A 57,671-nucleotide genomic window follows, 5' to 3' on the forward strand; every position below is an offset into this window, starting at 1 on the left:
CGCCTTACTATCAATTGCAATCAGCTTACCAACAAGACATGGATGCCGCGCAAGCGGTACCAGCCACGCATGAAAGCGACACATTGAAGTTGTTTGAGCTACCAAACACGGCCGCATCACGTCGAATCAGCGGTGTGTATGGCAACTGGCTGGCAAACCAAAATCCAGACTCTGCGCATGCGGTACTCACAGAAAACGCAGATGGTACTTACACAGTTTCACTCCGTGCACCATTGAACAATAAACAAGGTGCTGTTGCCGTGTGTGGGCAGTTCCCTACAGGTGGTGGGCGAGAGGCGGCTGCGGGTATTAATGCCTTACGCAAAGAAGATGTGAATGCATTTATTGATGCGGTCGAAACGTACTACGCATAGCATTTTCCAAAATATGAATACAATAAAGGAGCCGAGTGGCTCCTTTGTTTTTACTACAAGTAAATAAGTCAGGTAATCAGCGCTTTAACCAAGATTTCGGGTTCTGTGCTTCACTATTACGGCGGATTTCGAAATACAGTGATGGTCGGTCCTGCCCGCCTGTATCACCAGCGAGTGCTATCACTTCGCCTGCGGTGACTTTATCGCCTTCTTTTTTGGTTAACGCTTGATTGTAGCCGTAAAGCGTCATGTCACCTTTACCGTGATCAAGCAGCACCACTAAACCGTAACCTCTTAAATACTCTGCAAATACGACTGTGCCAGGGTAAACCGCTTTAACTTGTTGACCATAGTTAGCGGAAAGCACCATACCTTTCCAGTTTACTTGTCCGGTTTGACGCGTACCGAAGTTATGTAACACACTGCCTTTTAGTGGCCATGGTAGTTTGCCGCGCTGTTTGCCGAGCCCGTCCATTGGTACTGCATTTCGTTTGGCGGCTTTTGCAATCTCGGCTTTTAGACGGGTTTCATTGCGTTGTAGTTCAGCAAGGTAACGTTTGTCGTTTTTAATGCTGCTCTGAATTTTGTTCAGCGTTTGCTTACGATTCGACTGCGTACTGGCCAGTGCGGTACGCTTTTCTGATTGCTGCTTGAGCAGGGTTTCGATCTGCTCTTTCTCTAGCTCAAGTTGGTTTTTGTTGTGCGCCAACTCTTGAGTGGTCTTGGTGATGGCATCAATCACTTCGGCACGAGCCTTGGCTAAGTGCTGAAAGTATTGGCTAATGCGGTCTTCTTCTACACCTTGATTCAATAAGTGCCCATTCGCTTTCGCTCGCTCGGTCACGTAATACGTTTGCAGCAACTGCTTGAGCTCTTCCTCTTGTGCTTGGCGCTGGGCTTCTTGCAAGGAGATTTTCTCTTCCAGTTTATTGATGTTCTTGTCTGCTTGAGCAAGGTCGGCTTTAGTTTGCTTGATTTCTCGCTCCAGCTTAGAAATGCCAAGCTCTTGGTCTTTGAGCGATTTTTGCAGCTCGTTAAGCTGTTTCTCTTGCGAGGTTAGCGCCTTCTTTTGGCGATTGATTTCGCTGGAAACGCCTTTGAGCTCTTGCTGACTAGCGGCGAAAGAAGAGAGGGGATAGGTGGCAGATAAAGCACAAGTTAATAAAATAGCCGAGCGGAGCACTGGGTGATTTTGTTTTCGCACTTGAGAGTTACCTACCACATTATTGTCAAAGGATCAGAAGACGGTTAAATGCCATCTCCATGGATAAAGCTTTGTGATTTACCGTTAAAGCCTTGGTCCATATCGAGAGACGGTTTGTCTGTTTTTGGTCGACCGACGATTTTTGCGGGTACGCCCGCCACGGTCGTGTGCGGTGGCACCGCTTGCAATACTACGGAGCAAGAGCCGATTTTCGCCCCTTCGCCTACTTCGATATTACCAAGAATTTTGGCACCTGCACCAATCATCACGCCTTCACGGATTTTCGGGTGACGATCGCCGCACTCTTTACCTGTACCACCTAGGGTGACGTCTTGTAGGATCGACACATCGTTATCAACCACCGCTGTTTCACCGATCACGATGCCCGTCGCATGGTCGAGCATGATGCCGCTACCAATACGTGCTGCTGGGTGAATGTCTACCTGACACGCCACAGAAATTTGGTTTTGCAAATACGTCGCGAGGGCATGACGGCCTTGTTTCCACAACCAGTTTGCCACGCGATAGCCTTGCAGCGCGTGGTAACCTTTCAAATACAATAATGGCATTGAGTACATGGAAACAGCAGGGTCGCGGTTGACCGTCGCACAAATGTCACACGCAGCAAAATCCGTGATGGTAGGGTCTGCGGCAAATGCCTCTTCGACCACTTCACGAACGGCCATTGCTGGCATCGACGCCGTGTTTAATTTGTTGGCCAAAATGTAACTCAGTGCCGCACACAAACTTTCATGCTTGATGATGGTAGCGTGGTAAAAGCTCGCCAACATAGGCTCTTGCTCTGACATTTCACGGGCTTCTGAGACAATTTTGTTCCAGACTTTTTGTTTTTCGCAGTGTTTCATTCTCAATATCCTGAGTGGTTCTTCCGTGACCCGACAACTTCTATTCTTCTCAGATGAGGTGCGAAGGTGCGTAGAGTGCTACTTTCCTTCGGCTTTTTTGTCACGAGCAAGTAAATCTTGCGCTGCCAGGCGTGCATCTTTTCCTTGATACAATACTTGATAAATTTGGTCAACAATCGGCATCTCAACGCCCATGCGTTGGGAGAGCATCCATACTTCTTTCGTGTTGCGGTAGCCTTCTACGACTTGACCAATTTCTTCTTGTGCCGTGTCAACGTCTTTACCTTGACCGAGAGCTAAACCAAAGCGGCGGTTACGTGACTGGTTGTCAGTACACGTAAGAACCAAGTCACCTAAACCAGCCATACCCATGAAGGTTTCTGGTTTGGCACCAAGTGCAGCGCCAAGGCGGCTCATTTCAGCCAAGCCACGGGTAATCAACGCAGTACGTGCGTTTGCACCAAAACCGATGCCGTCTGACATACCTGCGCCAATTGCGATAACGTTTTTCACTGCACCGCCAAGTTGCATGCCGATGAAGTCGTTGTTCGCGTACACGCGGAAGGTTTTGCTACAGTGGATTTTCTCTTGCAGATCCGCCACGAACTCTGCATCTGGAGAGGCAACGGAAATCGCAGTTGGTAGACCCATCGCGAGCTCTTTCGCGAACGTTGGGCCAGATAGAACGGCCAGCGAGTAGTTCTCACCGATGATGTCGTACGCGACGTCTTTGAGCAGTCGGCCAGTTTCAGGTTCAAGACCTTTGGTTGCCCAACAGATACGCGAATCTTCACGCAGGAACGGTTTGCAGCTGTTAAGCACGATGCCAAAGACATGGCTTGGAACCACAACTAACAAGTCACGGCTTGCTTGAACGGCTTTTTCTAAATCCGATTCAATAATCAAGCTTTCTGGGAAATCAACACCTGGTAAAAATGCGTGGTTCGCGCGATCCGCCTCTAAGCGTGCCATGTGCTCTGGCTCGTGTCCCCAAAGGACAACGTTCGCACCATTACGCGCGAGGGAGATCGCTAGAGAAGTACCGTATGAGCCAGCGCCAATTACAGTCATTGCGATGTCTTTACCGTAAGCATTGTTTGTATTTGCTTGTGTCATGCTACCGCCTAATTGTCTTTCTACTAGTAGAATCTAGTTCATAATCACCAGATTTTACGCTCTCTAGGGATTAGGAACTAGGAACTTTTGTCAGAAATAAAAAATGCACATTGCATCGGATGGTAGACGCTATGTGCATTTTCTTCGAGTCGGTGACGAAAGCGCTTATGGCTGCTCGTCACTTACAAAACGTGAATTACGCTTGAGCTTCGCCTTGTTGAGCTTGCTGTTGTAGGTAGTTCATGAATAGCGCGTCGAAGTTAACTGGCGCTAGGTTCAGTTGAGGGAACGTACCTTTAACAACTAGGCTTGAGATAGTTTCACGAGCGTAAGGGAATAGGATGTTCGGGCAGAATGCACCTAGGCAATGTGCTAGTTGACCAGCTTCCATTTGCTCAGCAGTGAAGATACCACCTTGTTGAACTTCACATAGGAACGCAGTTTCTTCTTCGTTCTTCACCGTCACAGTTAGACGTAGAACTACTTCGTAAACGCCTTCACCAAGCTCACGGCTTTGAGTGTCTAGGTCTAGTTTAACGTCTGGGTTCCATTCTTTTTGGAAGATTACTGGAGAATTTGGCGCTTCGAAAGAAACGTCTTTTAGGAAGATGCGTTGAATTGCGAAGTTTTGTTGTGCTTCTTGAGGTGCTGCTTCAGCCATTTTTAAATCCTTAATAAACATTTGTTGAGTCTAGAAACGCCTAAACTCAGAAATTTGGTTTGTCCTGAGACTAACTGAGCAAATGTACCTTGACTAGATGAAGCGTGTATTACGTGCAAAGCGTCACAACTTAGGGCTTCAACTGCTTTCTATTTGCTCAGTTTTATATCCACGAGGCTTGGCAAAATCGCGTTTAAATGCGTACCTTAGTTTTTGCCACGTTCCTACTTTTTACCACGAACTAAAGGTAGGTTTGCTTCGTTCCATGCAATCAAACCATTCTTAAGTAGGCTAACTTTTTCAAAGCCCGCTTTTACTAGAAGGTTCGCGCTTTCTTGAGCGGTTTGGCCCGTCTTGCATACAACAATGATTGGGTCTGATTTATGGTTTTCAAGGCTACCCAAGTTACCTGCTTTGATGTCTGACGGTAAAATGTGAAGTGAGTCGGTGATATGACCTTTTTTGAACTCATCTTTTGTGCGGATATCCACAACAACGCCGTTTTCACGGTTCATTAGGTGAGTCAGTTGGTTTACGTTGATTTCTTTGTATGCTGCCGTCGCTGACTTCACGATGTTCATGATAAATGCGACAAGAAGACCTACCCAAACCAAAGATAGAATCATGTTCTGTTGGAAAAATTCAATGTACTCTTGCATGTCTTGAGCTCTTACGCTGTTGGCGGAAAAATAAAGCAGGAGTATAGCGGGGTTAAGCCTCTTAGGCGAGAGGGTTAAAATTTTCTAACGAATAATTGAGATCTCTATAAACTCGCTACGTCCTTGTTATTGCATCCCTTCTCCTATCCTTAATTCATCACTTTTTCCTATCGAAGTAATCGGTCTAAGTGACTTCTGTTTTGCTAAGAAAAGAGAACAATAGAACCTATCCTCAGCCAGTTATGTTGAGCGCTCTAAAAGCAGACCGTTTTGACAGTTTTGTGGCAACGTTGAGAGCCGTGCCATCGAATGTTGGCTTGGGTGTACAAAGCGTATTGGGAATGACTATGCTTGTGGAACACGTTTGTTGGTGACGCTTGGTTGCTCGCTAACTTGTAAGATAGCAACATTAAATCGCAAACATTATTTGATCTTAACCTACAGTTTTGGTTAAAAAGTGTAGTAAAATTACGCTAGTTTTGTTTCAAGGTTAGATAGGGCAGCGAAGCCCTACGCCAAAAGTTACTTAAATTTGATGAGGTCATCACTATGTCAGCTAAGAAGCCACTGGCTCTAGTTATCCTTGACGGTTACGGTTACCGTGAAGACACAGCAAGTAACGCAATTGCGAATGCGAAAACACCAGTAATGGATGCTCTGATTGCGAACAACCCACATACTCTAATCTCTGCTTCAGGCATGGATGTTGGCCTTCCTGATGGTCAAATGGGTAACTCAGAAGTTGGTCACACTAACATTGGCGCAGGTCGCGTTGTATACCAAGATCTAACTCGTATCACTAAATCAATTGCTGATGGTGAGTTCGAACAAACGCCTGCTCTAGTGGAAGCTATCGACGCTGCAGTGAAAGCAGAAAAAGCGGTACACATCATGGGTCTTATGTCTCCAGGTGGCGTACACTCTCACGAAGATCACATCTACGCAGCGGTTGAAATGGCGGCAGCTCGTGGCGCTGAGAAAATCTACCTACACTGTTTCCTAGACGGTCGTGACACACCACCACGCAGTGCAGAAAACTCGCTACAACGTTTCCAAGATCTATTCGCGAAACTAGGTAAAGGCCGCGTTGCTTCTCTAGTCGGTCGTTACTACGCAATGGACCGTGACAACAACTGGGAACGTGTACAAGTTGCATACGATCTACTAACCCAAGCTAAAGCTGAATTCACAGCAGAAACGGCTGTTGCTGGTCTTGAAGCGGCTTACGCTCGTGACGAAAACGACGAGTTCGTGAAAGCAACGGCGATTAAAGCAGAAGGTCAAGAAGACGCAATCATGCAAGACGGCGATGCGGTTATCTTCATGAACTACCGTGCTGACCGTGCACGTCAAATCACACGTGCATTCGTTCCTGGTTTTGACGGTTTTGAGCGCGCAGTATTCCCAGCAATCAACTTCGTGATGCTGACTCAATACGCGGCAGATATCCCTCTAGCAACAGCATTCCCACCAGCGTCTCTAGAAAACACGTACGGTGAATGGCTATCTAAGCAAGGTCAAACTCAGCTACGTATCTCTGAAACAGAGAAATACGCGCACGTTACTTTCTTCTTCAACGGTGGTGTTGAGAACGAATTTGAAGGCGAAGAGCGTCAATTGGTTGCTTCTCCAAAAGTAGCAACTTACGACCTACAACCAGAAATGAGCTCTCCAGAGCTAACTGAGAAATTGGTTGCGGCTATCAAGTCTGGTAAGTACGACACAATCATTTGTAACTACCCGAACGCAGATATGGTTGGTCACACTGGAGTTTACGAAGCGGCTGAAAAAGCGATCGAAGCACTAGACGAAAGCGTAGGCAAAGTAGTTGAAGCAATCAAAGAAGTTGGCGGTCAGCTACTGATCACTGCGGACCATGGTAACGCAGAAATGATGATCGACCCTGAAACTGGCGGCGTTCACACTGCACACACTAACCTACCAGTGCCTCTAATCTACGTAGGTGACAAAGCGGTTGAGTTCAAAGAAGGCGGTAAACTGTCTGACCTTGCACCAACAATGCTTTCTCTAGCGGGTCTAGAAATCCCTGCTGAAATGTCTGGTGATGTGCTAGTTAAGTAATTAACTGACGATTCAGAATGACAAAAGCCCGAGTATAAACTCGGGCTTTTTTGTGTCTGGTAATAAGGACTGGTTTGTAAGATTACTGAACTAAAATCCCCGCACCAATCACCGCTAGGGCCGCGCCCAACCAAGCAAATCGGTTTGGTCGGCGTTTAGTGTAAACCCAGAGCAGCGGTAGCAACATGATTGGCGTGGTTGAAGATAGCAGAGCAACCATACCTACGTTCCCTTCGCGCAGCGCGTAAAGAATTAACGTCATTCCTACGGCCATCGCGAGAAAGCCATTCAACGCCGTAATGCCAAAAACACGCCAAGTAATGCGTTGGGTGGAGCGAGCAACTTTTACACCAACGATAAGTAACAAGCAGTGCGCAACGAACGCGCTGATCATTCGAATTGCCGATGCAGCGATTGGGTCGACACTGGTTTGCATGACCGGTTTAGCAATAATGCCACCGAGCGCCTGACATATTGCAGCGGTAAGGCCGAGTGAGACTCCAACCCAAATGTTGCCTTTGATTTCCTCGAGCACATTGTTAGTTTGTCCGCGTCGGCCAAAGAATATCGCCATCACCACACCGCTAAACACCAGTGCAGAACCAAGCAGTTCAATGGCCGTCATGCTTTCGCTAAATAGGAAATAACCTAAGATGGTGGAAAACACGGCATGGCAGGAGAACAACAGGCCCGCTTGCCTTGGCCCCATGCGATTCAAACACGCAAACAGTGCGGTGTCGCCAATGAAGATCCCTATCAATCCGGATGCTATCATCGGCGTAATATGTTCCCAAGACACACTTAGCCAACCGCCGGTTATCCACGCCATGGTCGACAAAATTACGGCTGTGCAGCCCATCCGCCAACGACTGTAAGAGAAGGCGCCCAGATGCTGCGCAGGAATAACCGAAATCAGGCTGGAAACCGCCCATAAAAAGGCAGCGCACAGAGCAAGCCATTCGTAACCCATGATTGATAGACGTCCTTGTTGAATAGGGTTGAGGGCTTTTAATATGCATGAAATGCCACGAGCAATGCCATCATTTTTTTATTTATTATTGGGAAGTTAAAGGGCTAGATAACATCAATAAAAAAGCAGCTCTGGGAGCTGCTTTTTCGGGGCGGTTTACACTTTAAAGCGACTGATGTTTTCTCGCATGGTGTTCGCTGTGTTGAACATTCTGCGTGCGCCTTCACTGCTTTTCAGTGATTGCTCAGCAATGACATCTGCATCGTCTTTGATGCCTTGAGTATTGCGGCTGATGTCTTCACTTACCGCTCGCTGCTCTTCTGCTGCGCTCGCAATCTGCATCGCCATATCGTTAATCTCGGTGATAGAGTTGGTGATGCTGGTTAGACTGTCGTGCGCTTGCTGTGCGTAATCCACGCTGGTATCTGCCAAGCTAGTGCTGGCTTGCATGCTGTTTACGGCAAGCTTGGTATTGCTTTGCAGCGTTTCAATCATGGTACGGATTTCTTCTGTTGAGCCATGAGTGCGTTGGCTAAGTACACGTACTTCATCCGCTACCACGGCAAATCCGCGTCCTTGTTCACCCGCGCGTGCTGCTTCGATTGCCGCATTGAGAGCGAGCAGGTTGGTTTGCTCAGCAATGCCTTGAATCGTAGACAGGATTTGGTTGATGCTTTGGGTGTTCGCTTCCAGTTCAGAAATCACATTTGCCGCATCACTCACTTGCTCAGCAAGCGACACAATCGCTTCTCGGTTTTTCTGAATAACGCTTTGACCTTCCACACACGCAGATGCGGAGTTTTGGGATGCACTTGCGGTCAATTCTGCATGACTTGCTACTTCTGCAGCGGTTGCTGACATTTCATGAATGGCCGTAGCAATTTGGTTTACGTCATTTTGTTGGTGCTCAACGCGTCCTGCCGCCATGGCTGAGAGTTCATTCGCCTGTTGTGCTTGTTCTGACAACTGCTGACTGTTTTCGACGATGTTTTTTAGCATTGATTGCATCTGAGCAAGGAACTGGTTGACGTGCGTAGCCAGTTCACCAATTTCATCCATGCGTTCAATCTCGATGCGCTGCGTCAAATCACCTTCACCTTGTGACAGTTCAGAGAGTGCATCCGACAAAGTTTGCAGTGGACGTAGTAGGCGAGTGATCACGTAAGTGCTGATGGCAGCGATGATCAAATACATCACGATTGAAGCAATGGCAGTAAAGGTCACTTGCTCCGAAACGGATGCAAAAGCCATTTGTTTGTCTTGCACAACGCCCAGAGACCAATCGGTGTTAGGGACTTGAGCAACATAAATCAGTTGGTCGCCTTGTTTTGGCCACGTGATTGTTTCTAGCTTCGCGTGTTGTGCCAAGTTGGCCATTTTATCGCGAGTCAGTTCTGGATTTAACGTGGTGAGCGGTTTCTGGCTGAGCTTTTCATCTTTATAAGCGACGAGATTATTGTTGCCATCCACCAAAAACGCGAAGCCGTTGTTATCCAGTTGGATATTCAATACTTCGCTGATGATGTCTGTGACGGCCAAGTCAGCGGCCAATACGCCTTGTTTGTTTTGGTTAAACGCTTTGGCAAAGCTGACCACAATACTGCCATCAAAGTCTTGGTATGGCTCGGTAATGATCAGCCCAGATTGTGCCATCGCGTCTTGATACCAAGGGCGAGTTCGAGGGTCGTAATCGGATGGCCATGATTCGCCTTTATCGCCGTAGGCAATCGTGCCGTCAGAGAACCCTGCGTAAACAGAGAGAAATTTCCCCGCGCGTTTGGTCAGCAATAACTCGCGATCTGCATCATCAGAACCGGCGATGATTTGTTCGTTAGCCAACATCATATCGCTACGAATTGAGAGCCAATCGCTGATATAACGGTTAGTCGACTCAGAAATATTCTGTATTTCTCGGTTGAGTGTGGATGTGGTTTCTTCGTGAAGTTGATTAACGGAAACCCAAGCTTGAACGCCACTTACGATGGCGATAATGACTGCGATAGCAATCTGGATTTTTAACTTAATGGTATTTCTCATTGTCTAACCTTTATAAACAGACAAAAAGATCAGTGTCACAACGTGTGACTCCAGAGGGTTTAGACGATTCAAGCACAGAGCGTTACATGAAAGGCTTTAGTGAATTTATCGACAGTTAGTGATGAAACTTGAGGCACATGGTGTGATTTTTATTCAGCAATGCAATGTTAAATCCCCATTCATCATGGTGTGCATAGGGGGCAAAGTCGAGGTAATGGGAATGAAGGGGCTCTGTGAAGGCATAACCCCTCACAGAGCCAGAACGTTAGAAGAGAATCAACACAGCGCCGTAAACTATAAACAGACCAATTAAGCCAATGATGAGCCCGACTTTCGCCATGTCTTTGCTTTCTATCAGGCCTGTTGAATAAGCTAATGAGTTTGGTGGGGTGGAGACAGGTAAAATCATGCCCAGTGAAGCCGAGAATGCGACCACAACTAGTAAGCCTTGTAAGCCACCGACAGCGGCCAAACTCGGCATGGAAACCCCGATTGCTGCGGCAATTGGCATCAACAAGTTCGCGGTCGCGGTGTTCGACATAAAATTGGCCATCAACCAACACACGATGGAGAGTGCAACCACCACCGCAAATGGAGACAGTGCCTCATAATCAATTGCGTGGGCCAGCGCTTCTGCCAAGCCCGTTTTATCGAGTGCAATACCAATCGCAATACCACCGGCAACCAACCACAATACGTCCCAGTTGATCAGTTTGAGCTCTTCTTTGCCCATGATGCCCGTTAAGGTAAAGACTGCCAGAGGAATAATCGCGACGACGTACGTATTCATGCCATGAGCTTTGGTGGTCATCCACAAGACGATGGTGAGGGCGAAGGTCACGTAAACCACCATTGCGCGCCAGCTCTTTTTGAAAGTGCCATCCAACTTGAGTTTCATTTCTGGCTCGCTCGATGGGAACAGCTTTTGTAGTAAGAACCAAGCGATGGTCAATTGCACTAAGACAAAAGGTAAGCCCATCATCATCCATGAGAGGAAGTCGATGGTGTTTTCTCCAGTGAGATATTGCAGTGCGATGGCGTTCGGTGGCGTACCTATTGGTGTAGCAATACCACCCGTATTGGCGGCTATTGGAATACACAAAACCAGTGCTTTAATGCCTAAGTCACCTTTCGGTGCCGACGCCACAATAGGGCCAAGTAGCGCTAACATCATGACCGTTGTTGCGGTATTGGACATGAACATGGAAAACACCGCGGTGATCAACATCAGCCCGAGCATGATGAATTTAGGCTGGTTGCCAAACGGTTTAAGCAACACGCGAGCGAGGTTGTTGTCGAGCTCATACTTAGAGGCGGCAATCGCTAATGCGAAGCCGCCCATAAAAAGAATAATGATTGGTGACGAAAAGGCAGAGAAGATATCAGTGTAGTTGATCAGCTCGCCAAGATCGTGCCCTGGTGGTGGATTGCGAAACAGATGCAAGCCTTTGTCGGAAATCATGATCAGTTCAAGAGCGATAATAAGAATGGACGTAGCAAAAACGGGAACCGGCTCAAGAACCCAAAGTAGGGCAGCAAGAAGAAAAATGGCCAACAAGCGATGCTGAATTAAAGTGAGATCATCAATGGGAATAGCATCAATCGGCATCATCAAAACACCGAGCGGAATTAAAAAACACACCAGCAATTTAGCCAGTGTGCTGACATTCATCTTTGGCATTGGTAGCCCTCTAAATATTCATCCTAAGCGCAGGATAAATGATTGTGGATTGAGGGTCTTAGAGGTAGGTATGAGTTTGGAGAAGAGAGTCTAAATTTCGAACAGAATTTTGCTTTTCATCAATAAAAAAAGAGCCCTTGATAAAGGGCTCTTTTAACTGAATTTCGCTTATTTTTTCAGGGCGTAAGGTGTGCCCATTACGGTTGGCTGGCCGTTTTCCATGCTTGCGTCAAACTCAATCGCGTCTTTCGCAAACAGGTTGATCACAGTCGACCCCAGTTTGAAGCGACCCATTTCTTCGCCTTTTTTCAGGATAACGGCTTTGTCACCTTCTGCTGGGTAATCCCATTTGTAGACCGTGTTACCGCGAGGTGGCGTGATGGTGCCTGCCCAAACTTGCTCGATACTGCCTACGATGGTTGCACCAACCAGAACTTGTGCCATTGGGCCAAATTCGGTATCGAAGATACATACCACTCGTTCGTTACGTGCAAATAGGTTCGGTACGTTTTCTGCTGTCAGAGGGTTTACTGAGAACAGATCACCAGGAACGTAAATCATTTGGCGCAATGTGCCGTCACATGGCATGTGTACACGGTGGTAATCGCGAGGCGATAGGTATAGCGTTGCGAATGAACCGTCTTTGAATTCTTCTGCGAGTTTCTCATCACCACCAAGCAGTTCTTGCGCCGAGTAGTTGTGGCCTTTTGCTTGAATCAGTTGACCATCTTCAATTGGGCCAAATTGGCTCACACAAGCATCTGCTGGGTGCGTAATGATCTCATCACCTTCAGTGATTGGGCGTGCGCCTTCTTTGAGCTCACGAACAAAAAACTCGTTGAACGTTTTGAAATGCTTAGGATCAGAGTGCTTTGCCTCGTCCATATTCACATTGTACTGTTTGATAAACCAGCGAATGACCGCGGTGGTTAGACTACCAGCTTTGGCTGATGCCAGTTTGCCCATTAGGCGAGTTAGGCCATGTTGTGGGATCCAGTACTGCAGTCCAACTTTAATCTTGTCCATCTTTAATTCCGATACTTCTGTCTGTTCTGTTAGATTCGCGCTTTGGGCGCGTGATGTTACTGAACTTTAATGTGCTTGTCAGTATTCGGTGAAGAATTCTTACACAGTCGCTCAGACAATTTGGTTACAGATCGGCTTTCTTATTGCGTGAGTATTGGCGGTTTGCCTTGTTCTCCATCATGCTTTCTAGAATGCGATGGTAGTTCTCAAAACGAACCTCACTCACTTCACCTTTCTCAACGGCTTCACGCAGAATACAGCCAGGGTCGTCGTTGTGTTTACAGTCTCGGAATTTACAGCCACCAAGGTATGGGCGGAACTCAACGAACGCTTTGGTGACTTCTTCAGCCTCTAAGTGCCAAAGACCAAATTCGCGAACCCCTGGTGAGTCAATAAGATCGCCGCCAGTTGGAATGTGGTAAAGGCGTGCTGCTGTCGTGGTGTGTTGACCTAAGCCAGAGTTTTCAGAAATTGCGCCTTCTTCCACTTCTTGTTCTAGTTCAGGCATTAATGCATTAACCAAACTCGATTTACCTACGCCAGATTGACCAACAAAGATGTTGATACGATCGCGTAACTGCACTTCTAAATCACTAATGCCTTCACCAGAATTTTTACTCACGAACAGCACTTTATAACCAATTCGCTCGTATTCTTTGAGCCACTCTTCGTACATTGCACGGTCATCTGCTTCAAGCAAATCAACCTTGTTGAGCACCAACAATGGTGCGATGTTGAGTGTCTCTGCGGCCACTAAATAACGGTCGATAATGTTCAGTGATAGCTCAGGCAAGACAGATGAGACAATCACCATCTGATCGATGTTTGCCGCAACTGGTTTGAGGCCGTCGTAGTAGTCTGGGCGAGTCAGCATTGATGTACGAGGCTCTACGGCTTCCACAACACCTGAGATGCCTGCCATTGATTCAAGACCTTCACGCCAGAGCACTCGGTCACCGGAAACCAGAGACTCAATGCCACGACGTAGGTTACAGCGTTGAACCTCGCCAGTTTCTAAATCTTCGATGTCAGCGTGCTGGCCAAAGCGAGTAATCACTAGACCCTGTTTACTTGCGCCAAGCATGTTCTCATCCCATTGGATGGACTCTTCTTGCTTTTTTAGGCGTTTTTGTTGGTTGCTGCGTACGCGGCGCACCTGACCTTTGGTTAACTTTTTCTTCTTTGCCACAATGTTTTACTTAGTGAGTTAACTCAAGCGATTGAGCTCGTTCTCGGCTCAAGTTCGTGAGTATCGTGTTTCAAGTATTTTCAGGTATAGTACCTCTTTTATCGATAAACAAATAGGCGGCGTAACCATGTCCTTTAGCGATCAAAACCTAATTTGGGTGGATTTAGAGATGACAGGGCTTGATCCTGAAACGCACAAAATCATCGAAATTGCTTCTATCGTCACGGATAGCGAACTGAATATTTTAGCTGAAGGGCCAGTGCTTGCCGTGCATCAGCCAGAAGAAGAGCTAGCCAAAATGGACGATTGGTGCACCAACACGCACACCGCTAGCGGTTTGGTTGAGCGCGTTCGGAACAGCAAAATCTCTGAGCAAGATGCCGTAGTGCAGACCATCGAATTTTTAGAAAAATGGGTACCAAAAGGCGTATCGCCAATCTGCGGTAATAGCATCGGTCAGGACCGTCGTTTCTTGTACAAGCATATGCCTGAACTGGAAGAATACTTCCACTACCGTTACTTAGATGTGAGCACACTAAAAGAGCTGACTCGTCGTTGGAAGCCAGAGGTGTTGGACGGTTTCTCTAAACAGGGCACACATTTAGCGTTGGACGACATCCGTGAATCTATTGCGGAGTTAAAGTACTACCGCGAAACGATCTTTAAGATCTAACTGTTAAGGCTGCGATCTAAATTGTTGTCATTCTTGATTGTTTTGCTTGCTTTTTCGTCGTTCAGTAAAAAATTAAAGTTTTTTTGAACGAAGGACTTGCATCACAAAAAAATGCTCTTATAATTCGCAGCCCTGAACAGCGGAAACGTTGTTGATGCGACACTAGCTCAGTTGGTAGAGCGCAACCTTGCCAAGGTTGAGGTCACGAGTTCGAACCTCGTGTGTCGCTCCAAATTTTTATTATTGCACTAAGCAATAATACATGGACGCGGGATGGAGCAGCTTGGTAGCTCGTCGGGCTCATAACCCGAAGGTCGTCGGTTCAAATCCGGCTCCCGCAACCAATTCTCTTCTTGAGAACATGCGACACTAGCTCAGTTGGTAGAGCGCAACCTTGCCAAGGTTGAGGTCACGAGTTCGAACCTCGTGTGTCGCTCCAATTTGATAGCTCTCATTGTGCTTAACAATGAAATACGGACGCGGGGTGGAGCAGCTTGGTAGCTCGTCGGGCTCATAACCCGAAGGTCGTCGGTTCAAATCCGGCCCCCGCAACCAAATTTAATCAATAGCGTTTGCTGTTGATATGCGACACTAGCTCAGTTGGTAGAGCGCAACCTTGCCAAGGTTGAGGTCACGAGTTCGAACCTCGTGTGTCGCTCCACTTTCTTTCTTAGTGGACAGTATAGCTCTCATTGTGCTTAACAATGAAATACGGACGCGGGGTGGAGCAGCTTGGTAGCTCGTCGGGCTCATAACCCGAAGGTCGTCGGTTCAAATCCGGCCCCCGCAACCAAATTCAATCAATAGCATTTGCTGTTGATATGCGACACTAGCTCAGTTGGTAGAGCGCAACCTTGCCAAGGTTGAGGTCACGAGTTCGAACCTCGTGTGTCGCTCCACTTTTCTTTAAGTGAAAAGTAAAGCCTTCATTGTGCTTAACAATTACATGCGACACTAGCTCAGTTGGTAGAGCGCAACCTTGCCAAGGTTGAGGTCACGAGTTCGAACCTCGTGTGTCGCTCCACTTTTCTTTAAGTGGAAAGTAAAGCCTTCATTGTGCTTAACAGTGACATGCGACACTAGCTCAGTTGGTAGAGCGCAACCTTGCCAAGGTTGAGGTCACGAGTTCGAACCTCGTGTGTCGCTCCACTTTCTTCAAAGTGAACTGCATAGCCCTCATTGTGCTTAACAGTGACATTGCGACACTAGCTCAGTTGGTAGAGCGCAACCTTGCCAAGGTTGAGGTCACGAGTTCGAACCTCGTGTGTCGCTCCAAATTTATATTATTGCACTACGCGATAATACATGGACGCGGGATGGAGCAGCTTGGTAGCTCGTCGGGCTCATAACCCGAAGGTCGTCGGTTCAAATCCGGCTCCCGCAACCAATTCTTTTAAGAGAATGTGCGACACTAGCTCAGTTGGTAGAGCGCAACCTTGCCAAGGTTGAGGTCACGAGTTCGAACCTCGTGTGTCGCTCCACTTTCTCTAATGAAAAAGCAAAGTTCTCATCGTACTTAACGGTGACGTAATACGGACGCGGGGTGGAGCAGCTTGGTAGCTCGTCGGGCTCATAACCCGAAGGTCGTCGGTTCAAATCCGGCCCCCGCAACCAATTTCAGACGATAGTTACAATTTGAGTGGTTGGTATTTTCTAGCTCTCAGATCGTCACGGATGCGCTGCCCAGTTCACTTTGGCTTTCGCTCCATTCCATCGCTCTTTTCATAATGCTGCGAAGCATGAATCCCCTAAAAGCATATCTTAATCCGCATCAAATGATGTCGGACGGTTTCGTTTGTGTTTAAAACACGATATGAATCGGCTGGCGTAATCATTTCATGATGTTCGGAGCGTTTTACCTATGTTAATTAACAGAGTTATCCACATATAACGTTCTGTGGATAAGTTGGTTGATAAAGTGTTTTTAGCTTGAGGATTTTGATGGGTAAAGAAAGATCTTTTCTTTTTTAGGAAGTCTTGGTTGCTGGTGATTTGGTCTTAACTTGTTGTTATTTAAGGTTAAATGTATTATTTCATCGGATCGAATACGTTAAAATACGATCATAACCTTGTCTTTTTTTGATCCTAGTCATTTACTCAGGTTGTGTTTAACTTTTTTTTGCAACCCATTTTTAATCAAATCTAGAATTTTTTTCCACATTACAGAATTGAGAACAGGGTCATGTATTGAGCATGCAAAAAGTGTTTTCAATCTCTTGCATATAGGCTACGCACTAGGCATCCCTAGGTAAGCCTTTCTCAACAATTCTAATTAAACGCTTTTTCTTCGTCTCAATCGGTTCTGCATCTACAGAAGGGATATGGTTGAGCTGCTGGGTAAGTGCCCATTCGATGTGCTCATCCAGTAATTTACTTTCACCAAGTCGCGCATTAAGTGCGTCTATCACCCGTTGGCTGTATTCTGCATTACCAAGTGCGACAGATATATTACGTAGCCATTGTTCGTGACCGATACGACGGATAGCAGAACCTTCCATATTTTTTAAGAACGTCGCCTCGTCCCATTGGAATAATTCAACTAAGTCTGGGTTGTGAAAGCTTTCCCGGCGATGGAAATCTTCTTGTTCGGTAACGTCTGCATAGCGGTTCCATGGGCAGACGAGTTGGCAGTCATCACAACCGTAGATGCGGTTACCCATCGGTTTGCGGAATTCCTCAGGGATGACACCATCAAACTCTATCGTGAGATAAGAGATACAGCGTCTCGCATCGACAACTTTATCTTCTACAATGGCTTGAGTCGGGCATGACGTAATACACGCTCGGCATTTTTCGCATTGGTCGACACTTGGAGTATCGACTGGTAAAGGTAGGTCAATCAGCAGTTCACCAAGGAAGAACCAAGAACCACACTCTTTATCTAAGATCAGTGAGTGTTTACCTGTCCAACCCAATCCGGCCTTTTGGGCTAAAGGGCGCTCAAGTATTGGCGCAGAGTCGACAAAAGGGCGATAACCAAACTGACCCACTTCTTCTTCTATGAGCTTACCCAACTTGTTGAGTTGTTTTCTGACGAGCTTATGGTAATCACGCCCTAGCGCATAGCGGCTAATATAAGCGTGATTTTTATTTGCGAGATTTGAAGCAAATTGCGCTTCTGGCGGTAGGTAGTCCATCCGGACGCTGATAACGCGAACGGTTCCCGGTAATAACTCACTGGGTCTGGCGCGCATCATTCCGTGACGAGCCATCCAATCCATTGAGCCGTGATAGCCAGCATCTAGCCATTTTTGTAGTGCGGCTTCATGTTCACTAAGATCAACGTCGCAGATGCCTACTTTTTGAAAGCCGAGCTCTTTTCCCCAAACTTTGATTTGTTGTGCGAGTTGTTCGTAGTTCATGTTTTATCACCGAGATAAAGGGGGCGGGATCTTAACGGATCTATTCTATTGGTGCTACCGTAAAGTTGAGGTTAGTACTCGTAAATTCGTTTCTCAAAGTTCAGGCTGAATGGCCATTGGCGCGTTTTTATCAGCAAAATCATTATGCATGTATCACGGAACCTTTTGCTATGTACGGCGTTCTTATAACTGTGAGTTAAACTCTTTTCGATCAAAGTTAATACTCGGTAAATAAGTTACAGTTTTTGGCTACTTTTTTCGCACATATGACATTTGAAAGCTTGTCTCTCAAAACCAACACGGTTTACTATTCCTGTTCTTTTGATTTTTATATAGTCAACGATCATTAGTTAGAGAAGCATCAATGAGCACGAAACAATTTACTTTAAAAGATGAGCAAGAAACGGTAGCACTGGGCACCGAGCTGGCTCAACTTTGTTCTCAACAAACCACTATTTATCTGCATGGTGATTTAGGTGCAGGTAAAACAACCTTCAGTCGTGGTTTTGTCCGTGCTCTTGGGCATCAAGGAAACGTGAAAAGTCCGACTTATACGCTTGTCGAACCTTACCAATTAGATAAGTGGCAGGTTTACCACTTTGATCTTTACCGATTGGCAGATCCTGAAGAATTGGAGTTCATGGGGATCCGAGATTACTTCACAGATGATGCGATCTGCTTGGTTGAATGGCCTGAAAAAGGGCAAGGATTGCTGCCACAACCAGATTTAGATGTAGAAATTCGTTATCAAGGTGAGCAACGCGTCGCTGAGATAACGGCGAACAATGATTACGGTGTGCAGTTACTCAGTCGATTGGAGCTATGTTGAGTCTTTCAAATTTTAGAGCAGTGGCGACGTTTGTCGCCACTTTTCTCCTTATCATCCCCAATTTAGCATTTGCTAACGTCGTTAAAAGTTTCCGAGTGTGGCCTTCCCCTGATGAGACTCGTGTTGTCATCGATTTAGGCTCGGAAGCGGACTATTCCTATTTTTCTCTGTCAGGACCGGACCGTCTTGTGGTGGATATGAAAGACACCACCATGCAAGCTAAATTGCCAGTGACCGTTTCTGATAGCCCAGTGCTTAAATTGGTGCGTAAAAGCTCGCCTCCAGAGAAAGGCACCTATCGCCTTGTTTTTGAATTAAAGAAAAACGTTCAGGCAGAGTTATTCAAACTCAGTCCAACGCCGGGCGGCCAATATGGGCATCGTTTGGTGATTGACCTGCCACACGGTAAGAAAACCGCGACAACAGCAGCGAAACCAAGCAAACCGGCGACAACCAGCAAAGACATGAGTACCGTACAGCGTGCTCAAGAAGTATTGATCGTGATCGATCCTGGTCATGGTGGTGAAGACCCTGGCTCAATTGGTCCATCTCGTCGCAAGTATGAAAAAGACGCGGTACTGAGCATTTCTCGTAAGCTTGCAGCGCAACTTGATGCGACGCCGGGAATCAAAACGCGCATGACGCGTACCGGTGACTACTTTGTTAACTTAAACCGCCGTGTTGCATTTGCCCGCGAAAATGACGCGCACCTGTTAATCTCAGTTCACGCGGATGCGTTCACGTCACCACAACCTCGTGGGGGATCGGTATTCGTATTGAATACGCGTCGCGCAAACACTGAGATTGCTCGTTGGGTTGAGAACCACGAGAAACAGTCCGAGTTGCTCGGTGGTTCTGGCAATGCATTTGTCACGAACACGAAAGACCGCAATGTGAACCAAACTTTGCTCGATCTCCAGTTCAGCCATTCGCAAAAAGAAGGCTACAAGTTGGCGACCGAAATTTTGGGTGAAATGGGACGCGTCGCGCATCTACACAACACCAAGCCAATCAACACTAGCTTGGCAGTATTGCGTTCGCCACAAATTCCATCGGTCCTTGTAGAGACTGGATTTATCTCTAACCCAACAGAAGAGAAACTGCTGTTCCAACGCGCGCACCAAGATAAGTTAGCGCAGGCTATCTCTAAAGCGGTGGTTAAATATCTAAAAGATAACCCACCTGAAGGCACGGTGTTCTCACCTTCCTCTAAACCAATGGTGCACATTGTTAAGCGTGGTGAATCGCTGTCTGTGATTGCGAATAAATACGGTACTAACTCGAAAGCGTTGATGGCTGAGAACAAGTTGAAATCGACCAGCTTAGCGGTTGGACAAAAACTGCGTATTCCGTCAGCTGGCAAGATCCAAGTGCCAAGCAAGCCTATTACAGTAGAGACTGAAACGATTACTCATACCGTTAAATCGGGTGAGTTCTTGGGTAAGATCGCAAGCCACTATAAAGTGAAGCTGTCGGATATTCGTCGTGAGAACAACTTAAAATCCGATACCTTATGGGTTGGTCAAAAACTTAAGATCACAGTGGCAGTGAAAGATAAACCGATTCGCAAGCACAAAGTCGCGCGAGGGGAATACCTTGGTAAGATTGCGTCCAAATATGGCGTGAGTGTTGCGAGTATTCGCCAAGCAAACAACTTGCGCTCGGACGAGCTTGCTGTTGGGCAAGTCCTGATCATTCCAAACAAATAAGTAAGTGAGCTTCTAACTCATTATGACGATAAAAATTTTGCCAGCTAGGCTCGCCAACCAAATTGCGGCAGGGGAAGTGGTCGAAAGGCCTGCCTCTGTCATCAAAGAGTTGGTGGAAAATAGCCTCGACTCTGGCGCAACCCGAATCGATATCGACATCGAAAAAGGCGGTGCCAAGCTTATTCGTGTTCGTGACAACGGAAAAGGGATTGCGAAAGATGAGCTCGGGCTGGCACTCAGTCGTCATGCAACGTCTAAAATCCATACCTTAGATGATTTAGAAGCGATCATGAGCTTGGGCTTTCGTGGAGAGGCATTGGCGAGTATCAGTTCCGTTTCTCGTCTTACATTAACCTCTCGCCCAGCTGCGCAAGAAGAAGCGTGGAGTGCATATTCGGAAGGGCGTGATATGCAGGTCAAATTGCAGCCTGCTGCCCATCCCATTGGTACCACGGTTGAAGTGCTGGATTTGTTTTTCAATACTCCTGCACGCCGTAAGTTTCTGCGTACCGAAAAAACGGAATTTGCTCACATTGACGAGCTGTTAAAACGCATTGCACTGAGCCGCTTTGATGTCTCGATCAACGTGCGTCATAACGGCAAAGTGATCCGCCAGTACCGTGCGGCTAAGAATCAACTGCAAACCGAAAAGCGTATAGCGGCGGTGTGTGGTAATGCATTTGTTCGTAATATGCTTCGTATTGAGCTTGAGCATCAAGGCCTCAAGTTGCATGGTTGGATCACCACCCCGGATGGGGCTCGTCAGCAAAGCGATTTGCAGTATTGTTACGTGAATGGCCGCATGATGCGGGACAAACTGATCAATCATGCGATTCGTCAAAGTTACGAAATGAGCTTAAAGCCGGATCAATTTGCTGCTTATGTGTTGTTCATCGAGCTAGACCCGCATCAGGTGGACGTGAATGTTCATCCGGCGAAGCATGAAGTGCGTTTCCATCAAGCAAGATTGGTACATGACTTTATCTATCAAGCTTTGGCTGATGCGCTGGCACAAAGCTCTGTGATTGATAAGCCGCAAGTCAATGAGTCCGCATTCCATCGAGCAGAGCCTGAAGAGCGAGAAAGCCAACCGGAAGCGACGCCTCAATACTCGCCACAACCAGTGAGCACCACTGTCCCGGAGCGTGTTTATCAAGCGATTGATAAAACGCCTACGTACCCTGGACGTACTGATTATGAGATAAAGCCACGCGATCGTGCGCCGAGTGATTCATCTGTGCGTGAAGCGCGCATTGCAGATTCCTTTAAGCGAACGGATTGGATTGAGTCCAAACCTGCGCCTAAACCAAATGTAGGTAAAGAGCGTCATGCTGAACCTGCACCAAGTAAGCGAGAAGTCCACGCTTACCATGAACTGCTAAAAACACCCGACTTCGAATCTCAACAAGCTGAGCAACCGACATCGATAGAGTCCGTTCGAGAAGTGAGTTTGCCTCAAGTTACAGCGTTGGGGAAAGCGTTGGCCGTTGTGGATGAACAATTTGTTCTGATGAGCAGCGACAGCGGCGTAGCATTAGTTTCATTACCTCGAGCTGAGTTCTATCGCACCAAAGGTCAGTTGACGCCAAGTGAAGGAGCGTTAAAAGCGCAGCCTTTATTAGTACCGTTGTCGATGAAGTTGGACACTGACTTAGTGAAGTTGGCACAAGATTATCAACAAGACTTTGCTCAGTTGGGTATCCAATTAAAAGCCAGAAATGATAAAGCGCTAATGGTCATGGGCGTGCCAGCACCATTACGCCAACAAAACTTACAAAATTTAGTGCCAGATCTGTTATCTTACGCGCAAACGTGGATGAAGGGAGAAAAGGCGTCAACTCAGATGCTTCCTGCGCTGATCGATTGGCTTGCTGTGCAGGTCACAACGGTCAAGAGTCACTATACTCTCTCTGAAGCCATTCAAATTATTGCGGAACTTGAACAGTTAAGGCATGGTCAATTGCCACTAGACGATAAAACATTCGTATCTGCTGTTGATTTCTCTGCCACGATAGCCAAATTAAAACCATGACAGACAAACTACCTTTGGCTCTTTTCTTGATGGGGCCAACTGCATCAGGTAAAACCGAGCTAGCGATTCGCTTGCGTCAAAAGTTTCCGGTTGAGATCATCAGTGTGGATTCTGCATTGATCTACAAAGGAATGGATATCGGTACGGCAAAACCTGACGAAAGAGAGTTGAGTTTAGCGCCGCACCGCTTAATTGATATCCTAGATCCTAGCGAATCTTATTCGGTGGCGGACTTTCGCCGCGATGCTTTGCAAGCGATGGATGATATTGTTGCAGAAGGAAAAATTCCGCTCCTAGTGGGTGGTACAATGCTGTATTACAAGGCATTACTTGAAGGCTTATCACCTCTTCCTGCTGCAAATCCTGAAATTCGTCAGCAAATTGAACAAGAAGCATTGACTAAAGGTTGGTCAGTGTTGCACGATGAACTGAAAGAAATTGATCCTGTATCAGCTGCGAGAATACATCCAAATGATCCCCAGCGTTTATCTAGGGCGTTGGAAGTGTATCGTATTTCAGGTAAAACTCTTACTGAGTTGACTCAAACTAAAGGTGAAAGCCTGCCGTACCGAGTTAAACAGTTTGCAATAGCTCCCAAGGATAGGGCAGAACTTCACCGTCGCATTGAACTGCGTTTCGACAAAATGATGGAAGCGGGTTTTGAAGATGAAATGAAAGCGTTGTATGCGCGCAAAGATCTTCATCCGGATCTTCCTTCTATTCGTTGCGTTGGTTACCGACAGATGTGGGAGTATTTAGATGGGGAGTGCACACGTGATGAAGCTGTATTTCGTGGCGTATGTGCGACTCGTCAATTGGCCAAGCGTCAAATCACCTGGTTACGCAGCTGGGATGACTTAACTTGGTTGGATAGCGATAACATTGAGCAGGCACTCGAAACCATGTCAGAAGCAATAGCATCTGATTGAGATAGCTGTGTATAATGTGATCGTTTTTGCGTGAACGCACTCTCAAAGGATCTGTTGTTGGCAGTTTTTATACTATGCTGCTAATTACTTAGAGTGCATTTTTGATTCGTTTAGCTCAGATGCAAAAGCAGTACTTTTTGCATTGCACCACTAGCTAAATAATTACAACTACAAATTAAATAAGGAAAATAAAATGGCTAAGGGGCAATCTCTACAAGACCCATTTCTAAACGCGCTACGTCGTGAGCGTATTCCAGTGTCTATCTACCTTGTGAACGGTATCAAGCTACAAGGTCAGATCGAATCATTCGATCAATTCGTGATCCTGCTGAAAAATACTGTAAACCAAATGGTGTACAAGCACGCGATTTCTACAGTTGTGCCGGCTCGTCCAGTGAGCCACCACAGCGGTGATCGTCCTCAAGGCGACCGTCCACAAGAGAAATCAGAAGATTAATTCTTCATCGAGTATTTTTAAAATAAGGAGTTGATTGCTTGTTTGACCGTTATGAATCCGGTGAGCGAGCCGTACTTGTTCATATCAACTTCACGCAAGAAGGTGAATGGGAAGATCTGGCTGAGTTCGAAATGCTGGTTTCTTCCGCTGGGGTTGAGACGCTGCAAGTTGTAACTGGTAGTCGTCAATCCCCACACCCGAAATACTATGTCGGAGAGGGTAAGGCCCAAGAAATTGCTACTACGGTACAATTGACTGGTGCTGAAATTGTGATTTTTAATCACTCCCTCTCTCCTGCCCAAGAACGTAACCTCGAAGCACTGTGCAAATGTCGAGTTCTCGACCGCACTGGTCTCATCCTCGATATCTTTGCTCAACGAGCACGAACACACGAAGGTAAGTTACAGGTTGAGCTGGCCCAACTTCGACACATTTCTACTCGTTTAATTCGTGGTTGGACGCACCTTGAAAGGCAGAAAGGGGGGATTGGTTTACGTGGCCCGGGTGAAACCCAGCTGGAAACCGACCGTCGTTTATTGCGTGAACGAATCAAAGCCATCCTGCGCCGCCTAGAAAAGGTAGCCAAGCAGCGTGAACAAGGACGCCGTGCCCGAAATCGAGCTGAAATCCCAACAATTTCTCTCGTGGGTTACACCAACGCGGGTAAGTCGACACTCTTCAACCGAATAACCGAAGCTGGCGTGTATGCCGCTGACCAATTGTTTGCTACTTTGGATCCTACACTACGTAAGATGGAGTTAGCGGATGTTGGCCCAGCCATACTGGCAGATACGGTTGGTTTTATTCGACATTTGCCTCACGACTTGGTTGCTGCCTTCAAAGCGACCTTGCAGGAAACGCAAGAAGCTGACATTTTGTTACATGTTGTTGATGCCAGTGATGAGCGTTTTCGTGAGAATATTCAAGCTGTTCATGAAGTATTAGAAGAGATCGACGCGCACGAAGTGCCGACGCTTGTCGTCATGAACAAAATCGACAATCTAGAGTCGCAGACACCTCGTATAGAACGTGATGAGGAAGGGGTTCCTCGTGCGGTCTGGGTATCTGCAATGGAAGGATGGGGCATTGAGCTCCTGTTTGATGCGCTGACGGAACGTCTGGCGTCGCAAATGGTCGAGCATCAGTTGCGAATTCCTCCACAGTATCAAGGAAGATTCCGTAGTACATTCTTCCAAATGAAGTGTATTCAACGTGAGGAATACGACCAGGATGGTAACTTGTTGATCGATATTCGAATGCAGCAAGTAGATTGGTCTAGACTTGAAAAAAGAGAAGGGGCAGTTTTGACTGACTTTATAGTCACTTAAAGGACTGCTACAGTATAACGTCATATCAAATGATGGAGCTTTCTAATGGCGTGGAATGAGCCTGGAAATAACAACGGCAACAATGGCCGCGATAATGACCCTTGGGGTAATAATAATCGTGGTGGCCAGCGTCCTGGTGGCCGAGATCAAGGTCCGCCAGATTTAGATGAAGTGTTCAACAAACTGAGTCAAAAGCTGGGTGGCAAGTTTGGTAAAAAAGGTGGCGGTGGTTCCTCTATCGGCGGTGGCGGTGGTGCAATTGGCTTTGGTGTCATTGCGATCATTGCAATTGCGGTGTGGATTTTCGCTGGTTTTTACACCATCGGTGAAGCAGAGCGTGGTGTTGTACTGCGTTTAGGTAAATACGATCGTATCGTAGACCCAGGCCTTAACTGGCGTCCTCGTTTTATTGATGAATACGAAGCGGTTAACGTACAAGCGATTCGCTCACTACGTGCATCTGGTCTAATGCTGACGAAAGATGAAAACGTAGTAACGGTTGCAATGGACGTTCAATACCGAGTTGCTGACCCATACAAATACCTATACCGCGTGACCAATGCAGATGATAGCTTGCGTCAAGCAACAGACTCTGCGCTACGTGCGGTAATTGGTGATTCACTAATGGATAGCATTCTAACCAGTGGTCGTCAGCAAATTCGTCAAAGCACTCAAGAAACACTAAACCAAATCATCGATAGCTATGATATGGGTCTGGTGATTGTTGACGTGAACTTCCAGTCTGCACGTCCGCCAGAGCAAGTAAAAGATGCGTTTGATGACGCGATTGCTGCGCGTGAGGATGAAGAGCGTTTCATCCGTGAAGCAGAAGCTTACAAGAACGAAATCTTGCCGAAGGCAACGGGCCGTGCTGAACGTTTGAAGAAAGAAGCTCAAGGTTACAACGAGCGTGTAACTAACGAAGCATTGGGTCAAGTAGCCCAGTTTGAAAAACTACTACCTGAATACCAAGCGGCTCCTGGCGTAACACGTGACCGTCTGTACATTGACGCGATGGAAGAGGTTTACACCAACACATCTAAAGTGTTGATTGACTCTGAATCAAGCGGCAACCTTTTGTACCTACCAATCGATAAATTGGCAGGTCAAGAAGGCCAAACAGACACTAAACGTAAATCGAAATCTTCTTCAACCTACGATCACATTCAACTAGAGTCTGAGCGTACACAAGAAGAAACATCGAACACGCAGTCTCGTTCAACAGGTACACGTCAAGGGAGATACTAAGAATGCGTAAGTTAATGATCCCTGTACTGGTAATCGCACTAGCATTGATGCTGATGTCTCTGTTTGTGATTCCTGAAGGTGAGCGCGGTATTGTGGTTCGATTTGGTCGTGTTCTTAAAGACAATAACGACATCACTCGAATTTATGAACCGGGTCTGCATTTCAAAATGCCACTGTTTGATCGCGTGAAGCAGTTAGATGCTCGTATTCAAACGATGGATGGACGTGCTGACCGTTTCGTAACGTCAGAGAAAAAAGACGTTATCATCGATTCGTACGTGAAATGGCGTATTGAAGACTTCGGCCGTTACTACCTAGCAACAGGCGGTGGTAACTCTCTGACAGCCGAAGCGCTTCTTGAGCGTAAAGTCACAGACGTACTTCGTTCTGAGATTGGTGCTCGCGAAATCAAGCAAATCGTTTCTGGTCCACGTAATGATGATGTGCTACCAGAAGACGCAAGCAGTGATGAAGTGAACACAGAAGCGGCACGTGAAGCGTTAGAAATTGATGGTGAACGTGACCTAATCATGTCGGATGTACTGCGAGATACTCGTGAAAGCGCAATGAAAGACTTGGGTGTTCGCGTTGTCGATTTCCGTATGAAGAAAATCAACCTTCCTGATGAGATCAGTGAGTCAATTTACCGTCGTATGCGCGCTGAGCGTGAGTCGGTAGCTCGTAAGCACCGTTCTCAAGGTCGTGAGAAAGCAGAAATCATTCGTGCACAAGCGGAACTTGAAGTAGCAACCATTCTTGCAGAAGCGGATAAAACCGCTCGTGTTACACGCGGTGAAGCGGATGCAGAAGCAGCGAAGATCTATGCGAATGCATACAACAAAGATCCTGAGTTCTTCAGCTTCCTACGTTCTCTAAGAGCATACGAAAAATCATTCAGCTCTAAAAGCGACATTCTTGTTCTGGATCCGAAGAGTGACTTCTTCCAGTATATGAATAACGCGAAAGGTGCGAAAGCTGAATAAGCGAACCATCTGAAATCTAAAAAGGCTCCGTAAGGAGCCTTTTTTGTATCGGTTGTACCGTTGGTTTTGGTATGCCACCAAACATTAGCTCATCATAAATGCGATGACGGCTCCCGCCACCACAAGGCAGCCACCAATGCGCCGTAGCTGGTTGTCCGGTTGTTCACTCAGCTGTGCCACCATGTTTCGCCAGCCGTTTGGCGCGATCAAAGGGCCTATGCCTTCGGCAATTAAAACAAGTCCAATCGCTAGCCAAATAAAGTCAGACATAAAGATTTCCAGTCGAATTTAGAAAAGTAAATATTATCAGTGATGTATTGATTTCGAAATGTACAGCGTTGATGAGATTACATTCTGGTATCAACTCTGTGAACAAAAAATGACTGCAAGAATTGCGATTCGGTGCTAGAATCCATTTTTAACTAGCAATCAGACTTGGAAAGATGGGAAATAACGTAGTCGTTCTAGGCACCCAATGGGGTGACGAAGGTAAAGGTAAAATTGTAGACCTTTTAACTGAAGATGCAAAATACGTGGTGCGCTACCAAGGCGGTCACAACGCAGGTCACACTCTTGTAATTGACGGTGAAAAAACCGTTCTTCACTTAATTCCATCAGGTATCCTTCGCGATAACGTAAAATGTGTTATCGGTAACGGTGTTGTACTATCACCTGAAGCTCTACTTAAAGAAATGAAACCTCTTGAAGAGCGTGGTATTCCAGTACGCGAACGTCTTTTCATTTCTGAAGCATGTCCTCTAATTCTTCCTTACCACGTTGCAATGGACCAAGCTCGCGAAATCGCTCGCGGTAAAAAAGCTATCGGTACAACTGGTCGTGGTATCGGTCCTGCATACGAAGATAAAGTTGCTCGTCGCGGTCTACGCGTTGGCGACCTATTCGATATGGAAGCTTTCGCAGAGAAACTTAAAGAAGTTATGGAATACCACAACTTCCAACTAGTTAATTTCTACAAAGCTGAGCCAGTAAGCTATGAAGCAGTGCTTGAAGAAGCAAAAGGCTACGCAGAGCTACTAACTTCAATGGTTATCGACGTAACTGACGAACTAGACGCAGCACGCAAGCGCGGCGACAAGATCATGTTCGAAGGTGCGCAAGGTACACTACTTGATATCGACCATGGTACTTACCCATACGTAACTTCTTCTAACACGACTGCTGGTGGTGTTGCTGCAGGTTCTGGTTTCGGTCCTCGTCACATCGGTTACATTCTAGGTATCGCGAAAGCATACTGTACTCGTGTTGGTGCTGGTCCATTCCCAACAGAATTGTACGATGGTCTAGAGAAGCAAGACCCAGTAGGTAAGCACCTAGGTACTGTAGGTCACGAGTTCGGCGCAACCACTGGTCGTCTACGTCGTACTGGTTGGTTCGATGCTGTAGCTATGCGTCGTGCAATCCAAATCAACTCTGTATCTGGTTTCTGTCTAACTAAACTAGACGTACTAGATGGTCTAGAAGAGCTAAAAATCTGTACTGGTTACAAGATGGAAGATGGCTCTGTACTAGAAGTTTCGCCAATGGCTGCTGAAGCATTCGAAAAAGCGACGCCAATCTACGAAACAATGCCAGGTTGGTCTGAGAACACATTTGGTGCTAAGTCACTAGATGCTCTACCTCAAGCAGCTCTAAACTACATCAAACGTATCGAAGAGCTAACGGGCGTACCAGTAGACATCATCTCAACTGGTCCAGACCGTAACGAAACTATCATTAAGGTTCACCCATTCGAAGCTTAATAAGTACTCGTTAGAGATTTTAAAAGCCGACCTCAAGGTCGGCTTTTTTGTATCTGAGATAAAAATACCCACAGAGATAAATAATCTGCATATGGCAAGTTATTGCCGTTAAGCTTAAGGAAGAGGCAAAAATTGTCTAAAGCTTAGCTGCTGATTGCCGATAAGTTTATCAAGCAGGGGAGATCCTTGGCTGATCTTTGGTTTCTCAGATACCTTGAAGAGTACGTTTATGAAGTTACGAACAGTGGCTGCTTCACTGTTACTGATGCTGTCTGCCACAACAGTGCGAGCGAGTGCTGCTGATGTTGGTGCGCCAGTCCCCATCTACACCGAAGCAGAACTGATAAAGCTTATTGAGCAGAATAAGCATTTACAACGCGTGCGCGCTGATAACTGCCAGCTGGTGGAAGATATCGTAGCTCGTGCGACTCGAATTAACTTGCCTGCTTATGAGTTCCTATATGGCGACATGTTGGCGTGGGGGGTATGTGTCGAGCAAGATGTCGAGCTGGGGCTCTACTACATGGAAAATGCCGCGCAGCAAGGCTTACCTGCGGCATTAGAGCAGATTGGGCGTTACTATTCGCGCGGTACTTTGGTGCAACAAGACAAAGAGCGTGCGATTCCGTATTTGCGTGAAGCCGCTTCTATGGGTAATTTAAACGCGCGTATTCATCTGGCTGAATTGCTGCTACGCGATTACGGTAGTCCGTTGGACTATGAAGATGCTTACCGCTGGTTGTACAACTCGGTGACCGCCGATCAGCGTCAACATAAACGCATTGCCGTATTAAGGCGTGGGCTAGAACAGCGTATGCCACAAAACATCATTGCACGCGCAAAAAGGCGTGACATGTTCTGGTAGATCTCCAGAAAATTTTCGGTAACTTCATACAACAAAGCCCACACTTCGTGGGCTTTGTTGTTTTCCCGATAGGTGAACGCGCTTAAACCACCTTATGTGGGCCAAAGCATTCGTAATGGAATTGTTCCTCAGGGACGCCAAGTTCTTGTAGCTGTTTCGCGACGTGCTGCATAAAGCCCACCGGACCACAGAAGTACACTTGTACGTTGTCTTGTTTGAGTGCGGCTTCGATTTCATGCAGGTTTACAAAGCCGGTAAAGTGGAAGTCTTCACCTATCTTGTCTTCTGCCGTTGGTTGGTTATACCAAATGAGCGCGTTCATGTTTTCTTTCGCCGTGACTAGCTGGTTTACGTGCTCTTTAAAGGCGTGGTGTTTGCTGTTTTCTGTTGCATGTACCCAAGTCACTGGCGCGTGATGTTCCGTCAAGCTTTCTAGCATTGACAGTGTTGGCGTAAGGCCGACACCTGCAGAAATCAGCACCACTGGTGTATTGGTGTCTACATCCATAAAGAAATCACCCGCTGGCGCTGCGAGTTTTACTTTATCGCCGATGTTTAGCTCATCGTGCAGGTAGTTGGATACTTTACCGCCTTGTTCACGTTTTACGGAGATGCGGTAAGTGTTCTCTTGAACCGAAGAAGATAGGCTGTATTGACGGATCTCTTGGTTTTCAAACTTATCGCTGTTGATGTAGATGCCGAGGTACTGCCCAGGCTTGTACTTCGTCACTTTACTGCCATCCGTCGGTTTGAAAACAAAACTGCAAATGTGTTCACTTTCCAATTGTTTACCGACCAACTCAAACTCACGTAGCCCTCGCCAACCACCTTCTTGCGATGCATTCGCTTGATAGATTTGCTCTTCGCGCTGGATAAATACATTAGCCAATACGCCATAAGCTTCAGCCCACGCGTCTAAAACTTCTTGGCCCGGATTGAATAACTCATCAATTGTAGCGATCAAGTGTTTACCTACGATTTGATACTGATCTTTCGTGATCAAAAAGCTGGTGTGTTTATGCGCAATTTTCTCCACAGCGCCAAGCAGAGCAGGCAAGTTTTCAATGTTAGCAGCGTATGCACAGATGGCATTGAATAGCGCTTCACGCTGATCGCCATTACGCTGGTTGCTCATGTTGAAAATGTCTTTTAACTCAGGGTTGTGAGTAAACATGCGGTCATAGAAGTGAGCGGTCAGTTTTGGTCCTGTTTCTGCGATTAGTGGCGCGGTCGCTTTCACGATCTCAATGGTTTGATTGTTGAGCATAAGAACTTCCTATTTTAAAGTTGTATTTATAATGCATGTTTAAAGTTGTATCTCAAATGTATCTTTCGATCAAGAAAAGATTTACACTTTTGTCGATAGCGTAAGTTGGTTGTTTCGTCACTGACATTGAGCTATTAAGTCGCACTCTGGGAGAGAACATGCAGTTAACGAGCTTTACTGATTACGCGCTGAGAACCTTGATTTATTTAGCATCATTGCCAAAAGATGAGCTGACCAATATCACCGAAGTGACGGATTTGTTTGGTGTGTCTCGTAATCATATGGTCAAAGTAATCAACCGTTTAGGGCAGCTAGGCTACGTACATACCGTACGCGGTAAAAACGGTGGTATTCGCTTGATGAAGCCAGCGTCTGAGATCACCGTTGGTGGTGTCGTGCGAGATTTGGAGCCGTTAGATTTGGTCAATTGTGGGGTGGAGTTTTGCCACATTACTCCCGCATGCCGCCTCAAAGATAAGCTTGCCAAAGCAAAAAGTGCCTTCCTCGCCGAGTTGGATGAGTGCACCATTGAATCCTTACTGAGTGATAACTCTGAGCTTTTGATCCTGCTTGCTCGCCCTTAGTTTATTTGCAGTTCCAGAGTCGATCTCGATCATTCTTTTTTCAAAGCAATTCTGTAGGTTATCGAGAGACTCAGATATACTAGCTCTATACCTTCCTTGCTAGATAGGCGTGCCTATGTCAGACAATATTCCAAACGATCCATTCGCAGATCGTGAATCCCAAAATTACGAAAATCCAATTCCAAGCCGAGAGTTCATCCTCGAGTTCCTTGAACAAGCGGGCGTGCCAATGAACCGCAATGACTTGTTCGAAGCTTTAAAGTTAGCGGGCGAAGAGCAATACGAAGGGTTGCGCCGCCGTTTACGTGCCATGGAACGAGATGGTCAACTGGTGTTTACCCGCCGTCAATGCTACGCATTGCCTGAAAAACTTGAAATGGTGAAAGGTTACGTGATTGGCCACAAAGATGGTCACGGTTGGGTACGTCCAGAAGGCAGCGTCGGCAAGGACGATGATATTTTGCTGCCACATCACCAAATGAAGAACATCATTCATGGTGATTTCGTGCTGGTGCAACCAACAGACAACAGCAAGCGTGGTCGTCGTGAAGGTCGCTTAGTTCGCGTACTTGAAGAGCGCAATAGCCAGATTGTTGGCCGCTTCTTCCTTGAGTACGGCTACTCATATGTTGTGCCGGATGATTCGCGCATCAGCCAAGATATTCTGATCCCGAACGAGCATAAAGCTGGCGCTCGTATGGGTAACGTCGTGGTGATTGAAATTACCGATCGTGGTTCTCGCTCGCGTGGCATGATGGGTAAAGTGGTTGAAGTTCTTGGCGAAAATATGGCGCCAGGTATGGAAACACAAATCGCAATTCGCACCCATCAAATCCCTTATGAGTGGCCAGAAGCGGTCGAAAAACAAATCGTAAACTTGGGCGAAGAAGTGCCTGAAGAAGCGAAAGTTGGCCGTGTTGACTTGCGTGAATTGCCGCTCGTTACCATTGACGGTGAAGATGCGCGAGACTTCGATGACGCCGTTTTCTGTGAGAAGAAAAAAGATGGTGGCTGGCGTCTTTGGGTCGCAATCGCAGACGTAAGCTACTACGTGCGCCCAGACTCAGCGTTAGACAAAGAAGCCATCAACCGTGGTAACTCTGTGTACTTCCCATCGCAAGTTGTCCCAATGTTGCCTGAAGTGCTTTCAAACGGTTTGTGTTCGCTTAACCCGCAAGTGGATCGCTTGTGTATGGTGTGTGAGATGACCATTTCTGAAAGCGGTAAGCTCTCAAGCTACAAGCACTACGAAGCGGTAATGAATTCCCACGCTCGTCTCACATATAGCAAAGTGAGCGCGATTCTTGAAGGTGATGAAGAACTGCGTGAACGCTACCAGCCACTCGTGTCGCATCTTGAAGAGTTGCACGCGATGTACAAAGTGTTGAAAGAAGCGCGTGATCAACGTGGTGCGATTGAGTTTGAGACCGTCGAAACCAAATTCATTTTTAATGCTGAGCGCAAGATTGAAAGCATTGAGCCAGTGATTCGTAATGATGCGCATAAGATCATCGAAGAATGTATGATCTTAGCTAACATTGCCTCGGCATCATTGGTAGAAAAAGCCAAAGAGCCTGCACTGTATCGTATTCACGAATCTCCGGGTGAGCTGCGCTTGCAAGGCTTCCGCGATTTCCTAAGTGAGCTAGGTTTAGAGTTGAAAGGTGGTTTAGAACCTTCTCCAACAGACTACGCCGATCTCGCGCGTCAAATTGCAGGTCGTCAAGACCAAGAGCTTATCCAAACCATGCTGCTGCGCTCCATGAAGCAAGCGGTGTACAACGCGGACAACGCAGGCCACTTCGGTTTGGCGCTTAAGCGTTACGCGCACTTTACGTCACCAATTCGTCGTTACCCTGACTTGTTGCTGCACCGTGCTATCAAGTACTTGATCGCTAAAGAAGAAGGCCGCAACCAAGACCGTTGGACGCCAACGGGTGGTTACCATTACTCATTCGATGACATGGACTTCTACGGCGAACAATGTTCAATGACTGAGCGCCGCGCTGATGATGCAACGCGTGAAGTTGCGGATTGGTTGAAGTGTGAATACATGCAAGATCACGTCGGCGATGAGTTGGAAGGCGTGATTGCTAACGTCACCAGTTTTGGCTTCTTCGTGCGCTTGACCGATCTGCATATCGATGGTTTGGTGCACATTTCAACGCTTGCGAACGACTACTACCAGTTTGATCCTATTGGTCAAAGACTTATCGGTGAAAGCTTCGGTAACATCTATCGTTTGGGTGATGCGGTCAAAGTAAAAGTGCTGGCTGTTAACCTAGATGACAAGCAAATTGACTTTGAATTGGTCGAAACAAGTCGTAAGCTACGCGGCGAAGGTAAGACAGCTAAGAAACGAGCTGCGGAAGCGCAACGCAAAGCCAAAGAGAAAAAACGTGCGGCGACACGTTCTTCATCAAAAGAAGGTGCTGCAGCGCGCGCTGTTCCTGCTATTGAGCCAACTAAGCGCCCAGAACAAACGGATTCTGGCCGTAAACGCAAAGGGCCAAAACGTGGGGATGACGACAGCGCAAAGAAGCCAAAGGTGAAGAAAGCCCACAAGAAAAAGCCACACAGTAAGCCAAAGAAAACCAAGCGCACTAAGCAAGACGCGCAGTAGGCTGAAGCGCCAATCTGTTACCGCAGATTGGCGGTGAGCGAAGCACAGAAACAGGTTAAGTAATGAGTAACGAATTTATTTACGGTATTCATGCCGTGAAAGCGGTATTGGAACGCGAACCAGAACGTTTTATTGAAGCGTACGTTCTAAAAGGACGCCAAGACGATCGCCTAATGCCAATCTTGAACGATTTGCAGGTGTGTGGTGTTTCTATCCAACAAATGACGCGTAAAACCTTGGATGACAAAGCACATGGTGCAAACCACCAAGGCATCATCGCGCGCGTAAAACCAGCAAAACAGCTGAACGAAAACGACATCGACGACATCCTAGCGCAGCATGAGACACCGTTGCTATTGGTGTTGGATGGCGTGACTGACCCTCACAACCTTGGTGCCTGTTTACGTAACGCCGATGCTGCTGGTGTTGCTGCGATTATCGTTCCTAAAGATCGATCAGCACCAATGAATGCGACAGTAAGCAAAGTAGCCTGTGGCGCTGCAGAAGTGGTGCCTTTGATTCGTGTAACCAACCTAGCGCGCACAATGCGTACTCTGCAAGAGCAGGGCATCTGGTTCGTGGGTACGGCGGGTGAAGCGACACACGACATTTATCAAGCAAAACTGACTGGTCCTCTGGCAATTGTCATGGGCGCAGAAGGTGATGGCATGCGCCGCCTAACGCGAGAAACTTGCGATGATTTGATTAAAATCCCAATGGCAGGTAGCGTATCAAGTTTGAATGTGTCGGTTGCATCAGGCATCTGTTTATTCGAAGCAGTTCGTCAGCGCTTGGCTGCGAAGTAAGCGAATGAGAACATATGTCACTGAGCCCAAAGGCTTAGTGGCTTGAAGAATCAAACACATAGGATGGGAAACCATCCTTTGTTATTTTTAGCTAGGGAAATTATGACTCAACAAGATATTAAACTGATTGCGTTCGATCTGGATGGCACATTGTTGGACAGCGTACCTGATTTGGCGGTTGCTGCAGACCAAGCGGTACAAGCTTTGGGTTACCCTGCAGTATCGGAAGAGCAAGTACGTGATTACGTAGGTAACGGTGCTGACGTCCTGATTGGCCGTGCACTAAGCCAAAGCATGACCATCAGTAGCGATCTTAGTGAAGAGCTGCGCGCAAAAGGACGCGAGCTGTTTGATGACTTTTACGCGCAAAGCGGTCATCAGCTGAGCCATCTTTACCCAACAGTAAAAGAGACGCTAGAAGAGCTACATCAGGCAGGCTTTACGATGGCGCTTGTAACGAACAAACCATCGAAGTTTGTGCCAGAAATTCTAGAGCAACATGGCATCGCAAAATACTTTGTGGACGTATTGGGTGGTGATGCATTCCCTGAGAAAAAACCAAACCCCGTCGCACTGAACTGGTTGATGGAAAAACATCAGGTGAAAGCGAGCGAAATGCTGATGGTTGGCGACTCGAAGAATGACATCCTTGCGGCGAAAAACGCAGGTTGTGCTTCGTTTGGTTTAACATACGGTTACAACCATGGTGAGCCTATTTCAGCTTCAAACCCAGATTTTGTCGCAGACAGTTTATCTGAATTATTGGAAGTAGTAGCCGTTTCTGCATAACGGCAACAAAAGAGCTTCCAAAATACTTGTTAATGAGTACACTGAGTAAACCGTGCGCTAAAAGCCGCACGGTTTTTCATTTTAATTAGATTAAGAAGTCAAAGGAATCATTCTAATGAGCAAACCCATCGTATTGAGTGGTGTTCAACCGTCAGGTGAACTAAGTATCGGTAACTACTTGGGTGCTCTACGTCAATGGCAGCAGATGCAAGACGATTATGATTGCCAATACTGTGTTGTAGACCTTCACGCGGTTACGGTTCGCCAAGATCCTAAAGCCCTACATGAAGCGACTCTAGACGCATTGGCGATCTGTCTGGCAGTTGGTGTTGATCCGAAGAAGAGCACGCTATTTGTTCAGTCACACGTACCAGAGCATGCTCAACTTGGTTGGCTTCTTAACTGTTACACTCAAATGGGTGAACTGAGCCGTATGACTCAGTTTAAAGACAAGTCTGCACGTTACGCGAACGACGTAAACGTGGGTCTGTTTGATTACCCAGTGCTAATGGCAGCCGACATCCTGCTTTACGGCGCACACCAAGTGCCAGTAGGTAGCGATCAGAAGCAGCACCTAGAATTAGCGCGTGATATCGCAACGCGTTTCAACAACATTTACTCACCAGAAAGCCCAATCTTCACGGTGCCTGAGCCATACATTCCAACGGTTAACGCACGCGTAATGAGCCTTCAAGATGCGACGAAGAAAATGTCGAAGTCTGATGATAACCGTAAGAACGTTATCACGCTGCTTGAAGAGCCGAAATCGATCATCAAGAAGATCAATAAAGCGCAAACGGATACCGAAACGCCACCAAGCATTCGCCATGATGTTGAAAACAAAGCGGGTATTGCAAACCTAATGGGTCTTTACTCTGCAGCGACAGGCATGAGCTTTGAAGAGATTGAAGCGAAATACAAAGGTGTTGAAATGTACGGCCCATTCAAGAAAGACGTGGGTGAAGCGGTTGTTGCGATGCTTGAGCCAATTCAAGAAGAATACCGTCGTATTCGCGCAGATCGCGCATTTATGGATGAAGTGATGAAGCAAGGCGCGGAGAAAGCATCGGCTCGCGCGGCGGAAACACTGAAGAAAGCATACGAAGCTGTCGGTTTTGTTGCTCGTCCGTAATCTCAAGTAATCCAATACCCAAAAAGCTCCACTTCGGTGGAGCTTTTTTTATGTGCTGAGAAAATTACTCAAAGGGCGTGTTGTCCATACAGCGCTCCATATCATAGTACTCAACGCGGCCACGAGCGCCTAAAAACGAAGACTTCACCACCATCCCACGATCCACATAATTAGTGAGGAAAACACAGGATATCTCGTAACTTAACTGTTTGATTTTATATGGCTCCCAGTAATAGTCTGGTCCAGGCAGGCGGGCACGAAAAGAAATGACACCATCGTCACTGACTTCAAACTCTTCCATTCCCTTGAACTCATTTTTTGCTGATTGGATAGTTTTTTGCTTGGCGGTTGGGTAAAGCGGTTCAGTAGATGTTAGCTGACAGCCCGTCATAAGCCCAAACGCGGAGAGAGCTAGTCCAATACGTTGAATTGTTTTCATTGATTTTTCCACGATAGATGATGGATGAGATCTTATTGTCTCGCGTTGGTTTTATAACGCTTGTGTATGTTTTTCTCCACTGTGTTGTCGGAATTTATCATTTTTGATTGATAAAAATTTGAAGTGTGAATGGCGAATACGCAAAGCGGGGGAGTAAATAACAAGCGAGATTCTGAAATAAACTAAAGTAGCAATATTCTAAATTAGTAATTAATTATATTTAATGAAGCATGAAAGCGCTTGAAATAATAGTTTGGTGTACCAAGAAAGCATTGATGTATTCCATAACATGGAACGGAAAAATAAACTGAGCAATTAGTCTAATTTTGCTTTCCTGCTGCACTACTGAACTGTATTTATTACAAAATATGTTTGAATACGCTGTTTTGGCATATTTTTATAGATTCACATGTGATTTATTTCACGGCTTTTACTGCTCTTTCTTATTTATTTCATAAATAAACCTGATAGTAGACGCAAATGGTAGGCTCTGATCGGAGCTTAGTTTGCATTTAAATAAATATCAGGTACGACAATGGACACGTTAATCAAACCCTCAATACTTGCATTAACCATCGCCAGTGCGCTTAGCGCTAACGCGAATGCAGAAATTATCATTTCCCAGTACGTAGAAGGTGGCTCGTATAATAAAGCGGTCGAGATCGCGAATACCGGTGATGTCGCAGTCACGCTAACAGGTTATGAGCTAGCGAAATCATCTAATGGTGGTGGCACTTGGGGCAGCAAGATCGATTTGAGCCAAGTAACGTTGCAAGCGAAGCAGGTGTTTGTTCTTGCCCATGGCGATGCCAGCGATGCGATTAAAGCAGTGGCTGACCAGACCGATAAAAACGTGGCGAACTTTAATGGTGACGATCCTCTCGCACTATTAAAAGATGGTGAAGTTCACGACATGGTCGGCGTGATGGGTGGTGTAGCATTTGGCAAAGACGCCACTTTGGTACGTAACGGTGACGCACTGACGCCTTCTGCGACTTTCCAATCTTCTCAATGGACAACGTTAGCAAAAGACAACATTGATGGCTTGGGCGAGCTGAATGCAGCTGAGCCACCTGCAGCATTTGTGTGTGAAGTGGATGGACACGCGCCAACGTTCACATCCATTCAAGACATTCAAGGAGAAGGTGCTTCTTCGCCATTTATCGATGGTTACCCATACATTACGACAGAAGAGCATTTTGTTACTGGTGTCGTGAGCGCTGTTACTAGCGGTTTGACGAAAGGCTTCTACCTGCAAGCTATCGAGAACGATAACAACGATAAGACGTCAGAAGGTCTATTTATTCATACGAACGCCGCAGATACCGAGCTAAAGCCTGGTGACGTAGTTTGTGTGAAAGGTAAGGTTCAGGAGTACTACAGCAATACTCAGCTTTCTTCTGACGCAACCAGCTATGTAAAAACTGGCACGTCAGACATTTCATTGGTGACGCCGCTTGTGATCAAAGAAGGCGAAACTCTGCGTGATGCGTTAGAGCGTCATGAAGGGATGCAAGTGACGCTGAACTCAGCCAGTGATTTGTTTGTTACTCGCAACTTCTCTTACGATTACGATTCAAAACGTAACAACATGATGTTGTCGCACCAAGCTCCGCTCTTTAAGCCAACTCAGCTTCACGCAGCAGACAGTGCAGAAGCGGTCGCGCTAGCAAAACAAAATGCAGAGAATCGAGTTTTCCTAGAATCTGATGCCAAAGCACCGAACGGCAAAATTCCTTACTACCCTGAGTTTGGTCAAGATTTGGATCAAGACGGTTCATCTGAACAGCACATTCGCTTAGGTTCGCGCGTTGAAGGTTTACAGGGCGTAGTGAATTACAGCTACAACGAATACCGTCTGATCGCGACGAACGATGTAAACAACACTAACTTTGTGGCAACGGGTGATGGTTTTGATGTAGAGCGTAAAGCGGCGCCAGCTATCGCAGAGTCGGATTTACGCGTTGCAAGCTTTAACGTGCTTAACTACTTCACTTCGGTTGCAGACAGCGGAAACAACAACCCGACAGGCCAAAACCGTGGCGCGACGAATCACGATGAGTTCTTGATCCAACAAGCGAAGATCGTGTCTGCGATGAACAAGATGGATGCTGACATCATTGGTTTGATGGAAGTGGAGAATAACGGCTTCGGTGATGGCAGTGCTGTGCAAAACTTGGTGGATGCATTGAATGCAGAAATCGATGACGCAGACGATCATTACACTTACGTTGAAATCGCAGATAAAGACAAGTACCAAGAAGAGTACTTCGGAAGCGATGCGATCATGGTTGCTATCTTGTACCGCGCGAAAGTGGTCACGCCAAAAGAAGCGGCGAAAGTGATCTTCACGCCAGAGCAGCACATTGCCGAAAATACCATTACCCGTAAAGATGGTGCTGAGAGCAACCCTGCGTACGACAAATACCAACGCCACAGCTTGTTGCAAACCTTCACGGTACAAGAGAGCGGTGAAGATCTTTCTATCGTCGTTAACCACTTCAAATCGAAAGGTTCTGAATGTATTGAAGAGTGGATTGCCGGCGTAGAAGACTCGGAGCCTGCGGATCTGCAAGGTAACTGTAACAACTTCCGTGTTTCTGCTGCGCACGCAGTGGGTGAAGCGTTGAAAGACGTGAAAGGCGATGTGTTGCTGATGGGGGACCTCAATGCGTATGGCATGGAAGATCCACTACTGACACTGACTGACTACTCGAAAGAGAAATACGGACGTGATATCTACACAGCGGGTTACACCACAATCAACGGTGGTGAGTTGCAAGTTGAGCAAACGCAAATCAAACAAGGTTACGGCCTGAACAACCTTAATACCTTGCTGCATGGCACTGACACGTTCTCGTACACCTATTCTGGTGAGCTGGGCAATTTAGACCACGCCTTGGCAAGCAACAGTTTGGCGCAAAAAGTGGTAGCGATTGAAGATTGGCACATTAACTCACTAGAAAGTAATTTGTTTGAGTATGGCAGCAAATACACAGGTGACATGCCGAAATACAAAGATGCGTTCTCGGCATCTGACCACGATCCTGTGATCATCGCGATTGATTTACCTGATACGGATATCGATTTACCGAAAGCGGGTGAAAACTTAGCGGTAGATGTACGTTTGCCACCAAACGCGGTTGCAGGTGAAATCGTGACTGTTAGCTTAACCGTCGCGACTCAAGCTACCGCTGTAAGTAGTGACGCGAAAGCTTACTCAGCGAGCAAGACTTTGGATCAAACGGACATTAAAGCGCGCAGCGTGAATGTTGAGTTTGAACAGGCGCCAGAGCAAGGTAACTACCAACTGGAAGAGAAAGTGACAGACTCGACTGGCAACGTCGTTAAGTTTAGCTCTGCTCGTGCAGTCTCTATGACTCAACCTGAAACGGGCACCACAGATTCGAAAGACTCTGATGGTGGTTCGTTTGGGTTTGGTGCACTGCTAGCAATGCTTGGACTTGGTTTGTTCCGCCGCCGCCGTTAAGCCACTCCTTTCCTAAAAACATAGCTGTAAAACTCAAAGGCCAGCCGATGCTGGCCTTTTTATTGCGCAAAGACTTGCCTTTCTAATTGGGTGTTGCAAAATACCGCCCTCAATTGTGGTAAACCAGACAATTGATCCTTAAGCCTTGCCAAAACGGATTGGAGCAGCCGACACGTTATGTTGTTGATCATCGATAACTACGATTCTTTCACTTATAACCTTTACCAATACTTTTGCGAGCTTGGCGCTCAGGTAAAGGTCGTGCGCAATGACGAAATCGACATTCAAGGTATCGAAGCCCTCAATCCAACCCATTTGGTGATTTCCCCTGGGCCTTGTACGCCAAACGAAGCGGGTATTTCCCTGCAAGCGATAGAGCATTTCGCCGGTAAGCTTCCTATTTTAGGGGTGTGCCTTGGTCATCAAGCCATTGCGCAAGTGTTCGGTGGCGAAGTTGTGCGTGCGAGACAAGTCATGCATGGTAAAACATCGCCTATCCGCCATACGGGTCGCAGTGTGTTTAAAAATCTAAATAACCCACTTACGGTAACCCGCTACCACTCTCTCGTGGTGAAAAACGGCACGTTACCCGATGTGTTTGAATTGACCGCTTGGACTGAACTGCCTGATGGAAGCATGGACGAAATTATGGGATATCAGCACAAAACCCTGCCTATTGATGCTGTGCAGTTTCATCCAGAATCAATCAAAACTGAGCAAGGACATGAGCTGTTAGCCAACTTTCTTGCACGCAGAGCGATCTGATCTCGATCACTTTTCTTAACAAATTGTTCATCTTTTTGACGGTGTAAGTGGAATGCAAAACTATGCGTTTCATGGTTGATGATCTGCTTATGCACGCCATTTTGACTCGTCTAACCCCTGTATTACATAACTTTTGTAAAAATTCACTTCTCTATTTTACTTTCTTGATGCATAAATACTCATAAGTAGTGATTAACGGCAGTTGCGCAGCAATACGAAAAGAATAAATCACTATTGAAATGGTTAATTAAATGTAAATACAATGCCGCAATAGCTTAAATGCAAAACATTATTTGCTGGCAACGATGGCCGGTTAAATTCGCTTATCTGCTACGCATGCGGTATCAAGAAGGAATGTGCAATGACAACGGAAATTAAAGTAGAGCGCGGTTTATTCGATGAGGTGATGGTACCTTGCTATAACCCGATGGAAATGATCCCTGTAAGAGGCAAAGGCTCACGTATTTGGGATCAGGACGATAACGAGTACATCGACTTTGCTGGTGGTATTGCAGTGAGCTGCTTGGGTCATTGTCATCCAGTAATGGTTGATGCGTTGACTGAGCAAGGCAACAAGCTGTGGCATCTAAGTAACGTGATGACTAACGAGCCGGCACTTCGCCTTGCGAAAAAGCTAACTGAAGTGAGCTTTGCTGAGCGCGTATTCTTTGCTAACTCGGGCGCAGAAGCAAACGAAGCGGCACTGAAATTAGCACGCCGTTACGCGGCAGATGTTCATGGCCCTGAAAAATCAGAAATCATCGCATTTAAACAAGGTTTCCACGGTCGTACATTCTTTACTGTGACGGTTGGCGGTCAAGCGGCTTACTCAGACGGTTTTGGTCCTAAGCCAGGCGATGTTACGCACTTACCATACAACGATATCGAAGCACTTCAAGCACACATGTCAGATCGCACATGTGCGGTTATGATGGAGCCGCTACAAGGCGAAGGCGGCATCGTGCCACCAACTCCGGAATTTGCTCAAGCAGTACGTGAACTGTGTGATAAGCACAACGCGCTACTTATCTTTGATGAAGTTCAAACGGGTAACGGACGTACTGGTCATTTCTATGCTTACCAAGGTCTAGGTATCACGCCAGATATTCTAAGCACCGCGAAATCACTGGGTGGTGGTTTCCCTATCGGTGCAATGCTAACAACAGCAAAACTGGCTGAGCATCTGAAAGTGGGCACTCACGGTTCAACATACGGTGGTAACCCATTGGCATGTGCAGTGGCAGAAGCGGTCGTTAACGAAGTGACAAAACCAGAAGTGCTTGCTGGTGTTTTAGAGCGCGAAGCGCTGTTCCGCGCAGGTCTAGAAAAGATCAATGCGAAGTACAACCTATTCTCTGAAGTTCGTGGCAAAGGTCTATTGCTAGGCGCTGCGCTGAATGAAGAGTGGCAAGGCCGTGCACGTGATGTGCTGGTTGCTGCAGGTAAACAAGGTCTATTGGTATTGGTTGCGGGTGCCAATGTCGTGCGTTTCACACCATCACTCGTTATCACACAACAAGAAATTGAAGAAGGCTTGGCGAAACTGGATAAAGCCATCGCGACTTTAGTTTAAGCGCGATATCAGTTTAAACGTCAACGCAGACACCCCCGTCAAGGATCTCTGATGGGGGAATTGTTCCTACAATATAGTTAGGATCTTCTTGCATCTGGAGGGAGTATTGATGCTAGTAGTTCGCCCTATCGCGATGTCGGATTATGACGCGCTGCACACCTGTGCGGTGGAGTCTGGTCACGGATTTACATCTCTACCGGTTAACGAAGAACTGTTAACCAATCGAATCAAACACTCGGAGTACAGCTTTGGTAAGCCCGACGTGACCGAGCCCGGTGACGAAGGCTACCTAATGGTGGGTTTTGACTCTGAATCGGGTGAGGTTGCGGGTACCACCGGAATCGAAGCATCTATTGGCTGGGACGTACCGTTCTACTCATATCACATCAGTAAAGTGGTTCACTCTTCGCCAAAACTCGGCGTAAATAACGTCGTTAAACTACTGACATTTGGCAACAACTACACGGGGAACAGTGAGATTTGTACGCTGTTCCTACGCGAAAAATATCGCCAGGGCCTAAATGGCCGTCTGATGTCTAAGTGCCGCTTTCTTATGATGGCGGAGCACCCGGAGCGTTTCTCTAAAACCATCTTTGCCGAGATGCGTGGCGTCTCTGATGCGAATGGTAATTCTCCATTCTGGCAATGGTTACAAGAGCATTTCTTCTCTATTGATTTCACACTTGCAGATTATCTTACCGGCATCGGCAAGAAAGGCTTTATCGCTGACTTAATGCCAAAGCTGCCAATTTACATCAACCTATTGAGCCCAGAAGCCCAAGCGGTGATTGGTCAAGTGCATGACAACACGCGCCCAGCGCTGAAGCTGCTAGAGCGTGAAGGATTTACCAACCGTGGCTACGTCGACATCTTCGATGGCGGTCCAACGGTTGAGTGTGACTTACGCAATATCGAATCGGTACGTCATTCATTCCGTGCTCAAGTCAAAATCTCAGCGCATACCAGCACTCAAGACTTCTTGATGTGTAACTCGTCATTCGAGAACTTCCGTGCCGCTGCAGCAAAAGCCGCGTACGACGCAGAAACGAAAAGCGTTGTGTTGGCGCCTGAATTAGCTGATGCGCTCTTGGTGAAGGAAGGGGATTTCGTTCGCCTTCTACCGCAGTAACAGACGACAGAATTTAAGGATAGTAACAATGACACATTGGATTGCAGGTGAATGGGTACAAGGTCAGGGTGAAGAGTTTGTGTCTCTGTCGCCGTACAACCAAGAAGTAATTTGGCGCGGTAACGGTGCAACGGCGGAACAAGTAGACCAAGCCGTTGCTGCAGCGCGTGCTGCGTTCGTCGAATGGAAAAAACGTCCATTCGACGAACGCGAAGCAATTGTGTTGGCTTTTGCTGAAAAAGTGAAAGAAAACAGTGAAAAAATTGCCGAAGTTATCGCGAAAGAAACGGGTAAACCAATTTGGGAAACGCGCACAGAAGCGGCTGCAATGGCTGGAAAAATCGCTATTTCTATTCGTGCCTACCATGACCGTACTGGTGAAGCGACTCGCGAAGCTGCGGGCAACCAGATTGTATTGCGACATCGCCCTCTTGGCGTAATGGCGGTGTTTGGGCCATATAACTTCCCTGGTCACTTACCGAATGGCCACATCGTTCCTGCCTTGCTAGCGGGGAACACAGTTGTGTTCAAACCATCTGAGCAAACGCCTTGGACTGGCGAGCTAGCTATGAAATTGTGGGAAGAAGCGGGTTTACCAAAAGGCGTGATCAACCTTGTTCAAGGTGCGAAGGAAACTGGTATTGCGCTGGCTGATGCGAAAGGTATTGATGGCATTCTGTTTACGGGCAGTGCGAACACGGGTCACATTCTGCATCGTCAGTTTGCAGGTCAACCAGGCAAGATGTTAGCGCTAGAAATGGGTGGCAACAACCCGATGGTCATCTCTGATAACTACGGTGATTTGGATGCAACGGTGTACACCATCATCCAATCGGCATTTATCAGTGCTGGTCAACGTTGTACTTGTGCTCGTCGTCTATACGTGCCGTTTGGTGAGAAAGGGGATGCTCTGATCACTAAGCTGGTAGAAGCGACGAAAAACATTCGCATGGATCAACCATTCGCAGAACCTGCGCCATTTATGGGCCCACAAATCTCTGTGGCTGCGGCGAAGTTCATTCTTGATGCGCAAGCAAACCTGCAATCTCTAGGCGGTGAAAGCTTAATTGAAGCGAAAGCAGGAGAGGCGGCGTTTGTTTCTCCTGGCATCATCGATGTGACTAACATTGCTGAGTTGCCAGATGAAGAATACTTCGGACCGCTGCTGCAAGTCGTGCGCTATGAAGGTTTGGATAAAGCCGTAGAGCTGGCGAATGACACGCGCTTTGGCCTGTCGGCTGGTCTTGTATCAACAGACGATCAAGAATGGGAATACTTTGTTGACCACATTCGCGCAGGCATCGTAAACCGCAACCGTCAATTGACGGGCGCAAGTGGTGACGCCCCATTTGGTGGCCCCGGTGCATCAGGCAACCTTCGTCCAAGCGCCTACTACGCGGCGGATTACTGTGCTTACCCTATGGCATCTATGGAAGGGCAGGCGACGGAATTACCTGCGACATTGAGCCCAGGCGTGACGCTTTAAGTTTCAATAACAGGGTCACGACCATGCATCGTGGCCCAATGTGCTGACGCATCATTTAGGTTTGGGTAGTACGCGTTGGCATTACACGGCAAGTGAGCACAGACTCAAAAAGCGTGTTTGACTGACTGACATTTACCGTCACAGGTTGATGGTTGCTCGTTCATTATTCTGGACAGCTTTTGGGCTGTGAACGAGCGACCACACTCTTATCTTAATCCTACATCTCGTAACAAGGAGTCGTTATGACGCCCGATGTGTTATTTGAATCGCTATGGCAAGACTACATCCAACGTCTTTGTCCTTCTGCTGCTAAGGTGCATCAGCTTCTACAAGAAGATGAGGCTCTGATTAATGATCATATTGCTTTACGCACTTTCAATGTTGAACCGCTAGGTATCGAGACATTGGCGAAACCGTTTTTAGCTGCTGGCTATAAAGCGTGTGGGGACTACGTATTTGAGAGCAAAAAACTGGTCGCAAAACACTATGAGCACCCAGATCCGAAGCAGCCTAAAGTCTTCATCAGTGAGCTGAAAGTCGAAGAGTGTTCGTCAGAGCTGCAAGATATTGTGGCGAAACTGGTTGCGCAAGTGGATGCTGAAAAACTGTCGGGCAGTGCATTTCTGCATGGCGGTCGCTTATGGGATCTAAGCTTTGCTGATTACCAAGCGTTGGCTAAAGAGAGCGAGTATGCGTCTTGGCTGGCCGCGCACGGTTATGGTGCTAATCACTTTACGGTGAGTGTGAATCAGCTGAATCAACACGATGAAGTCAAACAGGTTAACGACCATCTTCGTCAAGCAGGGTTTGTGATCAATGAGTCGGGCGGTGAGGTGAAAGGCTCGCCGGAAGTGCTGCTTGAGCAATCGTCGACGATGGCAGACAAAGTGGCAGTGACCTTCGAAGAAGGTTCGGAAATTATCCCAGGTGGCTTTTACGAGTTTGCTAAACGTTACCCAATGGAGAATGGCGAGTTGTATCCAGGATTTGTTGCAGCATCAGCAGACAAAATTTTTGAAAGCACTAATGGTTAAACGTACTAATGGCTAAACGCCATGGAATACCTCGGGCTAACGTTGTTGTTTGTTAGCCTCTTGCAACCTAGGGTTTGACTGAGTTGCAAGGTAAATAAAAAGCCACCAATGTCGCCATTGGTAGCTTTTATAATTTTGTTCGTGTCACTCTAAATTGAGATTAACGAGTACCGTAAACAACGATAGTTTTACCGTGCGCAGAGATTAGGTTCTGCTCTTCTAGCATCTTCAAGATACGACCTACTGTCTCACGAGAACAGCCAACGATTTGACCGATTTCTTGACGAGTGATCTTGATTTGCATGCCGTCTGGGTGAGTCATCGCATCTGGTTGTTTAGCAAGGTTCAGAAGCGTCTGAGCGATACGACCAGTTACGTCTAGGAACGCTAGGTCACCCACTTTTTGGCTAGTTACTTGAAGACGACGAGCCATCTGCGCAGAAAGACGCATTAGGATGTCTGGGTTTACTTGGATAAGCTGACGGAACTTCTTGAAAGAAATTTCAGCAACTTCACAAGGAGATTTAGCGCGAACCCAAGCTGTACGCTCTTGGTCTTCTTCGAATAGACCAAGTTCACCAATAAAGTCACCTTGGTTTAGGTAAGAAAGAATCATTTCCTTACCTTCTTCGTCCTTGATAAGAACCGCAACAGAGCCTTTAACGATGTAGTACAACGTTTCAGCTTTTTCACCTGCGTGAATTAGCGTGCTCTTTGATGGGTACTTATGAATATGACAGTGTGAAAGAAACCACTCTAATGTTGGGTCGGTTTGAGGTTTACCTAGAACCATAATATCTCACTTCCTCTGCAGGGTACGCTTGCGCTATCCATATTTTAGCTAAGCCTGAATTAGGCTTACTAGAATAAGAGCACTTTTTATATGCTGCAAGCTCTCTTGTGTTTCGGTAAGAAATAGTATCCTTTTTCGAAAACGATTTCTTGATTTTAATCGTGCCATGATTGAGATTTTGTAAGCAAAACTGTGCACATGATCACGGTATGAAAAGTAAACATCTAGCCCGCTACGTTTTTAGCCAATTTTTCCTGTTTCAATCAGCTGTTGTAGGATAGGCCTAACTATGAGCTCCATTGCAAAGCTCATTTTGCCGCCTGGCACAACAATAGTGTTGTGGCGCGACATAAATGAGCCATCAATCATGGCCAGCAGATATGGGAAGTCGACATTCTTAATGCCACGCAGACGAATCACAACAAAACTTTCATCTAAACTCGGAATACCTTTGGCGTTAAGCGGGTTGGAGGTATCGACGGTTGGGACGCGTTGAAAGTTGATGTGAGTACGAGAAAACTGCGGAGTGATGTAATTGAGGTAATCGTCCATTGAGCGCACGATTGAGTCCATCACCGCTTCACGCGAATGGCCGCGATCGCGAGTGTCGCGCACGAATTTTTGGATCCACTCTAAGTTCACAATTGGCACCATGCCAATCAAGAAGTCCACATGCTGAGCAACATTAACATCGCCATCAACCACACCACCATGCAGCCCTTCATAAAACAGCACGTCGCTGTTTTCAGGTAAGTCTTGCCACGGTGTAAATGTGCCTGGCATTTGATTGTAGGGAACCGCTTCGTCAAACGTATGCAGATAACGGCGCACGCTGCCAGTGCCGTCATGACCGAACTTACGGAAAAACTCTTCTAATCCCGGGAAGTCATTCGCTTGCGGACCAAAGTAACTGATATGTCGGCCTTGCTCGCGGGCTTTGCGAATTTCGATGTCCATTTCAGGGCGAGTAAAGCGATGGAAGCTGTCTCCTTCCACCCATGCCGGCCTGATGTTCATCATATTGAACATCTTGCGGAATGCTTCAGACGTCGTGGTTGTGCCGGCACCGGATGAACCAGTAACCGCAATGATTGGGTGTTTAGCTGACATGACAAACCTTGTCGAAAATTACGTACCTGTAAAGTGCAGCAGCGAACCGCTGCACGGTCGATAACCCACTATAGCATGTAACAACGACTTGTCATCGAGTGGGATACGGTAAAAATGTGAACGTGCTAAAACTTTGCTTTGAGTTGAATATCAACCGTTTCATGCAGTTCTGAGAACACGATGACGGCTTCACCTTTTTCTAGTTGCGTCTTCACTTGATCTATTTTGTTTTGCAGTGAAATTTCAACCGCGCCATAGTCGGTGCCTTCGCGTAGCACGAACTCACGAATTAGATTGTCCAGTGTTTCTGGCGCGATGCCTTGCCAAGGAATGATCATAAATACCTCAAACTTTTATGATGAAAGGCTAGTTTACTGTGTTCGCGGTTTGGATACAGCTGAAAGGTACTCTGCCGCGACACTTTCGTAGTACGCGGGTAGGGCTTCCTCCAACCAGAACTTTGGTTTTAATGCCGTACCAGTCAGAAAGCCAACGTGTCCGCCGTGCTCAAACAGACGGTAATCAATGTTATCTGGCAGAACAAATTTGGGGATCACCTCATCGGTCATGAACGGGTCGTCTTTGGCGTGGATGATCAAAGTTGGCAAGGTGATCTGCTGTAACTTGCTCAATCCTGAGCATTGATCGTAATAATCTTGTGCATCCTTAAAACCATGCAGAGGTGCAGTGATCAAGTCATCAAATTCGTACAGACGAGTGACGCGCTTGATGGAGTTGTACGACAGCGCCAATTCGCCATGCAGTAAATGATGTTTTTGTAGAGCATTCCGTTTGAGCGAAGAGAGTAGGTAACGGCGATACACTTTGGAAAAGCCCTGCTCAATTCGATTGGCACAAGCCGCCAAATCCAGTGGTGCAGAGACGATGGTGGCCGCTTTTAAAATCGGGTCATCTTTATATTGTGCTAAGTAGTTCGCCAGCATATTGCCACCAAGGGAGATGCCGACGGCGACTTTTGGATTGTTTGGAAAGCGCAGATGAAGGTGTTCCAAAAAGAAGCGAGCGTCCGTTACTTCTCCTGAATGGTATGCGCGAGCTTTTTTGTTCGGTTTGCCGCTACAGCCACGAAAATGCATCATCACCGATAACCAACCAGATTTCGCAAACGCATTCATCAGGCCGTTTGCATACGGGCTGTAGAAGCATCCTTCCAAGCCATGAAACAGAACGAAGATGGGTTTGTTCTGCGCAGGTTCTTTGGTAGGATCTTCACTCCAAGCGAGATCGAGGAAGTCGTCATCGTCGGTATCCAGCGTCTGCCAAATAGGCGTAAACAGCGCTTTTTTACGAATAAAGCGCGGTAAAAGGGTCTGAAGGTGCGGGTTCTTGATCCCGGCGGCTGCGAAAAATTGTGTCATACCTAACTGCTCTTATATGGTCCTTCATGTCAGTTGAAGAACTTATTAATATAATCCTTTATAAAGATTATAGGTATTCTACAGCGTTATGAGTGTTTTGGTGGGTGAATGTTTGGCACAGGGATAGCAAAGGCTTGCTGCAAATGCTCCCCACCAAGCTGACGACAGTATCTGAGCGTGAGTGGATCGCCATCGTTTTTAATCAGTGTAAGTGAGTTAATACAGTCGACCAAATCGGCTTGTTGTTGCTTTTCGAGTTGCAGTTCAAACTGCAGGCTTTCTCGATACAACGCATCGTTCACTTGGGACTTTAGATGACGTCTCAGGTCGCGAAAAGAGTGCAGCAGCGTTTCACTGCGGCCAAGACAGCTTTGAACTAAATGCCAATCTTTCTCTTGGAAGATAAGCTGCTGCTCGTCGAGCCAACGGAGCAGCAGTAATAGATTCACGTTACCGTGGTAATTGTTTTGCAATGATAAACACGCTTCTTTTACTTCTCGCACGCCATAAAACTGCAGGCTGAACTGCCAAAGGTGTTCTAGGGTAAGAGTGTATTCCGCGTGTTTGTTTGTCATTGGTTAAACTCTAGCTCCATCTGCTCCAGTTCTTCCTGAGCAGACATCCATTCCATTTCCACTTCTTCAAGTTCTGATTTGCTCGAAGCTTGAAGGGCCAGTACTTCATTTAGTTTAGCTTTATTTTCGGCTTCATACAGTGAGTTATCCGCCAATTGTTCTTCAGCCTCTGCCAGTGCTACACCTAACTTATCCATTTTATTTTCTAATTGTGTCAGGGTTTTGCGAATTGGCGCCGTCAGTTTACGAAATTCCGCTTCGCGACGTTTTTGCTCTTTCTTCGCAGCGGCACTGTTTGCGGTATCTTTAACTGGTTGCGACGCTTGTGCTTCTTTTCGCTCGGCTTTTTGTTGTTCAGTCAGCCACTTGTAGTAGTCGTTTAGGTCACCATCGAATGGCGCAACTTGGCGATCATGTACTAAGTACAAGTCATCGGTGGTTGCGCGCAGTAAGTAGCGGTCGTGTGAAACAATCACCATCGCACCTTCGAACGTTTGCAGAGCCATGGTTAACGCTTGGCGCATGTCTAAGTCTAGGTGGTTGGTTGGTTCGTCGAGTAGCAATAGGTTTGGTTTTTGCCACACGATCAACGCCAGCACCAAGCGTGCCTTTTCACCACCAGAGAACGGTGCGACTTTTTCTAGCGCTTTGTCGCCTTGGAAACCAAAACTACCTAGGTAATCGCGCAGTTGCTGCTCTGTTTGATCCGGTGCGATCTGCATCATGTGCTGCAGTGGTGTTTCTTCTGGGTGCAACGTTTCCAACTGGTGCTGAGCAAAGTAGCCGATCTTTACGCCTTGCGAATAGGTGAGATCGCCGCCTTGCGCTTTAAGTTCACCTGAAAGCAGTTTGATTAAGGTCGATTTACCTGCGCCGTTGCGGCCAAGCAAACCAATACGGCTGCCCGGTACTAAGTTCAGACGAATCTTTTCTAAAATTAGGTTGTCGCCGTAACCTGCCGATACGTCGTCCATCATCATGATTGGATTTGGCAGCGCAGCTGGTTGACGGAATTCAAAGCTGAATGGGTTATCGAACTGCGCGGGCAAGACTTTTTCCATGCGTTCTAGCGCTTTGATTCGGCTTTGCGCTTGGCGCGCTTTCGACGCTTTGTAGCGGAAGCGGTCGATGTAGCTTTGCATGTGCGACATTTGTTTTTGTTGCTTCTCGAACATCGCTTGTTGCAGCATCATTTTTTGCGCACGTTGATTTTCGAATGACGAGTAGTTGCCCGTGTATTCGTTCAGCTGTTGGTTTTCGATATGGATGATGCGACCAACGATCGGATCTAGGAAATCTCGGTCGTGCGAGATCAAAATCAATGTGCCAGGGTAGTTTTGCAGCCAGCGTTCTAGCCACATTACGGCGTCCAAATCCAAGTGGTTGGTTGGTTCGTCGAGCAGTAGTAGATCGGAACGACACAATAGTGCTTGAGCCAAGTTAAGGCGCATACGCCAACCACCAGAGAACTGAGTTAAGTTCCAGCTCATCTGTTCTTGGCTAAAGCCAAGGCCGTCAAGCAATTCTGCCGCACGGGCACGGATGCTATAACCGCCAATGGTTTCGATCTTGCCGTGAATTTCTGCCACCAGCGTACCGTTGTCTTTTTCTTCGGCAACCGCTAGCTGTTGCTCAAGACCACGGTATTCGCGATCACCATCAATGACGTATTCCAGTGCGCTGCGTTCTAAAGCAGGTGTTTCCTGCGCTACCCACGCCAATTCCCAATGCTGAGGTTGGCTGAACGAGCCCGCGTCAATCGACAGTTCATCTTTCAGTAGAGCAAATAAGGTCGATTTACCACAGCCGTTTTTGCCAACCAGACCCACTTTGTCACCTGGGTGAATGGTTGCCGATGCTTGGTCTAAAAGAGGTTTACCGCCACGCAGTAACTGAATATCAGAGAAGGTAATCATAGGGTTTTTGTTCACTTTGCGCAGCGCGCGTTTCTTGGTCGTTGATCTCGCGATGAATAGTAGGGCTATTGACGGGAAAAGTCGATCACTGAGCTTTAATTGCATTATGCTATACAAAAAAGTATAACAATTTGATAACGGATAAAAATCACCACAAGGACGACCATTTGGCTGTAGCAGCGTCTATTCTCCCAAGAGTTCTGGTCATTTATGCTCACCCAGAGCCGCACAACTCCATTGCCAATCAAGTGATGATAAAGCGAGTGCAATCACTTGAGCACGTGACGGTGCACGATCTTTATGGCGCTTATCCTGATTTCTTTATCGATGTGAATCACGAACATGATCTACTGATGAATCATGATGTCATTGTCTTTCATCATCCTCTTTATATGTATTCATGTCCGGCGTTGTTGAAAGAGTGGTTAGACCGAGTACTCGGCAAGGGTTTTGCGTTTGGCGACGGTTCTGCACTGGAAGGCAAATATTGGCGCAGTGTGATTACCACGGGTGGTAAAGAAGAAGCCTTCAGTGCTAGGGGGTATAACAAGTATCCGTTAGAGCAGATTCTGCAACCGTTCGAGTTGACGGCGGCACTATGTCAGATGCATTGGATGGAGCCGCTGGTGTTGTATTGGTCACGCAATGTTTCTGATATTGAACGCTATGAACACGCGGAGCTGTATCGTCGATGGCTGAGTAATCCTCTTGATGAGTGGGAAGCGTTGCACCAAGGAGGTCAGCATGGCGATAACCAGTGAGTTTCTACAAAGCAGTGTCGTGTTTCTGTCGGCGGCGGTGATTGCTGTTCCTTTGGCGCAGCGATTTGGCTTAGGTTCGGTGCTTGGCTATTTGTTGGCAGGAGTATTGATTGGCCCTTGGGGATTACGCCTGATTAGCGATGTCGATGCGATTCTGCATTTTGCCGAGCTCGGGGTTGTGTTGCTGCTGTTCTTAATTGGCTTGGAATTGAACCCGAAAAAATTATGGCAAATGCGAGGGCCGATTTTAGGTCTTGGCGGCGCGCAAGTTGTAGTGACGACGGCGGTTATTGGTAGCATTGTCAGTTTGTTTGGCTTGAGCATGCAGGTGAGTTTGGTCATCGGCATGGGGCTCGCCCTTTCCTCTACGGCCATTGCACTCAAAGTGATTGAAGAGCAAGGCCTCAATGGCACCGAAACGGGCCAGTCTGGTTTTGCTGTGCTGCTTTTTCAAGATATCGCCGTCATACCGATGTTGGCTATGTTACCGCTTTTAGCTGGTGAACAGAATGTAGGCAGTTGGTTCGATGCTTTTACCGTTTTAGGCAGTGTCGTAGCCTTGTTGATTGGTGGTCACTTTTTATTGCGCCCTCTGTTTCGTTTTGTCGTGATGAGTGGGGTTCGCGAGTTATTTACCGTGGCTTCACTCTTGGTGGTGCTAGGCATTTCGGTGGTGATGCAAAAACTGGGCTTGTCCATGGCGCTAGGAACTTTCTTAGCTGGAGTGCTGCTGGCCGAAAGTGAATATCGCCATGAGCTAGAAATCGCTATCGAGCCGTTTAAAGGTTTGCTTCTTGGTCTGTTTTTTATCGCGGTTGGCATGGCGGTAAACTTGGGCTTACTGGCGTTGCATCCTCTTGAAATTCTTGGTGCGGTGGTGGCTTTGGTTGTGGTGAAAGGTTTGGTGTTGTACGCCCTAGCCAGAGCGGGTCGAGTGCGAGAAAAAGCACGTAGCCGTATGGCCGCCATCTTGAGCCAAGGTGGTGAGTTTGCTTTTGTGATTTTCACCGCGGCAAGCCAAGAAGGCATTTTATCCAAAGAACAAGTGGCGTTTTTGTTGGTTGTGGTGAGTCTATCGATGGTGACCACGCCACTCTTGTTGATGGGACAAAAGAAGTGGTTCGCTCATACGCTTAATCAGGAAGAAGAGAGCGTCACCAGTCACGTGGTTGATCGTCGTCCTCGCGTCATCATTGCGGGTTTTGGTCGTTTTGGGCAAATCGTTGGGCGCTTAATGTACGCCAATAAAATCAAAGTTACGGTATTGGAAAGTGACGCCAGCCAAATTCACTTACTGCGTAAGTACGGTTACAAAGTTTTTTATGGCGATGCCACGCAAATCGATTTGTTGCGCGCCGCTGGCGCAGACAAAGCGGAAGCGTTAGTGATTTGTACAGACTCGCCGGATGAAGTGATGGCGATTGTCGATATCTGCCGTACGCATTTTCCGAATCTCAAATTGCTCGCTCGTGCTCGAAGCCGAGTGGAAGCCTATCAGTTGATGAGCCATGGTGTGCAAAACTATTCGCGTGAGACTTTTTTAGGCGCACTGGATCTTGGTCGTCAAACTCTGGTTGAGTTAGGCATGCACCCATATCAAGCAAAGCGGGCAGAAGCACATTTTCGTAAGCTCGATAATGCTATGCTTAAAGACTTGCTGCCTCAGCATAATGAAGATAAGAAGCTCGCCCAAAGAGCCAAAGAAGCTCGTAAAGAGCTAGAAGAAATTTTTGGTCGTGAGATGGAAAGCGATCACCAGTCGCCTAATCATTGGAAGTAGTACCCGCAGACCTAAGCGGGAAAAGGAACAAAAGTGAAAGCCAAGAAACGTTTTATCGCGGGGGCAACTTGCCCACAGTGCAGCCAGCAAGATACCCTACGCTGGTGGATAGAAAACAATATTGAGTTAGTCGAGTGCGTTGAGTGTGACTACACCGAGCAGCGTAAACCGCAATCTGTAGAGAAAAATAAACACTCCGCGCAGGAAATGATTGGGATTTTTAAGCCTGAGTAATTGAACTTCGATAATTGATCCCCATAATACTACCATCGCAGTACTTAACCCCATTCTGGTTAAGTCAATTAATCTCTCTGGAGTTAGTATGAAAATTGAAAAGAACGTTGTTGCAAGCCTTGCATACAAAGTAATGATGGAAGACGGTGTAGTAGTTGACCAATCAACTGCAGACGCGCCTCTAGATTACCTTCACGGTCACAACAACCTAATCACAGGTCTTGAAAAAGAGCTTGAAGGTAAAGTGGCTGGCGACAAGTTCTCAGTAACTGTAGCTCCTGAAGATGCATACGGTGAGCACAACGACGCTCTAGTTCAGCGCGTTCCTGCTGACGTATTCCAAGGTGTTGAACAAATCGAAGTTGGCATGCGTTTCCTAGCAGACACTGACCAAGGTCCAATCCCTGTAGAAGTGACTGAAGTAGACGGCGACGAAGTGGTTGTTGATGGTAACCACATGCTAGCAGGTCAAACGCTAACATTCGAAGTTGAAGTAATGGCAACTCGTGAAGCAACAGCAGAAGAGATCGAACACGGTCACATTCACCAAGCTGGTGGTTGTTGTGGTGGTCATGACCACGATCACGATCATGAAGGCGGCTGCTGTGGCGGCGAAGAGAAAGGCGACGACCACGAATGTTGTGGCGGCGGCGGTTGCGGTTCTCACTAATCGCATGCTCTTCACTAGATAAACGCATCTAGTAAAGCTTTAAAAAAGCGCAAGTTGAGGTTTCAACTTGCGCTTTTTGTTTATCTGCGGTGTAGTGCAAATCATACAAGGAATAACAGTTGGACAAAGCGATGACGAAACCGTTCTCAATTGCCATTCACGGCGGAGCAGGCACCATTTTGCGTGAACAAATGAGTGATGAACTTCAGCAATCCATCTTGGCAGACTTAGAAGCAGCGGTAAAAGCAGGACACCAAATCCTCGAACAAGGTGGAGAAGCGCTTGATGCGGTGGTCGCTGCGGTAAAAGTATTGGAAGACTCTCCCAACTTTAATGCGGGTAAAGGCTCGGTTCTTACTCACAACGAAATGGTAGAAATGGATGCCTCTGTGATGGATGGTCGCAACCTTGCCGCAGGTGCTGTCGCGGGCGTTAGACACATTAAAAACCCGATCGAGTTGGCTCGGGATGTGATGCTTCGCAGCAACCATGTGTTGTTGGTTGGTGAAGGCGCTGAGAAGTTTGCTTTTGAACAAGGCCATCAATACACCGAACAAGATTACTTCTTCACAGATCGCCGTTATGAACAGCTGCTCTCAATGCGTGAGAAAGGTTTGTTTGCGTTATCTGAGTCTCGTTACCCGGATGATCGTAAACACGGCACCGTAGGCGCAGTGGCGTTAGACCAGCAAGGCAACTTAGCTGCGGCGACCAGTACGGGTGGGGTAACCAATAAGCAATATGGTCGTGTTGGAGATTCTGCACTGATAGGTTGTGGCACGGTGGCTGAGAATGGCGTGGTGGCAGTTTCAACTACGGGGGTTGGTGAGTTCTTTATTCGTAAACGTGTTGCGGAAGATGTAGCAGCACGCATGCGCTATTTGCAAGAGGACGTACATACCGCGTGTGAAGCCATTATTCAGGGAGATCTCAAAACCATGGGCGGAGAAGGTGGCCTGATTGCCATTGATGCGAATGGGGAGTTGCATTTCGCTATGAACAGTACGGGGATGTATCGTGCGGGTATCAATACTCGTGGTGAGTTGTGTGTGAAAATCTACGCTAACGACTAACCGTTCGATCATTTCACGATGAGCCACCGTGCAATTACAACAAAGCCCAGCATAAGTCTGGGCTTTGTTTTGTCTTTCGCGTATTGATCAGTAATGCGGCGGCGGTGGCTCGTTGGCTGGATCTTCCATATTCGAAGAATCCATATTTTTCACTTTGCCTACTACGTACTTCATTTGATCTTGCATCTTCGTGATCTGCAATTGTTGTTGTGACAATGCACTG

50 protein-coding genes and 13 tRNA genes (2 of these 63 cut by a window edge) are annotated in these 57,671 nt (G+C 46.9%); 42 read left to right on the plus strand and 21 right to left on the minus strand.

Annotated features, from left to right (window positions below; all coding sequences use genetic code 11):
* Positions 1 to 374, plus strand: partial view of an acetyltransferase gene (locus UF05_RS05695; protein ID WP_020839787.1) — the final stretch only. 583 nt of this gene lie to the left of the window's left edge; only the last 374 of its 957 coding nucleotides appear in the window; the start codon falls outside the window, past its left edge; its stop codon occupies positions 372 to 374.
* Positions 375 to 450: 76 nt separating this feature from the next.
* Here the strand turns inward: UF05_RS05695 and UF05_RS05700 are convergent, their stop codons facing one another.
* The 5 genes from UF05_RS05700 to UF05_RS05720 form a co-directional block, all read right to left on the minus strand.
* Positions 451 to 1,596 carry a murein hydrolase activator EnvC family protein gene (locus UF05_RS05700; protein ID WP_005456946.1) on the minus strand — a complete coding sequence of 382 codons (1,146 nt, stop codon included), beginning with the start codon at positions 1,594 to 1,596 and terminating at the stop codon, positions 451 to 453.
* Between the two features lie 26 nt (positions 1,597 to 1,622).
* The gene (cysE, locus tag UF05_RS05705; RefSeq protein WP_005496472.1) at positions 1,623 to 2,444 is read right to left on the minus strand and encodes a serine O-acetyltransferase; all 822 of its coding nucleotides are present in this window, start codon (positions 2,442 to 2,444) and stop codon (positions 1,623 to 1,625) included.
* A 78-nt stretch (positions 2,445 to 2,522) separates the two neighbouring features.
* Positions 2,523 to 3,560, minus strand: coding sequence for an NAD(P)H-dependent glycerol-3-phosphate dehydrogenase (gpsA, locus tag UF05_RS05710; RefSeq protein WP_005496473.1), 1,038 nt, complete (start codon positions 3,558 to 3,560; stop codon positions 2,523 to 2,525).
* Between the two features lie 196 nt (positions 3,561 to 3,756).
* Positions 3,757 to 4,221, minus strand: a complete 465-nt coding sequence (gene secB / locus UF05_RS05715; RefSeq protein ID WP_005456911.1) for a protein-export chaperone SecB — start codon at positions 4,219 to 4,221, stop codon at positions 3,757 to 3,759.
* Between the two features lie 224 nt (positions 4,222 to 4,445).
* Positions 4,446 to 4,880 (minus strand): rhodanese-like domain-containing protein, encoded by a 435-nt coding sequence (locus UF05_RS05720; protein WP_005381472.1) that lies wholly within the window; start codon positions 4,878 to 4,880, stop codon positions 4,446 to 4,448.
* A gap of 549 nt (positions 4,881 to 5,429) precedes the next feature.
* Here UF05_RS05720 and gpmM point away from each other — a divergent pair.
* Positions 5,430 to 6,962: a 2,3-bisphosphoglycerate-independent phosphoglycerate mutase gene (gene gpmM / locus UF05_RS05725; RefSeq protein ID WP_005456931.1), complete on the plus strand. Its 1,533-nt coding sequence runs from the start codon at positions 5,430 to 5,432 to the stop codon at positions 6,960 to 6,962.
* 82 nt (positions 6,963 to 7,044) lie between these two features.
* Here the strand turns inward: gpmM and UF05_RS05730 are convergent, their stop codons facing one another.
* The 5 genes from UF05_RS05730 to rsgA all read right to left on the minus strand — a co-directional run bounded on the left by UF05_RS05730 (position 7,045) and on the right by rsgA (position 13,865).
* A complete protein-coding gene (locus tag UF05_RS05730) occupies positions 7,045 to 7,932 on the minus strand; it encodes a DMT family transporter (RefSeq protein ID WP_045545933.1) in 888 nt (295 codons plus the stop codon).
* 156 nt (positions 7,933 to 8,088) lie between these two features.
* Positions 8,089 to 9,969 carry a methyl-accepting chemotaxis protein gene (locus UF05_RS05735; RefSeq protein ID WP_024702515.1) on the minus strand — a complete coding sequence of 627 codons (1,881 nt, stop codon included), beginning with the start codon at positions 9,967 to 9,969 and terminating at the stop codon, positions 8,089 to 8,091.
* A 265-nt stretch (positions 9,970 to 10,234) separates the two neighbouring features.
* Positions 10,235 to 11,650 (minus strand): SLC13 family permease, encoded by a 1,416-nt coding sequence (locus UF05_RS05740; RefSeq protein WP_015297419.1) that lies wholly within the window; start codon positions 11,648 to 11,650, stop codon positions 10,235 to 10,237.
* Between the two features lie 168 nt (positions 11,651 to 11,818).
* Entirely contained in the window at positions 11,819 to 12,676 is an 858-nt protein-coding gene (gene asd / locus UF05_RS05745) for an archaetidylserine decarboxylase (RefSeq protein WP_020839784.1), read from the minus strand.
* 124 nt (positions 12,677 to 12,800) lie between these two features.
* Positions 12,801 to 13,865: a small ribosomal subunit biogenesis GTPase RsgA gene (gene rsgA, locus UF05_RS05750; protein WP_015297418.1), complete on the minus strand. Its 1,065-nt coding sequence runs from the start codon at positions 13,863 to 13,865 to the stop codon at positions 12,801 to 12,803.
* 127 nt (positions 13,866 to 13,992) lie between these two features.
* Here rsgA and orn point away from each other — a divergent pair, with 127 nt between their 5' ends.
* From orn to UF05_RS05820, 14 genes are all read left to right on the plus strand, one after another.
* The gene (gene orn / locus UF05_RS05755) at positions 13,993 to 14,538 is read left to right on the plus strand and encodes an oligoribonuclease (RefSeq protein WP_025442326.1); all 546 of its coding nucleotides are present in this window, start codon (positions 13,993 to 13,995) and stop codon (positions 14,536 to 14,538) included.
* 156 nt (positions 14,539 to 14,694) lie between these two features.
* Positions 14,695 to 14,770 (plus strand) — tRNA-Gly (locus UF05_RS05760).
* Positions 14,771 to 14,805: 35 nt separating this feature from the next.
* Positions 14,806 to 14,882 (plus strand) — tRNA-Met (locus UF05_RS05765).
* A gap of 19 nt (positions 14,883 to 14,901) precedes the next feature.
* Positions 14,902 to 14,977 (plus strand) — tRNA-Gly (locus UF05_RS05770).
* A gap of 39 nt (positions 14,978 to 15,016) precedes the next feature.
* Positions 15,017 to 15,093: transfer RNA gene (locus UF05_RS05775), tRNA-Met, on the plus strand.
* A 30-nt stretch (positions 15,094 to 15,123) separates the two neighbouring features.
* A tRNA-Gly gene (locus tag UF05_RS05780) sits at positions 15,124 to 15,199 on the plus strand.
* Between the two features lie 55 nt (positions 15,200 to 15,254).
* Positions 15,255 to 15,331: transfer RNA gene (locus UF05_RS05785), tRNA-Met, on the plus strand.
* A 30-nt stretch (positions 15,332 to 15,361) separates the two neighbouring features.
* Positions 15,362 to 15,437 (plus strand) — tRNA-Gly (locus UF05_RS05790).
* Between the two features lie 49 nt (positions 15,438 to 15,486).
* A tRNA-Gly gene (locus UF05_RS05795) sits at positions 15,487 to 15,562 on the plus strand.
* A 49-nt stretch (positions 15,563 to 15,611) separates the two neighbouring features.
* A tRNA-Gly gene (locus UF05_RS05800) sits at positions 15,612 to 15,687 on the plus strand.
* A 50-nt stretch (positions 15,688 to 15,737) separates the two neighbouring features.
* Positions 15,738 to 15,813: transfer RNA gene (locus UF05_RS05805), tRNA-Gly, on the plus strand.
* 35 nt (positions 15,814 to 15,848) lie between these two features.
* Positions 15,849 to 15,925 (plus strand) — tRNA-Met (locus UF05_RS05810).
* A gap of 18 nt (positions 15,926 to 15,943) precedes the next feature.
* Positions 15,944 to 16,019: transfer RNA gene (locus tag UF05_RS05815), tRNA-Gly, on the plus strand.
* Positions 16,020 to 16,075: 56 nt separating this feature from the next.
* Positions 16,076 to 16,152 (plus strand) — tRNA-Met (locus UF05_RS05820).
* A gap of 620 nt (positions 16,153 to 16,772) precedes the next feature.
* Here UF05_RS05820 and queG read toward each other — a convergent pair.
* A complete protein-coding gene (gene queG / locus UF05_RS05825; RefSeq protein WP_025633500.1) occupies positions 16,773 to 17,900 on the minus strand; it encodes a tRNA epoxyqueuosine(34) reductase QueG in 1,128 nt (375 codons plus the stop codon).
* A gap of 364 nt (positions 17,901 to 18,264) precedes the next feature.
* On the opposite strand from queG, the gene tsaE reads away from it, so the two are divergent.
* The 8 genes from tsaE (at position 18,265) to hflC (ending at position 27,415) form a co-directional block, all read left to right on the plus strand.
* Entirely contained in the window at positions 18,265 to 18,729 is a 465-nt protein-coding gene (tsaE, locus tag UF05_RS05830; RefSeq protein ID WP_005457080.1) for a tRNA (adenosine(37)-N6)-threonylcarbamoyltransferase complex ATPase subunit type 1 TsaE, read from the plus strand.
* Positions 18,723 to 20,438 carry an N-acetylmuramoyl-L-alanine amidase gene (locus UF05_RS05835; RefSeq protein WP_029559151.1) on the plus strand — a complete coding sequence of 572 codons (1,716 nt, stop codon included), beginning with the start codon at positions 18,723 to 18,725 and terminating at the stop codon, positions 20,436 to 20,438. The genes tsaE and UF05_RS05835 overlap by 7 nt, the downstream gene beginning before the upstream one ends.
* Before the next feature lie 22 nt (positions 20,439 to 20,460).
* Positions 20,461 to 22,470 (plus strand): DNA mismatch repair endonuclease MutL, encoded by a 2,010-nt coding sequence (gene mutL, locus UF05_RS05840; RefSeq protein ID WP_045545934.1) that lies wholly within the window; start codon positions 20,461 to 20,463, stop codon positions 22,468 to 22,470.
* Complete coding sequence (gene miaA, locus UF05_RS05845) at positions 22,467 to 23,399, plus strand: tRNA (adenosine(37)-N6)-dimethylallyltransferase MiaA (RefSeq protein ID WP_031827731.1); 933 nt, start codon at positions 22,467 to 22,469, stop codon at positions 23,397 to 23,399. Before mutL ends, miaA begins: the two co-directional genes overlap by 4 nt.
* Positions 23,400 to 23,592: 193 nt before the next feature.
* Positions 23,593 to 23,856, plus strand: coding sequence for an RNA chaperone Hfq (hfq, locus tag UF05_RS05850; RefSeq protein WP_005438329.1), 264 nt, complete (start codon positions 23,593 to 23,595; stop codon positions 23,854 to 23,856).
* Positions 23,857 to 23,894: 38 nt separating this feature from the next.
* Complete coding sequence (gene hflX, locus UF05_RS05855) at positions 23,895 to 25,184, plus strand: ribosome rescue GTPase HflX (RefSeq protein ID WP_045545935.1); 1,290 nt, start codon at positions 23,895 to 23,897, stop codon at positions 25,182 to 25,184.
* 45 nt (positions 25,185 to 25,229) lie between these two features.
* The gene (gene hflK / locus UF05_RS05860; protein WP_005460667.1) at positions 25,230 to 26,432 is read left to right on the plus strand and encodes an FtsH protease activity modulator HflK; all 1,203 of its coding nucleotides are present in this window, start codon (positions 25,230 to 25,232) and stop codon (positions 26,430 to 26,432) included.
* Between the two features lie 2 nt (positions 26,433 to 26,434).
* On the plus strand, positions 26,435 to 27,415 hold the full coding sequence (gene hflC, locus UF05_RS05865) for a protease modulator HflC (RefSeq protein WP_020839780.1): 981 nt from the start codon (positions 26,435 to 26,437) through the stop codon (positions 27,413 to 27,415).
* A gap of 84 nt (positions 27,416 to 27,499) precedes the next feature.
* On the opposite strand, the gene UF05_RS05870 is transcribed toward hflC, so the two are convergent.
* Positions 27,500 to 27,685, minus strand: coding sequence for a DUF2065 domain-containing protein (locus UF05_RS05870; protein ID WP_045545936.1), 186 nt, complete (start codon positions 27,683 to 27,685; stop codon positions 27,500 to 27,502).
* A gap of 173 nt (positions 27,686 to 27,858) precedes the next feature.
* Between UF05_RS05870 and UF05_RS05875 the strand changes: the two genes are divergently transcribed.
* Both UF05_RS05875 and motX read left to right on the plus strand, forming a co-directional pair.
* Entirely contained in the window at positions 27,859 to 29,175 is a 1,317-nt protein-coding gene (locus tag UF05_RS05875; RefSeq protein WP_005460670.1) for an adenylosuccinate synthase, read from the plus strand.
* Between the two features lie 229 nt (positions 29,176 to 29,404).
* Entirely contained in the window at positions 29,405 to 30,040 is a 636-nt protein-coding gene (gene motX, locus UF05_RS05880) for a flagellar protein MotX (RefSeq protein ID WP_005496512.1), read from the plus strand.
* An 82-nt stretch (positions 30,041 to 30,122) separates the two neighbouring features.
* On the opposite strand, the gene hmpA is transcribed toward motX, so the two are convergent.
* Complete coding sequence (hmpA, locus tag UF05_RS05885) at positions 30,123 to 31,307, minus strand: NO-inducible flavohemoprotein (protein ID WP_045545937.1); 1,185 nt, start codon at positions 31,305 to 31,307, stop codon at positions 30,123 to 30,125.
* Positions 31,308 to 31,465: 158 nt separating this feature from the next.
* Here hmpA and nsrR point away from each other — a divergent pair, with 158 nt between their 5' ends.
* From nsrR to trpS, 5 genes are all read left to right on the plus strand, one after another.
* Positions 31,466 to 31,891, plus strand: coding sequence for a nitric oxide-sensing transcriptional repressor NsrR (gene nsrR / locus UF05_RS05890; protein ID WP_005460673.1), 426 nt, complete (start codon positions 31,466 to 31,468; stop codon positions 31,889 to 31,891).
* A gap of 115 nt (positions 31,892 to 32,006) precedes the next feature.
* Complete coding sequence (gene rnr, locus UF05_RS05895; protein ID WP_045545938.1) at positions 32,007 to 34,514, plus strand: ribonuclease R; 2,508 nt, start codon at positions 32,007 to 32,009, stop codon at positions 34,512 to 34,514.
* Between the two features lie 62 nt (positions 34,515 to 34,576).
* Positions 34,577 to 35,320, plus strand: a complete 744-nt coding sequence (gene rlmB, locus UF05_RS05900; RefSeq protein ID WP_005455666.1) for a 23S rRNA (guanosine(2251)-2'-O)-methyltransferase RlmB — start codon at positions 34,577 to 34,579, stop codon at positions 35,318 to 35,320.
* A gap of 102 nt (positions 35,321 to 35,422) precedes the next feature.
* On the plus strand, positions 35,423 to 36,109 hold the full coding sequence (locus UF05_RS05905) for a phosphoglycolate phosphatase (protein WP_005496518.1): 687 nt from the start codon (positions 35,423 to 35,425) through the stop codon (positions 36,107 to 36,109).
* 115 nt (positions 36,110 to 36,224) lie between these two features.
* Positions 36,225 to 37,241 (plus strand): tryptophan--tRNA ligase, encoded by a 1,017-nt coding sequence (trpS, locus tag UF05_RS05910; RefSeq protein ID WP_005468382.1) that lies wholly within the window; start codon positions 36,225 to 36,227, stop codon positions 37,239 to 37,241.
* Between the two features lie 64 nt (positions 37,242 to 37,305).
* Here the strand turns inward: trpS and UF05_RS05915 are convergent, their stop codons facing one another.
* Positions 37,306 to 37,680: a hypothetical protein gene (locus UF05_RS05915; RefSeq protein WP_025638973.1), complete on the minus strand. Its 375-nt coding sequence runs from the start codon at positions 37,678 to 37,680 to the stop codon at positions 37,306 to 37,308.
* Positions 37,681 to 38,215: 535 nt separating this feature from the next.
* On the opposite strand from UF05_RS05915, the gene UF05_RS05920 reads away from it, so the two are divergent.
* The 6 genes from UF05_RS05920 to UF05_RS05945 all read left to right on the plus strand — a co-directional run bounded on the left by UF05_RS05920 (position 38,216) and on the right by UF05_RS05945 (position 47,157).
* On the plus strand, positions 38,216 to 41,170 hold the full coding sequence (locus tag UF05_RS05920) for an ExeM/NucH family extracellular endonuclease (RefSeq protein ID WP_045545939.1): 2,955 nt from the start codon (positions 38,216 to 38,218) through the stop codon (positions 41,168 to 41,170).
* A 177-nt stretch (positions 41,171 to 41,347) separates the two neighbouring features.
* Positions 41,348 to 41,935: an aminodeoxychorismate/anthranilate synthase component II gene (locus UF05_RS05925; RefSeq protein WP_005458124.1), complete on the plus strand. Its 588-nt coding sequence runs from the start codon at positions 41,348 to 41,350 to the stop codon at positions 41,933 to 41,935.
* Between the two features lie 361 nt (positions 41,936 to 42,296).
* Positions 42,297 to 43,508 (plus strand): aspartate aminotransferase family protein, encoded by a 1,212-nt coding sequence (locus tag UF05_RS05930; RefSeq protein ID WP_005458126.1) that lies wholly within the window; start codon positions 42,297 to 42,299, stop codon positions 43,506 to 43,508.
* Between the two features lie 109 nt (positions 43,509 to 43,617).
* A complete protein-coding gene (gene astA, locus UF05_RS05935) occupies positions 43,618 to 44,637 on the plus strand; it encodes an arginine N-succinyltransferase (protein ID WP_005480046.1) in 1,020 nt (339 codons plus the stop codon).
* Positions 44,638 to 44,665: 28 nt separating this feature from the next.
* Complete coding sequence (astD, locus tag UF05_RS05940) at positions 44,666 to 46,123, plus strand: succinylglutamate-semialdehyde dehydrogenase (protein ID WP_045545940.1); 1,458 nt, start codon at positions 44,666 to 44,668, stop codon at positions 46,121 to 46,123.
* A gap of 242 nt (positions 46,124 to 46,365) precedes the next feature.
* A complete protein-coding gene (locus tag UF05_RS05945; protein WP_045545941.1) occupies positions 46,366 to 47,157 on the plus strand; it encodes a DUF1338 domain-containing protein in 792 nt (263 codons plus the stop codon).
* A 160-nt stretch (positions 47,158 to 47,317) separates the two neighbouring features.
* Here UF05_RS05945 and crp read toward each other — a convergent pair whose 3' ends face one another.
* The 6 genes from crp to UF05_RS05975 all read right to left on the minus strand — a co-directional run bounded on the left by crp (position 47,318) and on the right by UF05_RS05975 (position 52,930).
* On the minus strand, positions 47,318 to 47,950 hold the full coding sequence (gene crp, locus UF05_RS05950; protein ID WP_005381432.1) for a cAMP-activated global transcriptional regulator CRP: 633 nt from the start codon (positions 47,948 to 47,950) through the stop codon (positions 47,318 to 47,320).
* Positions 47,951 to 48,190: 240 nt separating this feature from the next.
* Positions 48,191 to 49,060 (minus strand): phosphoribulokinase, encoded by an 870-nt coding sequence (locus UF05_RS05955; protein WP_005458134.1) that lies wholly within the window; start codon positions 49,058 to 49,060, stop codon positions 48,191 to 48,193.
* 125 nt (positions 49,061 to 49,185) lie between these two features.
* Complete coding sequence (locus UF05_RS05960; protein ID WP_045545942.1) at positions 49,186 to 49,398, minus strand: YheU family protein; 213 nt, start codon at positions 49,396 to 49,398, stop codon at positions 49,186 to 49,188.
* A gap of 33 nt (positions 49,399 to 49,431) precedes the next feature.
* Complete coding sequence (locus UF05_RS05965) at positions 49,432 to 50,439, minus strand: hydrolase (protein ID WP_029851511.1); 1,008 nt, start codon at positions 50,437 to 50,439, stop codon at positions 49,432 to 49,434.
* Positions 50,440 to 50,525: 86 nt separating this feature from the next.
* Complete coding sequence (locus UF05_RS05970) at positions 50,526 to 51,014, minus strand: TIGR02444 family protein (RefSeq protein WP_005458139.1); 489 nt, start codon at positions 51,012 to 51,014, stop codon at positions 50,526 to 50,528.
* The gene (locus UF05_RS05975) at positions 51,011 to 52,930 is read right to left on the minus strand and encodes an ABC transporter ATP-binding protein (protein WP_021449774.1); all 1,920 of its coding nucleotides are present in this window, start codon (positions 52,928 to 52,930) and stop codon (positions 51,011 to 51,013) included. Before UF05_RS05975 ends, UF05_RS05970 begins: the two co-directional genes overlap by 4 nt.
* A gap of 167 nt (positions 52,931 to 53,097) precedes the next feature.
* Between UF05_RS05975 and kefG the strand changes: the two genes are divergently transcribed.
* The 5 genes from kefG (at position 53,098) to UF05_RS06000 (ending at position 57,448) form a co-directional block, all read left to right on the plus strand.
* A complete protein-coding gene (gene kefG, locus UF05_RS05980) occupies positions 53,098 to 53,691 on the plus strand; it encodes a glutathione-regulated potassium-efflux system ancillary protein KefG (RefSeq protein WP_015297407.1) in 594 nt (197 codons plus the stop codon).
* Positions 53,675 to 55,471 carry a glutathione-regulated potassium-efflux system protein KefB gene (gene kefB, locus UF05_RS05985; RefSeq protein ID WP_005464769.1) on the plus strand — a complete coding sequence of 599 codons (1,797 nt, stop codon included), beginning with the start codon at positions 53,675 to 53,677 and terminating at the stop codon, positions 55,469 to 55,471. Before kefG ends, kefB begins: the two co-directional genes overlap by 17 nt.
* 33 nt (positions 55,472 to 55,504) lie before the next feature.
* Positions 55,505 to 55,705, plus strand: coding sequence for a YheV family putative zinc ribbon protein (locus tag UF05_RS05990; protein ID WP_005464767.1), 201 nt, complete (start codon positions 55,505 to 55,507; stop codon positions 55,703 to 55,705).
* A gap of 88 nt (positions 55,706 to 55,793) precedes the next feature.
* Complete coding sequence (slyD, locus tag UF05_RS05995; RefSeq protein ID WP_005485547.1) at positions 55,794 to 56,375, plus strand: peptidylprolyl isomerase; 582 nt, start codon at positions 55,794 to 55,796, stop codon at positions 56,373 to 56,375.
* Positions 56,376 to 56,506: 131 nt separating this feature from the next.
* The gene (locus UF05_RS06000) at positions 56,507 to 57,448 is read left to right on the plus strand and encodes an isoaspartyl peptidase/L-asparaginase family protein (RefSeq protein ID WP_005496537.1); all 942 of its coding nucleotides are present in this window, start codon (positions 56,507 to 56,509) and stop codon (positions 57,446 to 57,448) included.
* 87 nt (positions 57,449 to 57,535) lie between these two features.
* Here the strand turns inward: UF05_RS06000 and UF05_RS06005 are convergent, their stop codons facing one another.
* Positions 57,536 to 57,671, minus strand: partial view of a SlyX family protein gene (locus tag UF05_RS06005; protein WP_005458294.1) — the 3' portion only. Its footprint extends 92 nt past the window's final position; the window shows 136 of its 228 coding nt (coding positions 93–228); the start codon falls outside the window, past its right edge — the gene reads right to left on this strand; its stop codon occupies positions 57,536 to 57,538.

This window comes from Vibrio sp. S457-15 (assembly GCF_000960545.1).
GTDB classification, from domain to species: Bacteria; Pseudomonadota; Gammaproteobacteria; order Enterobacterales; family Vibrionaceae; genus Vibrio; species Vibrio parahaemolyticus.

Bases quoted from the DNA above. Each gene is read 5' to 3' on its own strand.
- cysE (WP_005496472.1), bottom strand. From the start codon at position 2,444: ATGAAACACTGCGAAAAACAAAAAGTCTGGAACAAAATTGTCTCAGAA.
- gpsA (WP_005496473.1), bottom strand. From the start codon at position 3,560: ATGACACAAGCAAATACAAACAATGCTTACGGTAAAGACATCGCAATG.
- secB (WP_005456911.1), bottom strand. From the start codon at position 4,221: ATGGCTGAAGCAGCACCTCAAGAAGCACAACAAAACTTCGCAATTCAA.
- UF05_RS05720 (WP_005381472.1), bottom strand. From the start codon at position 4,880: ATGCAAGAGTACATTGAATTTTTCCAACAGAACATGATTCTATCTTTG.
- gpmM (WP_005456931.1), top strand. From the start codon at position 5,430: ATGTCAGCTAAGAAGCCACTGGCTCTAGTTATCCTTGACGGTTACGGT.
- UF05_RS05730 (WP_045545933.1), bottom strand. From the start codon at position 7,932: ATGGGTTACGAATGGCTTGCTCTGTGCGCTGCCTTTTTATGGGCGGTT.
- UF05_RS05735 (WP_024702515.1), bottom strand. From the start codon at position 9,969: ATGAGAAATACCATTAAGTTAAAAATCCAGATTGCTATCGCAGTCATT.
- UF05_RS05740 (WP_015297419.1), bottom strand. From the start codon at position 11,650: ATGCCAAAGATGAATGTCAGCACACTGGCTAAATTGCTGGTGTGTTTT.
- asd (WP_020839784.1), bottom strand. From the start codon at position 12,676: ATGGACAAGATTAAAGTTGGACTGCAGTACTGGATCCCACAACATGGC.
- orn (WP_025442326.1), top strand. From the start codon at position 13,993: ATGTCCTTTAGCGATCAAAACCTAATTTGGGTGGATTTAGAGATGACA.
- queG (WP_025633500.1), bottom strand. From the start codon at position 17,900: ATGAACTACGAACAACTCGCACAACAAATCAAAGTTTGGGGAAAAGAG.
- tsaE (WP_005457080.1), top strand. From the start codon at position 18,265: ATGAGCACGAAACAATTTACTTTAAAAGATGAGCAAGAAACGGTAGCA.
- UF05_RS05835 (WP_029559151.1), top strand. From the start codon at position 18,723: ATGTTGAGTCTTTCAAATTTTAGAGCAGTGGCGACGTTTGTCGCCACT.
- mutL (WP_045545934.1), top strand. From the start codon at position 20,461: ATGACGATAAAAATTTTGCCAGCTAGGCTCGCCAACCAAATTGCGGCA.
- miaA (WP_031827731.1), top strand. From the start codon at position 22,467: ATGACAGACAAACTACCTTTGGCTCTTTTCTTGATGGGGCCAACTGCA.
- hfq (WP_005438329.1), top strand. From the start codon at position 23,593: ATGGCTAAGGGGCAATCTCTACAAGACCCATTTCTAAACGCGCTACGT.
- hflK (WP_005460667.1), top strand. From the start codon at position 25,230: ATGGCGTGGAATGAGCCTGGAAATAACAACGGCAACAATGGCCGCGAT.
- hflC (WP_020839780.1), top strand. From the start codon at position 26,435: ATGCGTAAGTTAATGATCCCTGTACTGGTAATCGCACTAGCATTGATG.
- UF05_RS05870 (WP_045545936.1), bottom strand. From the start codon at position 27,685: ATGTCTGACTTTATTTGGCTAGCGATTGGACTTGTTTTAATTGCCGAA.
- UF05_RS05875 (WP_005460670.1), top strand. From the start codon at position 27,859: ATGGGAAATAACGTAGTCGTTCTAGGCACCCAATGGGGTGACGAAGGT.
- motX (WP_005496512.1), top strand. From the start codon at position 29,405: ATGAAGTTACGAACAGTGGCTGCTTCACTGTTACTGATGCTGTCTGCC.
- hmpA (WP_045545937.1), bottom strand. From the start codon at position 31,307: ATGCTCAACAATCAAACCATTGAGATCGTGAAAGCGACCGCGCCACTA.
- nsrR (WP_005460673.1), top strand. From the start codon at position 31,466: ATGCAGTTAACGAGCTTTACTGATTACGCGCTGAGAACCTTGATTTAT.
- rnr (WP_045545938.1), top strand. From the start codon at position 32,007: ATGTCAGACAATATTCCAAACGATCCATTCGCAGATCGTGAATCCCAA.
- rlmB (WP_005455666.1), top strand. From the start codon at position 34,577: ATGAGTAACGAATTTATTTACGGTATTCATGCCGTGAAAGCGGTATTG.
- UF05_RS05905 (WP_005496518.1), top strand. From the start codon at position 35,423: ATGACTCAACAAGATATTAAACTGATTGCGTTCGATCTGGATGGCACA.
- trpS (WP_005468382.1), top strand. From the start codon at position 36,225: ATGAGCAAACCCATCGTATTGAGTGGTGTTCAACCGTCAGGTGAACTA.
- UF05_RS05915 (WP_025638973.1), bottom strand. From the start codon at position 37,680: ATGAAAACAATTCAACGTATTGGACTAGCTCTCTCCGCGTTTGGGCTT.
- UF05_RS05920 (WP_045545939.1), top strand. From the start codon at position 38,216: ATGGACACGTTAATCAAACCCTCAATACTTGCATTAACCATCGCCAGT.
- UF05_RS05925 (WP_005458124.1), top strand. From the start codon at position 41,348: ATGTTGTTGATCATCGATAACTACGATTCTTTCACTTATAACCTTTAC.
- UF05_RS05930 (WP_005458126.1), top strand. From the start codon at position 42,297: ATGACAACGGAAATTAAAGTAGAGCGCGGTTTATTCGATGAGGTGATG.
- astA (WP_005480046.1), top strand. From the start codon at position 43,618: ATGCTAGTAGTTCGCCCTATCGCGATGTCGGATTATGACGCGCTGCAC.
- astD (WP_045545940.1), top strand. From the start codon at position 44,666: ATGACACATTGGATTGCAGGTGAATGGGTACAAGGTCAGGGTGAAGAG.
- UF05_RS05945 (WP_045545941.1), top strand. From the start codon at position 46,366: ATGACGCCCGATGTGTTATTTGAATCGCTATGGCAAGACTACATCCAA.
- crp (WP_005381432.1), bottom strand. From the start codon at position 47,950: ATGGTTCTAGGTAAACCTCAAACCGACCCAACATTAGAGTGGTTTCTT.
- UF05_RS05955 (WP_005458134.1), bottom strand. From the start codon at position 49,060: ATGTCAGCTAAACACCCAATCATTGCGGTTACTGGTTCATCCGGTGCC.
- UF05_RS05960 (WP_045545942.1), bottom strand. From the start codon at position 49,398: ATGATCATTCCTTGGCAAGGCATCGCGCCAGAAACACTGGACAATCTA.
- UF05_RS05965 (WP_029851511.1), bottom strand. From the start codon at position 50,439: ATGACACAATTTTTCGCAGCCGCCGGGATCAAGAACCCGCACCTTCAG.
- UF05_RS05970 (WP_005458139.1), bottom strand. From the start codon at position 51,014: ATGACAAACAAACACGCGGAATACACTCTTACCCTAGAACACCTTTGG.
- UF05_RS05975 (WP_021449774.1), bottom strand. From the start codon at position 52,930: ATGATTACCTTCTCTGATATTCAGTTACTGCGTGGCGGTAAACCTCTT.
- kefB (WP_005464769.1), top strand. From the start codon at position 53,675: ATGGCGATAACCAGTGAGTTTCTACAAAGCAGTGTCGTGTTTCTGTCG.
- slyD (WP_005485547.1), top strand. From the start codon at position 55,794: ATGAAAATTGAAAAGAACGTTGTTGCAAGCCTTGCATACAAAGTAATG.
- UF05_RS06000 (WP_005496537.1), top strand. From the start codon at position 56,507: ATGACGAAACCGTTCTCAATTGCCATTCACGGCGGAGCAGGCACCATT.